Here is a 57,671-nt window from a genome sequence, read left to right as displayed (position 1 = left end):
ATGAAAGCTTGGCGCGGCGGGAAGATAAGAGAGACCAAAAGGGGAGATTTAGAAACCCCGTTAACCCAAATCTACGGCGACGTAATAAGATGAATTTAGTAAAGCTTACTAAACACGGTGTTGCGCGCAAATTATCTCAATTCTTGTACCAGTTTGTTTTTAATTAAAGCTCTCCGTTCTTTAATAAACTTTTGATAATTACAGCTCATCCACAACTCTTCTTTTTGTGGTATTAAATGTCTTTTCAAATAATGCTCTTTATTATTTAAACTATTAATCCAATCCTTAAGTTCTTTGTTGCTTTTATTTCCTCTATTTGTCCCCCGGTCTAATAATTGTTTATTTGCGACTGTATTTATACCATCCGGTGAAAGCCCAATTTTTTCTAAAATTGCATATGGATGAATATGGTCAATGTCCTCTTCCCTAAATTTACTGCATCTTTCATAAATAATATACATAAGAAAAGAAAAATCATAAGAATCTAACTTATCCTCTCTAATGTTATCATCAAAACTTAAGGGGTAGTCAATATACATTTTAAACAATTTATCTACAGGAAATTCTTTATTTTTATGTTCTTTCATCACTTCTAATATTTTCCTTATCCCCGTTTTGTAAGCGGTCCAACCAGCCCCTCGCCTCCTAAAAACTCCATTAAGCAATGATAAGTAAATCCATTTATAAATAAGTTTATAGTCTTCATTGTCCTCCACATTATTAAAATAATCTTTTAAACTATCTATGTTAATTTCGGTTTTATGGAAAAGATGATATGCAATAAAATACAATGGTATCACAGATGGACGGTAATCTTTAAAAAAGTTATACAATCTAGAAGCTATTAAAAATTGCTTTGTCCCCCTGATAGAATTTAATATCCTATCTCTATTTTTTTGAATAAAATCGGAGTCTTGTTGTTCTACATCTAACAGCTCCTTTCTATGATTATCTTGCAAGATAAAGATTAATTTTATAATTTCATCCTGCCCCAAATTTAAATCGAGAAATTCATTAATGTCCTCGTATAAAAATTCTTCATTATCAGCAGTAAAACTTTTAAGCACAGACGCAATTAATTCTGAAGCATCTAATTTTGTGCCACTCTGATTGAGCCTTCTGAACAATTCTACCGTTTTTCTACGGTTATAATAAATATCTTTCTCGGTGTTTAATAAAACCTCACAAATTCCAATATTCTTGCAAGAAAAAAATTGTTGTGCGAAATTTTCAACATTTTTCTTAATACTTTCCTTCTCATCGTCGGTAAAATTTTCCTCATGATAATCATCAAAGATTTGCTGAACAACACGTTGATGTGGATTGCCGGCGCTCGCTAATTGACTATATAAATCCTTTACCCTATACCAAAAAGTTCTTCTGGTTCCATTTCCATCTGCAGCATCAACCCGACTTTTTAATTCCATATTTTTATCCAAAGCAAATTGTAGATAGAAATCATCTTTATCCCATTCGCTTAAAAGGTCAAAATATAGATATCTACTGTTATAACTACCTGTTAATCCGATATATATGGCATACAACCTTTGTTGCCCATCAATGACATAAGAAATATGTTTGGTTATTTTATCAACTCTCGTTGATAAAATATTCTTTCCTTCAACAAAATCTTTATCGAAGGGCCTGAACTCAAATAATGGCTTAGTACCTTTAATATCTTTTAAAGTCATAATCGCTCCAAAGGAATCTCCTTTTAAGATGGTATCAAAAAGGAGGGTGATATGCTCTTCATCCCATACTAATTTTCTCTGTATCACAGGCAAAACAAAATCTTCTTTTTCAATCAGTTCAATTACCTTACTAATTTCATGGTTTATCCAGTAGGCCATACAATTCTCCTTTTCTTATCTTAAATTTAGAGATTAAAACCCACTTACATAAGTGTGTCTCCCAAGCGGGATTTTGGCCGACTAAGCGAAACCGTATGTCCGCTCTTGGGTGCCGTTCGAATCATAGTTTAATCCCCGCTTTTGATGCTTTACTAATAAGGTAATTGACGAATGCAGAGCATGAAACTAACATAAATTTTGCATCTTCAAAATCGAGATTAGGTTCATCAACTAAAGCGTGGCGTATGCCATCCGCGTCGCTTGTGTATCCATATAAACTGCAAAATGCATTTTTCAGGGCAGGGTGTAAACTAACTTTGTCCTCTATTTTGTTTAATGCTTCTCCCAATGTTGCCTTTTCCTGTTTTGTTATTAGTTTACAAATGGCCTCTACCGCACTTATAGACTCTTTAACTGAATTTCTGTAATCGGGGGACTTTCTGTCTGCCAATTTATCCAAAGCACATTTTAAGTGTATATTAACTCCTTTTAGAGGCTCGGTAGCCTCCAATGCTTCTTCTATTTCAGTAATTTCTTCTTTGGATGTTATCTGCGTAATTTTTCCCCCAACGAAGCGATATGCTGACAACTCCCTTTCTAAAATGTTATTACAAGAATCTATAAATCTGGGGGTGACCTGGTTGTAGTCGTCGGGATAATTGTTAGCAACAAATTCTATGAAATCGTAAACTTCGTACCATTCGCAAGTAAAAAAATACTCCCTTATTTCCTTATAAGTATCCTTCTCATATTTGGGGAGAGTGTCAAGAGGGTATTTAAAATAATTGCACCATAGCCGTTTTGATAACGCTATAAAATTAGTTAGACGACGAATATCATCTAGGTTTCCCATATAAAAGCCAATTACGACGTTCCACAAACTATTTCTCAATTCCACATCCATAGAATCAACCTGCACTTTACTTTTAATGGGTTTTAGACCCTTTCGTTGAGAAAATAATCTCATAATAGTACCCCAAAATCTTGTTAAATTCCGCCTAACTCGTTCACATCCGAACTTGAGTTCGGACGTCCCTCATAGTCGCTGTTATTTGTCATTGGTTTGCCCCGCAAAATTGGTAGAAGGAATTTTGGCTCTTTTACTGCTATCATTCTATCTTCTTTTAGTTAGTATATGCAATATTTTTCAAAGTCAAGTACTGTACTGTTAATTACTATTTTTAAAGATGGTTGTTTTATTCAAATCCGGCGCATTTTCTGTCACTTACGCCCTTGTTTCCCGAGGATTTTTTCGATGATTTCGGAGCGCGTGGTGTATTCGGGGTAGCGGGTGTAGACATAGCGTAAAAGTTGGGTTAAGGGGAGGGAGGCAAAGGTGGTTTTGACAATCTGGAGTCCAGGGAGCAGGTTTTTGTTCTTGCGGGGCGCGGTTTGGGCTAATAGGCGGGCAAGTTGTCTGCCTTTTGGGGTGAGGTTGAAGGCGAGGTTGATGGCGTCGAGGCGTTCAGCGGTGGTGATGCCGGAGTTGAGGGTGGCGATGAATGAGGCGAAGTCGCGGTCAAGGTTGATGACCGGCACACCTTCGGGGTCAAGGGGATAGGCGGTGATGATGCCGAGGTCGGTGAGAATTTTCAGGTCGGTGTAGAGTTCCGGGGTGAATGGTCCGAGTTTGTAGGGGACAAAGCGGTAGGGGTTTTTGATGATGGTGTCAAGGCTAAGTTCCTGAAATGCGATGAAGAGGAGTTTGGTGATGCGGGTGATGCCGAGGATGGGTTCGCACAGTTTGCCGGTGGCGCCGCGGATGTAGAGGAGCAAAAGGATGATGTCTTTGCGGTCGGCGAGGCGGACTGTGCCGGCGCGGGTTTTGAGTTGCTCGATGCGGCGGCGGTAACCCTTGAGGTCTTTGGTGGCGAGTTTTTCCTGGAGTTTCTGCCAGAGTTGGTTTTCGTCAATCCGGTTGAGGTGAGAGTCAATCTCCTGCCGGAGCAGGTTGAGGAGGAACAGGACTTGTTTATCTTCCATACTTTTCCCTCCGGAGACGCTGCTGGCGCATCTTTTGCAGTTTTTTGATGCCGCGGTTGATGCGCATCGCCGCGGCGTTTTCCGGGATGCCAAGGGTGCGGGCGACTTCGGGCAGTTTTAAGCCGAGGATGTGGCGCAGGGTGATTGCCTCGCGCTGGGTCCGGGGCAGGCGTTTTAAGTCCTGATACAGGTGTTTGATTTCGTCCGCGGTTTCAAAGCGGGCTTCAAGGGGCGGGGTCGCGAACTGGTGTTCCGGGCAGGTTTCAATCGGGACCGTGGCCAGGCTGCGTTTGCGGCTGCGGTGATGTTTGCGGATGCGGTTTAAGGCAACCTGGTAAACATAGGTGGAGAGTTTTGACTCGCCGCGGAACCTTTTTATGCCCCGGGCAAGGTCCTCAAAGGTCTCAATCGCACAGTCTTCGGCTTCCGCGGTGTCGGAGAGGTGGATTAAGGCAAGCGCCATCACCGGTCGCCAAAAGGTGTGGAACAGTTTTTCAAAGGCACCGGGTTTTTCCGCTTTGAGTTCGGCAACGAGGTCAGCCTGTTCATCTCGCACCGGTAGAGGATATTCTGCCATTTTTGGTCGTCAAGGTAAGAGGGCACGGACATTTTGTTCAATCTTTTCGAGGACGGTTTCGTTTAAGCCCTGTTTTGCCCAGTACTGACGCAGGGTTTTTATCTGCTGGTCACCGGTTTTGCCCGAGTAGCGCCGGGCGGTTGCCCAGACTTTTCTGCCATAGGTGAGGTAGTGAACAAAAAATAGGGAGGGGATGTTTTCGGTGGCGAGCACGGTTCTCACCTTCTGGTCAACAAGGGCAATCTGGCTCTGGGCGATGGTATAGTTGTCAATCATCTGTTTTATCGTTTCTTCGGGCAGGACCCCTGCCATCCTGAGGACAATTTTTCTCCGGTAGCGTTCAATGACATCTTTTGTTTTGCGCATCGGTTTCTCCTTTTTGGTTCTGACCGTTTAGAGCCGATTTTGTAAAGAAATTAACGCATTAGTTTCGTGTGCTACTGGTATTTTGGGTATAAGTTTCTTATTTGTATGTGGTTATGATGTTAAAGATAACTTCCAAAACGGTGTCGGGAACGGGCGAGGGGACCGTTTCCGGGGTTGTTTGACAGGTGGGTCTTGTGTTTATATAATATCGGACAAGGGCGATTAGCTCAGTTGGCGAGAGCGCCTCCCTTACAAGGAGGAGGTCACCTGTTCAATTCAGGTATCGCCCATTGGGGGTTTTGTGGTCGCCGGTTTGTGAATCTCTTGCCTGAGTTGTGATGTCTAATAGAATCAGGGGGTCGGGATGGGAAGTGGTGGTTTTAGTAAGTTACATATTTTCAATGTGAAGTGGTATTATAAAAAGGAGGAACAGTATGAAGATTAAACCGTTACAGGACCGCATCCTTGTGGAGCGGGTTGAAGAAGAGGTGAAGAAGGGCGGTATCATTATCCCGGATACCGCGAAGGAAAAGCCGCAGCAGGGGAAGGTGATTGCGGTTGGACCGGGCAGGATTGATGAGAAGGGAAACCGGATTCCGATGGAGGTGAAGAAGGGCGACTACATCCTGTTCGGGAAGTATTCGGGCAATGAGATTCGGATTGACGACAATGAGTATTTGATTATGCGCGAGGACGATGTCCTGGCGATTATTGAGAAGGAAAAATAACCCGGAGGTATGAAAAATGGCAGCGAAAGATTTACGGTTTGAAGAAGATGCAAGACGCGCAATTTTGCGCGGTGCCGAGAAACTGGCTCATGCGGTCAAGGTTACCCTTGGTCCGCGGGGTCACAATGTTTTGATTGAGAAGAAGTGGGGCGCGCCGACCGTGACCAAGGACGGTGTGACGGTTGCCAAGGAGATTGAACTGGAAGACAAGTTTGAGAATATGGGCGCGCAGATGATTAAAGAGGTGGCGTCCAAGACCTCGGATGTGGCGGGTGATGGCACGACCACGGCAACGGTTCTGGCTGAGGCAATCTACCGCGAGGGTTTGAAGAATGTGACTGCGGGTGCGAACTCGATGGCGTTGAAGCGGGGTATTGACAAGGCGGTTGAGGCGGCGGTTGCGGAACTGAAGCGGATTTCCAAGAAGGCGACGGGCCGCGAGGAGATTGAGCGGGTGGCGACGATTTCGGCAAACAACGATAAGGAAATCGGGAAGTTGATTGCCGATGCGATGGAGAAGGTGGGCAAAGAGGGCGTGATTACCGTGGAAGAGGCGAAGTCGGTGGAGACGACGCTTGAGGTGGTTGAGGGTATGCAGTTTGACCGCGGCTACCTGTCGCCTTACTTTGCCTTAGAGCCCGGAACAACCTCGCCCCAGAATCAGAAGATGGAGGCGATTCTTGAGGATGCGTTTGTCCTTTTGTACGAGAAGAAGATTTCTTCGATGCGCGACCTTTTGCCGATTCTCGAGAAGGTGGCGCAGCGGGGCAAGCCCATCCTCGTGATTGCCGAAGAGGTTGAGGGCGAGGCGCTTGCCGGTCTGGTGGTGAACCACATCAAGGGCACGCTGCGCTGCTGCGCGGTGAAGGCACCGGGCTATGGTGACCGGCGCCGGGCGATGCTTGAGGATATTGCGGTCCTGACCGGCGGTCGCCTGATTTCCGAGGACCTGGGTATCAAACTGGAGAACATCCAGATTTCGGACCTCGGCATTGCCAAGCGTGTGGTGATTGACAAGGAGAATACGACGATTGTTGAGGGTGCGGGCAAGAAGGCGGACATCCAGGCGCGCATTGAGCAGATTCGCAAGCAGATTGAGGAGACAAAGTCGGATTACGACCGGGAGAAGTTGCAGGAGCGGCTGGCGAAACTTGCGGGTGGTGTTGCGGTGATCAATGTTGGTGCGGCAACTGAGGTCGAGATGAAGGCAAAGAAGGCGCTGGTTGAGGATGCGCTGCATGCGACCCGCGCCGCGGTGGAAGAGGGCGTGGTGCCGGGCGGCGGTGTCGCGCTGGTGCGCTGCATTCCGGCGGTCGAGAAACTGAAACTGGAAGGCGACGAGTTGATTGGCGCGAACATTGTCAAGCGGGCGCTTGAGGAGCCAATCCGGCAACTGGCGGAGAACGCCGGGGTTGACGGTTCCATCGTGTTCAACCGGGTCAAGGAGGAGAAGGCGAACTTCGGGTTCAACTGCGAGACGCTTGAGTACGGCGATATGTTTGAGATGGGTATCATTGACCCGACCAAGGTGACCCGGGTGGCGCTGCAGAATGCGGCGAGCGTTGCCGGTTTGATGATTACGACCGAGTGCGCCATCGCCGAGTTGCCCGAGAAGGAGAAGACACCACCGATGCCAGGCGGTGGCTACGGCGGTGAGTACTAATTAAGCGGTGACGGGGGCGGGAGGTTTCCCGCCCCCAAAACCGGAGTAAAGTATGCCAACCTACGAATACCACTGCCGCAAGTGCGGAAATAAGTTCAGCCAGTTTCAGAAAATCACCGAGCCGGCATTGAAAAACTGCCCGAAGTGTCAGGGGAAAAATTGTGTTGAGCGGCTGATTTCCGGGGGCAGCGGGCTGATTTTTAAGGGCTCGGGGTTCTATATTACCGACTATAAAAATAAGAGTTCAGCGGGTGAAAAGAAGCCGGAAAAGGGCGGCGAGAAGAAGCAAGGGGCGAGTGACAACACCCCCTGAAGGTCCCGCTAAAAAATTTTTAACGGTGAATAGTTAAGTAATTGAAATTGTGAAAGATAGTTTGGTTAAAATTGTTTTAAGCAGTTGCTTGACAAGAAAGAAATTTTGTGTATCTTTTAATTACAGAGGTATCGCTCTTTGATAATTCGGATGTAACCCAAGCGTGCTCGGGTTGTGCTATGTGAAAAATTCCTTCTAAGCTTTCGCTTGGAGGGTTTGATCCTGGCTCAGGACTAGCGCTGGCGGTGTGTCTTAGACATGCAAGTCGAGCGGAGCGCAGTGTGGTAGCAATACCGTGCTGCGCTTAGCGGCGAACGGGTGAGTAATACAGGGGTAACCACCCCCAAGGAGGAGAATAACCCACCGAAAGGTGGGCTAATACTCCATGTGCTGAATAGGAGGCATCTCCTGTTCAGGAAAGGTGCCGCAAGGTGCCGCCTTGGGACGGGCTCCTGGCCTATCAGCTTGATGGCGGGGTAACGGCCCACCATGGCTGAGACGGGTAGCTGGCGTGAGAGCGTGACCAGCCACAGGGGAACTGAGACACGGTCCCCACTCCTACGGGAGGCAGCAGTCTAGAAATTTGGGCAATGGGCGAAAGCCTGACCCAGCGACACCGCGTGGAGGATGAAGTCCTTCGGGATGTAAACTCCTGTCAGGGGGAACGAAGCCCGCCTTTGGCGGGTGACGGTACTCCCAGAGGAAGCCCCGGCTAACTACGTGCCAGCAGCCGCGGTAATACGTAGGGGGCGAGCGCTGTCCGGATTCACTGGGCGTAAAGGGTGTGTAGGCGGACCGGCGGGTCGATGGTGAAAGCCCCCGGCTCAACCGGGGAACTGCCGTCGAAACTACCGGTCTTGAGGGCAGGAGAGGGAGCTGGAACTTCCGGTGTAGCGGTAAAATGCGTGGATATCGGAAGGAACGCCGATGGCGAAGGCAGGCTCCTGGAATGTTCCTGACGCTGAAACACGAAAGCTAGGGGAGCAAACAGGATTAGATACCCTGGTAGTCCTAGCCGTAAACGATGCACACTGGGCGTGGGGCGCTTTGCCCTGTGCCGTAGCTAACGCGTTAAGTGTGCCGCCTGGGGACTACGGCCGCAAGGTTGAAACTCAAAGGAATTGACGGGGACCCGCACAAGCGGTGGAGGATGTGGTTTAATTCGATGCTACGCGAAGAACCTTACCTGGGTTTGACATGCTGGTGGTAGTGACCCGAAAGGGAAGCGACCCGGGATTTCCCCGGGAGCCAGCACAGGTGCTGCATGGCTGTCGTCAGCTCGTGCCGTGAGGTGTATGGTTAAGTCCCACAACGAGCGCAACCCCTGCCCTTAGTTGCCAGCCCGCGAGGGGGCACTCTAAGGGGACTGCCTCCGTCAAGGAGGAGGAAGGTGGGGATGACGTCAAGTCAGCATGGCCTTTATGCCCAGGGCTACACACGTCCTACAGTGGCTGTTACAATGGGTTGCGACACCGCGAGGTGGAGCCAATCCTGAAAAGCAGCCATGGTTCGGATTGCAGGCTGCAACTCGCCTGCATGAAGATGGAATCGCTAGTAATCGCAGATCAGCATGCTGCGGTGAATACGTTCCCGGGTCTTGTACACACCGCCCGTCACGCCATGGGAGCCGGTAATACCTGAAGTCTCCGATTATTCGGGGCCCAAGGTAGGACCGGTGACTGGGGCGAAGTCGTAACAAGGTAGCCGTACGGGAACGTGCGGCTGGATCACCTCCTTTCTACGAGTTTCGCACGACCCGAGCACGCTTTAAGTGTTACATCCGCAAATCGTGAGAAAGAAACGAAGGCGTTGGGGTGACGCCTTCTTTTTTTCTTAATAGCAACAGTTGTAGGGGCGGATAGTGTTTTATTTTCAGGTGAATAACAAAAAGTGCCGTTCGATTTCGGAAAAGGGGAGGGTTATTTTTTCTGTTTTCTGAAGTTGCAGGTGGGAACGGGCGATGATTTTTTCTTTCTTTTGCAGTTCATTTTCCCAGCCCGCCGTTTTATAGAGAACGATAACTCCACCCGGTTTTAAATGCGGTGCGGCAAAAGGCAGCGTTTTTTCGATTGGAGCGGTGAGGCGGGAGAGAATTACATCGCAGTTGAGGGGCGGGAGCGTTTCTGCCCGTTCGCAGAAAATTGAGCAGTTTTTCAGGTTCAGTTCTTTTAGCGCTGTTTCAAGAAACCGGCACTTTTTTTTGATTGACTCAATCAGGATGAATGTAGCGTCGTGCCGGACCAGCGCCAGCGGTATTCCGGGTAAACCAGCACCACTGCCCAAATCACAACAGCGGGCATTGGGCAAGATGAAGCGGTGGGCAGCAAGTGAGTCGATGATGTGGTAGGTTAGAATGCGGTGGGTGTCTTTCCGGGATATGAGGTTGACCTTTTCGTTGTACTGCCGGATGAGTTGGGCGTAAAGGCAAAGTTTGCCGTAAGTTTCGGGGTTGATATTTAAGCCGATAGTTTGGGCAGCACGGGCAAAGGTTGTAAAATCGGGGTCGTGCCCTACTGGCACGGGTCGTTCTCAGGCTGGTCTTTGATGTAGATGTCGGTGTCGAGGAAGTCGTTGAAGTCGGTCCAGCGCACGCCTTTGTTTTTCTCCATTGCGGCGCGGAAGATGGCAAGGCGGGAGTCAAGGTAGTCAAGGAAAAAGACGATGAACGCCTCGGGAAATTTGGGCGTTTTCGGTGAGCCGTACTCGTTCTCACCATGATGGGCTAATATCATATGGAGGACCATCTGGCGCAGGTCTTCAGGGAATTCAGGGATGGTGTTGATTTTTTCCAATACCATCTGGTAGCCGAGTACGATGTGGCCGAGGAGTTTACCTTCATCGGTGTGCTCAATTGTCAGGTCATAGGAGTATTCGCGCACCTTGCCGACATCGTGCAGGATAACACCGGTGCGGATGAGGTCTTTGTTCAGTTCTGGATAGGTGGCACAGAGCGGGTCAATCTGCCGGCACATCAAGACGGTGTGCTCTAATAAGCCACCAAGGTAGGCGTGATGGACCCTAACCGCGGCTGGTGCCAGGGCAAACTGTTCGGCAAATTTCGGGTCGTTGAAGAAGGCCTCAAGAAGCTGGCGGAGGTAGGGGTTCTGGATTGAGTTGATGTGGTTTTTCAGTTCTTCAAGGAGTTCGGTGCGGTTGAATCGGGTGACGGCGAGAAAGTCGCCCCGGGAAATCTGGCTCGGGTCAACTGGAAACAGTCCACTGACCGTAACCTGAACCCTGCCCTGATAGTCGCTGGCTTTGCCCTGGACATGACAGAACCCACCGTTGGCGATGTAGGTCAAGCCATCTTCAATGTTGTCCCACATTATCGCGGATAGGGTGCCGGTGCGGTCGCGCAGTTCAAAGGTGATGAATCTGCCACCGTCCCGGCGGTCTTTGATATCGAGCCGGTTGCAGAAGAAGACATCGTTGACCAGTGTGCCGGGCTTTAAATCTTTGACGAACTGGCGTTTCATTGTGCCCAGAGTTACAGGCTGAAACCGAAGGAGATGCGATGGACAGAACCGAGCGCGACCATCGGCACAAAGGTGTAGTCCAGTTGATAGCGGTTGTAGCGGACGCCAATGCCGGCGGCAAATCCGGCAAGAGGGTCAGCACCGGTACCCGCCATCAGGTCTGAGCCAAGGGAGTTGTAACCGGCGCGCAGGGCAAGAAACTGATTGACCCAGCCTTCAATGCCGGCACGGATGTTGAAGCGGTTGTTGATAGGTTTGTTCAGGTTCAGGTTGAGGTTGAGCGCCGGGGTTGGTTGCCAGGAGGCGCCAAGGCTGAATTCCAAGGGCATCGGGTCACGAACGCCAAACGGTTTTATTTCGGCACCGAGGTTTCGGGCGGTAAAACCGAGGTAAAGACCGGGTACCGGCGGTTCATAAGTGACGCCGATGTTGCCGACAAGCCCAACTGAGAAGAAGGTGTCGATTGTGCCGTAAAGCCCGGCGATACCGGCGCCGACTAACAGGTTGCTGATGAGCCGGTAGGAGCCGCTGAGGTTGAGGCAGGTAAAAGAGGCGCCAAATGTGCCCAGTTCTTCGCCCTGTTCATTGGTTTTCTTCATCGTGCCGGAGTTGAGATAATAGATGCCGACGCCGATACCTTTGGTGTTATCAAGCGGCTGGGTGTAGGCGGCAGAACCGAGATGAATGCCTGCCGGATAGTTGATATAGGTAAATTGGGCACCGGTCATTGCGCCGGTGGCTGCCGGGTTGTAATAGAAACCAAAGGCACCATCCGGCTGGGCGGTACTGGCACCGCCCAGCGCCGCCTCCCGCGCGGTAGGTGTTATATACAGAAAATCAAAGCCGGTTGTGCCGGCACCGGGGTCAATCGCAATCAAAGCCAGGGCAAGGACAATTGAGGTCATCAGTTTATTTAAGAGGAATAATCGTTAGTTGTCAAGTTAATCAGCAGAGGGATAAGAACAAGGGGCAGGGCAAGGTGATTTCTTGACACAAGTTAATAAGATTGGTAAATTTACTATATTGTTTAAGAAAATTTAACCTCAAGGAGGACATATGGCGTTAATAGATGAAGTGAAGGCGATTATCGCTGAAAAACTGCCCGATGCAGCGGGAAAGTTGACCCCGGACGCCCGTTTTCAGGAGGATTTGGGCGCGGATTCGCTCGATATTGTGGAACTGGTCCTGGCGTTTGAGGATAAGTTCGGGATTAAGATTCCGGATGAGGACTCGCAGCAGTTGACCACCGTGGGCAAGGCGGTTGAGTACCTGGAGCGGAAACTGGCTGAGAAGAAAGCCGCTGCCGAGTGATTTGCGGTTAAAGCGGTGAGTTGCGCTATGATGGAAAAACGGCGGCGGGTGGTGGTAACCGGCTTAGGTATCGTTTCGCCTCTGGGTCTGGATGTGCCCACCTACTGGCAGAATCTGCTTGCCGGTGCGAATGGCATCGGTCGAATAACCGCATTTGACCCTTCTGACCTGGCGGTGCAGATTGGGGCTGAGGTGAAGGGGTTTGACCCCAAGGCACGGCTCGATGCGAAACTGGCAAAGCGGGCGGACCGGTTTACCCAGTTTGCTCTGTGGGCAGCAGTTGAGGCGGTGGCAGATGCCAGGCTGGAGTTTGACAAGGAGGATAAAGACCGGGTTGGGGTTGTGGTTGGTTCAGGAATGGGAGGAATTGCCACCTGGGAGGAGCAGCATTCGGTTTTTATCAGCCGGGGTCCAAGACCGGTTTCGCCGCTTTTAATCCCGATGATGATTCCGGATATGGCAGCCGGTCAGATTGCGATTGTGTACGGGTTGCGGGGCCCGAACTACTGCTCGGTCTCGGCGTGCGCCTCAGGCGCGCATGCGACCGGCGTGGCGCTGCGCCATATTCAGCAGGGCGATGCTGATGTGATGATTACCGGAGGGGTTGAGGCGCCAATCACCAAGTTTACCGTTGCCGCCTTTGCCAATATGGGCGCCCTGTCCAAGCGTAATGAGGCGCCGGAGAAGGCATCAAGGCCATTTGACCGGGAGCGGGATGGGTTTGTGATTGCCGAGGGTGGTGCGATTTACATCCTTGAGGAGCTGGAGCATGCCCGGCGCCGCGGGGCGAAGATTTACTGTGAGGTTGTTGGTTATGGCGCAACCGCGGACGGTTACCACATAACCGCACCCGACCCCGAGGCAAAGGGTGCGGCGATGGCGATGCGTCGGGCGCTAATGGATGCCGGACTTAAGCCCGAAGATGTTGACTATATCAACGCCCACGGCACCTCAACGCCTTTGAACGATGCCGCCGAGGTAAAGGCGATAATGGATGTGTTTGGCGCGCATGCCCGGAACCTGGCGATTAATTCGACCAAGTCGATGATTGGTCATGGTTTGGGCGCGGCGGGTGCGATGGAGTTTGTGGCAATGGTGCTCTCGGTCAAAGAGGGTAAGGTGCACCAGACGAGAAACTTTGAACAACCGGACCAAGGGGTGGAACTGGATTTTGTGCCGAACCAGACGCGCGAGCTGAAAATCCGGGCGGCACTTTCCAATTCGTTCGGTTTTGGTGGCCACAACTGCTGTTTGTGTGTGAAGAGGTTTGAGGAGGATGGTGCCCAATGACGCCGCAGGCAACGGTCAACAGGGTCAGGCGCACAGTTTGAGACAAAAGGAGTGAGAGGATGAAGATTGTATGTTGCATTAAACAGGTTCCTTCAACCGAAACCAAGGTGCGGATTAACCCCCAGACCAACTTTGTGGATACAAATGAGGTTGAGTGGGTGATAAATCCGTACGATGAGTATGCGCTGGAGATGGCGCTACGGATAAAGGAGAAATTAGGCGTGGGTTCGGTGACCGCGGTCAGTCTTGGTCCGGAGCGGGTGAAGATGGCGCTGCGCACGGCGCTGGCGATGGGTGTTGATGAGGCGGTGCAAATATCAGACCCGGGTTTTGAAGGGCTGGATGGGCTGGGCATTGGCAAGGTGCTTGCCAGCGCGGTGGCGCGGATTGGGTTCAATCTGGTTTTGTGTGGTAAGCAGGCAATCGACGACGATATGGCATGGGTGCCACAGGCGGTTGCCCATTTTCTTGGTGTGCCCCATGTCGCGGTTGTAGCAGAGGTGGAGATTGCCAGTGCCGAGGCGCAGGAGGTTGTTGCCCATCGCGAGGTTGAAGGCGCAACCGAAATTGTTCAGGTGCGGTTGCCCTGTTTATTGACAATTCAAAAGGGCAAGTATCAACCCCGGTATCCGACTTTAAAGTTGATGATGGCGGCGAAAAAGAAGGAAATTCCGGTCTGGGGCGCTGCCGAATTGGGACTCGACCCGGCGCAACTTTCGCGTCGGGTTGTCCAGTTAGGTCATCGGTTGCCACCGGAGCGCAAGGCAGGACGGGTGCTGGAAGGAGAGCTGAATCAGGTTGTGCCGGAACTGGTGCGGCTGCTGCGCGAGGAGGCAAAGGTAATCTGATGTTTGACCGGCAACTGGTTTTACCGCGGCTCGTCGTTGGTATTGGCGGTAATATGGGTTCGGGTAAGTCGACCGTTGCCGAGGAGTTGCGGCGCTATGGTGCGCGGGTGATTGATGCCGACCAGATTGCCCGGAGTCTGTTGCGCAAGGGCAGTGCCGAGTACAAGAGGCTGGTTGCCGCTTTCGGCAAAGAGATTCTCGATAAAAAGGGGCAGATTGACCGCAAGGCGCTGGGACGCCGGGCGTTCAGTTCCAAGACCAGTTTGAAAAAGTTGAATGCGATTATGCATCCGCCCATCATCAAACGGATTGAGGAGGAGATAGCAAGGATGAAGAACGGACTCCTGGTGGTGGATGCGGCGCTCTTGTTTGCCTGCGGCCTTGATAAACAGGTTGATGTGGCGATTCTTGTAACCGCGCCGGACGGTTTGCGGCTGAAACGGATGACGAAACTGGGCTTCAGTGCCGAAGAGGTGGCGCAGCGTCTTGAAGTCCAGGGTTCGGACCGCAAGTACTGGTCAAAAGCCGACTTTGTCCTCGAAAACAAGGGTTCAATCGCTGAGTTGAAGCGTAAGGTCCGGGCGCTCTGGAACTTCTTTTACAGCAGTCGGGTCGAAGAGCTCAAAGCCAAAAAGACAGGCTCGTGAAACTGAATCAGGTGCCGCTGCGCGAACTGGAGTGCGCGGGCGGGGTGGTCAGGGCGTCAACACCGAACATCCTTGAGTATCAAGAGGTCGCGGACCTGGCGCAGGACTTTTTGCGCGTCTATCAGGAGTTGATAAATCCAGCAGCAGCGCGGTTAGGACCAAAGGAGCGGGAGGCGAATGCGGAAAGTTACGCCCTGTTAGGTAAGGATGGGGAACTGGGCCGGCTCCATTTCATCTACGACCTTGAGGAGACCCGACTGGCGGTTGAGGTTAGTGTTGCTGATGCCAATAAGGTTTATCGGCTGTTGCGCGAGCAGCGGATTGTGGTGCCGGACCTCGGTGCGATTCGGGAGATGATGTCGGGGAATCTTGCCGAGACAGTGGCGGCAATCTTCTGGCAGATTGGCGCAATCAAGGTGAGTCTGGGCGACTTAAGACCGCTGTTTAAGGTTGATGACAACCGGAACTACAGCCCGATTTACATCGATGTCAAAGGTTTGTCCAACTATCCGGCGGTGAACGACTTTGTGTTGAGCGCCAGTGCCCTTTTAGTAAAGAACCTCAATTTTGATGCGGTGTGCGGGATTGAAGCGGGCAGTATCGCAATTGCCGCACTTCTGGCGCAGAAGTTGTCCAAGCCGATGTTTTTTGCGCGCCGGGAGTTGCGCTATCCTGAGGCAAGCCCGTTTGAAGGGGTGAAACGGCACGAGCTGTTCCGCAAAAGGGTGCTTTTAGTGGACGACACCTTGGTGCACGGCTGGACCAAAGCCCGGGTGGTGGAAAAGATGCGGGATTGGGGCGCAAAGGTTGATGCCTGTTTTGTGCTGTTTGACCGGCAGCAGGGCGGTGAGGAGGAGCTGGCACAAACCGGGGTGAAACTTTACTCTCTGACCAATCGTGATGCCGCACTTTCGGAAAAGATTCCCCGCGAGGTCAGTTTTCTGACCGATGGTGAGTTTGCCGAAGTCCGGGAGTACTTTCAGGACCCGGCAGCCTGGCATAAACGCCGGGGGCTGGTGTTCAACCCACCCACGGCGCACCGTTAATTACCGGACGGTTCGCAACCGGTTAAAAAACTTGACAAAGGGATTTTTCCGGTTCACAATTTAACCGCACCGGAGGAAGCCGTGTCTTCCGGTGTTGAGGAGTTTTTTTGAAAGGAGGTGGAGATGACCTGGCATTACAACTGCCCGAACTGCGGTTATCCGCTCTCAGTCGACTGGTCACGGCACAAAGAGGAGGCGGTGTGTCGTAAGTGTCACACCCGGCACTATCCACCCACACCGGATGAAGACCATTTTGCCTACATCTGCGGTCAGAAGTGGCCCCCGGAGATGGAACATGTGGTTGTTGCCCGGCGCGGTACAACCTGCGTTGCCCCGGGCTGTTTTGCCTCCTACAACACCCTTGCCCTGCGCAAGCCAATCTCTTCTGGCGGCAGGATTTGTGTTGACAACCTGATACCGCTCTGCTTCAAGCACGCCCGGGATAAAGGCGAGCGGGATTATGACGAATGGTCGCGGGAGTTGCAGGAGAAGAGTGTGTCGGCACCGGTAGTTCCACCCGAACCGAAGATTCCTGAAACACCGCCGGTTGCCGCGGCCGAAGAGCCAGAGCCGGTGGTGAGTTATGTGCTGTCAATCGCCCAGGGTTGCAATCTCCGGCTTAATCCGCTGCCGGACAACCGCCCGGTGATAATGGCGCCTTTTATTCGCGGACCGGTACGCAAGTTGCTTTTTGATTACGAATGGCAGGTGCGGGGCGGTACTGAGTCCGAGGTGATTGTCGTTGCCTGGCCCAGAGGGGATGAGCCGAACTGGAGTGAGATAAAGAGCGATAGGTTCAACGGTGTGATGGCGAAGAAGGAGTTGCAGGTGGAGCGTGATGCCCGGGGTCAGGGTTGTGTGTGGCTGGAGTTGCCACCTGGCAATCCGGGCCGGTGGACCGCAGCGGTGATTCTGACGGGCACCGGCAACCTGGCGATTACCGAATATGTGCTTGCCGGCACCGACTGATAAAGGGGAAGGCGGTTAAGTGTTAAAAATTTCCCGAATCCGGCTGACAATTTCGCTCTGCGGAACTTCGGTCTGGGTGCCGGTGCGCAGGTCTTTTAACCCATAGACCCCGCGCTTTATCTCTTCGGCACCAACCACAACACACAGGGCCGCGCCGGCAAGGTCGGCAAGGTGGAGCTGGCGCTTGAGTTTCGGGGATTCGTAGGAGATTAGGGCGGGGATTTTTTCTGCCCGGAGCCGGTCAAGTAGTTCCTGGGCAACGGGCAGTTCCTCAGCCGTGGTCCAGACGACAAACACCAGTTGCCGGCTCGGCGTGGTCGCTGGTTCCGGCATCGCGAGCAGCGTCCGTTCCAAGCCGATTGCCAGACCGATGGCGGGTGTTGGTGGTCCGCCAAACTCCTCAAACAAATAGTCGTATCTGCCGCCCCCGCCCAGACTGGTTTGGGCGCCCAGCCCCGGTGCGATGAACTCAAAGGTGGTGCGGTTGTAGTAGTCAAGACCGCGGACCAGATGTTCGTTCAGTTCCCAGCGCACCTGGGTGCGTTTCAGACCGGCAAGGACCGCGGCAAAGTGTTCCTGGCACTCGGCACAGAGGTGTTGATGGGGCAAGGGTGCTGCGGCAAGCACCTGCTGGCAGCCCGGATTTTTACAGTCAAAGGTGCGCAACGGGTTGTGTTCGAGCCGGCTGGCGCAGTCCGGACACAGTTCGGTGCGGTGCGGGCGCAAAAAGTCAAGCAGTTTTTCCCGATAAAGGGGTCGGCACAAACGGCAGCCAATGGAGTTGACCAGAACCATGCCGTCGTTGATTCCGAGTTGGGCAAAGAACCGGGTACCGAGTTGAATCGTCTCGACATCAACCAGGGGATGAGCTTCACCCAGCGCCTCAACACCCAGTTGATAAAACTCCCGATACCGTCCCTTCTGGGGCCGGCTGTAACGAAAACAGGGTGTGATGTAGAACAGCCGGCAGGGCAGACGCAACCGGTTTTCCAGTACAGCGCGGACCACGCCCGGTGTACCTTCGGGTTTTAAGGTCAAACTGCGGCCGGCACGATCGGTAAATGTGTACATCTCCTTCTGGACGATGTCCGAAGTGCTGCCCGAAGATTTGATAAACACCTCGGTGTGTTCAAAGGTTGGCGTGACCACCTCCTGGTAGCCGTAAAGGTGTGCCAGCTGCCGGAAGGTTTTTTCCACCCAAAACTTCTTTTCGCTCTGGGGCGGGACAAAGTCCTGAGTGCCTTTGGGTCGGCTTGATTTGAGCACGGTTATTTCAGGCGGGTTGCCAGTTCATAACAGATGATACCGAGACCCAGTCCGATGAGGTTGGAGAGCAGGTCAACCTGATTGTACTCGCGCCGGGTTGGCAGGAGCCGTTGCAAATATTCAATACCAAAGGCAATGGGCGCGGTGATTAAAATTCCGCTCCAGGGCAGGGCGGCTTGACCCAAAACACCCATCACCACAAACATTCCGGTATGAATCGTTTTATCCAGCCCGCGCTGGATAAGCGGACTCGGTTTGCCGAGCGGCATTGACATCGCAACGATGGTAACAATCACCCAGATAACGAACAAAACCCGGCTTGCGGTCCGTTTAGCCATTGCCTTGCTCCTCACCGCGGACAATCTCCTTGATGCGCATCAGCCGGGTCAGGTCCTGGCGCTCGGCTTCCGCCAGTTTGAAGTTTATCATCCGGATGGACTCTTCAATTGAGGGGATTAAGACAAATTCAAGGGCGTTGACCCGGCGTCGGGTCCGTTCCAGTTCACCGGCAAGGATTTCAAGTGTCTTCTCCTTTTCGGCAAGGATAAAGAGTGCATCGAGCAGGTTGTCAAGGGATAAAAGCGCCTGGTCCAGTACCGGCGCGGTTGTGGCAAAGCCGTAGCAACGGAGCCGACCGGAGACCTTTTTCGTGAAAACCGGCACCTCAATGTTCATCGCCCGGCGCGTCGCCACCGTGACCTCAACCTTGCGGGTTGGAATCAACACCGCCTCGTCCAAAAACTGCGGCTCGTACGCGGCGCGGGCAAGGGCAAACTGGGCAAGAACCTGGCGCATCTCTTTGCGCACCCGGGCGCGGTGCTGGCGGATTTCACTAATCAGTTCCAAAAGCCGGCGCATCAGCTCCTGCTGCTTGTCTTTAAGCAGTTTGTGACCGCGGCGGGCGATAACGAGCCGGCGCCGCAGCCGCATCAACTCCATCCGGGTCGCACTGACCGAAAGTCTCATCGGGCAGATTTTAACAGAGAACCGGGCAAAGTCAAAATTCCGCTAACGGGCGGATGCTGGTCGGTCAAGACGCAGGGCGACAACATCGGTGGTCTGCCGCATTACATCAGCCGCGACAAACACATCCCGGTCATAGGCGATGGCAACACCCCGGACATCACCACCCAGGTCGATGTGTCGCTCCCACACGCTCGGAGCGTTCGGCTGGTACTCAAACACGAGCAGGTTGCGCCGTTTCGGGGTGATAAGGGCACCGCTGATGAAGATTTCGCCCTTTTCGGTAATGAACAGACCACCCGCCTCAGCCTGTGCCGCGGCGCCGTATGCGACCTTGCGCACCGCACCACCATCCGGGGTGTATTCAAGAACAACACAGCGGGTTGAGTCTTTGGTGCGAGCGGTGCCAACCGCAACGATATTGCCAAACTGGTCAACCGCAACCGCGGCGGGCAGGTCATCACCACCCGAGTCGTAGCGCCGGGTCCAGAGGGTTTCGCCCTTCGGATTGGTGTGCATCAGCAGAATGTCCTCGCCTGAGCAGGAGGTGACCTGACCGAGCACGGTCAAACTGCCGTCCGGATGCGCGGCAAGCGCCTTCGCATCAGCCGCCTGGTCGATTCGATAATTACGGGTCCAGACCGTTTTGCCGGCAGGGTCAAGCATCCCCAGGAAAATTTCAGCCCCGTATTCGGTTTGCACCCCACCGCCGAAAACGACATTGGAGTCAAGGGCGCAAACACCGTTTGCCCAGCAGGCGTTGCCGCTCACGATGCCCTTTTTCCACACGATTTTTCCCTCGGGTGCGACCTTGATGAGGAGGGCAAAGGTGGTGTCGTGGAATCTGGCATAACCTCCAAGCAACAGATTGCCGGTGCGGTCCAGCGCCGCCGAACGGCAGATGTTGACACTGCCTTCGGCAAACGGCTGGCGCCGGACAAAATTGCCCTTGCGGTCCAGAACCTGGACAAACCATACGGTCCTGCCCTTTTCCGGATTACCCTGGGTGCCGGCAAGGATAACCTCATCACCCCGGGTCAAAAGGGCAGCGACCTGCTCATCGGTATTGGTATCAAGCACCTTCTTCCAGGCTACGGTGGGCTTGCCACACCGCCCGAAAAAGAGCAGGGCAGAACAGATTAACAGGGTAATAAATAATGGTTTTATTAATGGTGACTCTCGGTCAACTCCGCGCCATCTCATAACCGATATATTTTATCAAAACGGGTGGAAAAGTCAATGCGGTGCGTATGGACTTTGGACAGTGGGCAGCAGGTACGGTATAGGAAACGGTCCCCTCCCCCGTCTCGGAGGCGGTTTCGCCGTCTATTTGCACATCGGCAGGTTATTGATAAAAAGTAAGTTATAGCAACGCTGGTGAACCGGTCGGGTTAAACACCGTTAAAAAAGGCAGAAAACCGGCTCTAAATGGTTGCGGATACCGGTGCTGGATTGTGCTGGAACTTGACTTAAAATCAACATTACTTACATTTACCCAGATGGGCTTGAGATATAATGAGATTATACTGGTTGGTGTAACGAGTTGTAGGCAGTTAGAAATACGGAGGAAAGGTAATGAGACGCAAGACAAGAAAAAGTAAAATCAACGCTGCCGGCGGAAATGGTAAAGTAGAAGACTTTCGCCATAAAGGGGCAAAACGAGTAAACAACCCGCCCGCGGGTTTAGCACCAATTTACGAAGTACACCAACCCGAGGTCAAACAGTACTTCTACGACCCGCATCTTGACCCGCAACTTGTCTGGGCAGGCAAGGCAGAGCATACTTCATTTGAGGTTGATGTTCTTCCCCTGCACATCCACGAACGGGTTTCCACCCGGGCGATTCTTGCCGCGGTCAAAAAGCCTGAACCCCAACTGGCGCTCTTTGGTAATCAGGAACTGACCGCAGACAAACAGATTGAGTTTTACCAGCACGAGATTGGCTGGGCAAACCGGCTGATTCTTGGCGACTCGCTTTTAGTGATGAACTCGCTACTAATCAAAGAAGGGATGGCAGGCAAGGTCCAGTGTATTTACATTGACCCGCCCTATGGCATTAAATACGCCTCCAATATGCAGCCGCGGATTGACCAGCGGGATGTGAAAGACAAAGACGACGATTTAACCCGCGAACCAGAACAGATTAACGCATATCGCGACACCTGGAAACTGGGCATTCACTCCTATTTGACCTACCTGCGTGACCGGCTCCTTCTGGCTCGGGAACTTTTGCACGAGTCCGGCTCAATCTTTGTTCAGATAAACGACGAAAACCTGCACCTCGTGCGCTGTCTGATGGACGAGGTTTTTGGCAGGGAAAACTTCGTGGCTGTGGTCAGTTTTGTAAAAACTAGTGGCTTCAGCGGGGAAAGGCTCGATACCATTGGCGATTTTCTTCTCTGGTACTCCAAGGACAAAGAACAGATGAAGTATCACAAGTTATATTTGCCAAAAGAGTTTGGAGAGCAAGGGATGAAGGGATATGATTGGGTCGAATTACCGCAAGGCACAAGACGGAGGTTGACAAGTGAGGAGAAGAAAAACCTAGCGTTACTACCTGCAGGAAGTCGTTTGTTTAAACCAGGTGATATGACGTCACAAGGGGTAACAGCCACTACAACTTACTTTATTTTTGAAGGAAGAAAACTCAATCCAGGAAGTAATAGCCATTGGAAGACAACGCTCATAGGCATGCAGCGTCTATTAATGGCAGACCGTCTATTATTAATAGGGAATACTTTAAGTTTTGTGCGTTATGCAGACGCCTTTCCTGTTTTTCCCCTAACAAATATCTGGTCGGACACAGGTATTGCTGGCTACGGTGATCCAAAACTCTATGTAGTGCAGACCAATACCAAAGTTGTTGAGCGCTGTATTTTGATGACGACCGACCCGGGCGATTTGGTTTTTGACCCGACCTGCGGTTCGGGCACAACCGCCTATTGTGCCGAGAAGTGGGGCAGGCGCTGGATTACCTGCGACACTTCACGGGTGGCATTGGCAATTGCCCGGCAGAGGCTTTTGACCGCAAGGTTTGACTATTTTGAACTCCTTGACCCGGAGCGAGGACCTGCAGGCGGGTTTAAGTATGAGACCGTGCCACATATCACCCTTGAGTCCATCGCCAAGAATTCGGAAATTGATGTAATTGCAGAGAAATATCAACCGGAGATTGATGAGGCGCTAAAGGACCTGAATAAGGCTTTGGGCAACAAGTGGCAGGAGTGGGAGGTGCCGCGCGAAGCAGACCGGTTATGGAATAAGGAGGCAAAAGAGGCGCATCGCCGGTTCTGGGAACTCAAGCGCGCCAAGCGGCAGGAGATTGATGCCAGTATTCAGCGCAATGCACCCCAGGAGACGCTTTATGACCGACCTTTTGTGAAAAAGGGTGTGGTGCGGGTAAGTGGACCTTTTACGGTTGAGGCGATTCCACCACCAGTTGTTTCACTGCCTGAAGCAACACCGATTCCCCAGTATGAAGCAGAAGAGGGCAGGGTTGATAATCGGGCAGGTGATTACATAATGACGATGGTTAACCTTCTGAAACAGCAGGGTGGTATTGTCTTTCCCGGTGGCAAGCGGTTGGAACTTAAGGACATTAGACCAATCGGTCTTGGTTATATCCATGCCCAGGCAGAGGCGGAGATGGACGGCGCGGTGAAAAGGGTGGCGATAAGTTTTGGACCCAAGAATGGACCAGTTACCGCCTATCAGGTGCGGGAAACGATTGACCCGGCAATCTGGAATAAGTTTGATATTTTGCTCATCGCTGGCTTCAGTTTTGCGCCCGATGTCCACTCTTTTGCCCGTAAGTCAGAGGAAGCGGTAAAGGGGTTGACGATTCAGTGTGTCAATATTACCCCTGATGTACTGATTGGGGATTTACTTAAGGCAAGTCGGGCAAGTCAGATATTTACCGTGTTCGGTGAACCGGATGTGGAGGTAAAGGAACAAAGGGATGGCACATTTGTTGTTGAACTTAAAGGCGTGGACATCTACGACCCGGTTAAGGGCGAGGTTCATTCGGAAAAAGCGGAGAAGGTGGCAGCGTGGTTTTTGGATACCGATTACGACGGGATGACCTTCCATATCTGTCAGGCGTTCTTTCCCGGTGACCCGGATGCCTGGGATAAGTTGCAGCGGGCGCTAAAGGCGCAGATTGAGCCATCAGCGTTTGAGAAGATGCGCGGCACCCAATCTTTCCCGTTCAAACCGGGCGAATATAAACGAATTGCGGTCAAAGTCATTGATTTCCGGGGAAACGAGGTGGTGCGGGTGGTGGAGTTGGGTGGCAAATCAGCAAGAAAATGAAAATTTTACTTGACAGGTGGCTTCGTAATAATATAATAAAGTTGAAAGAATTATCTGCCCCCCGCATGACATGCCGCAAGGCCTCATGCGGGGTTATCCTTTTATGACATCTCCATTACGCGTTCCTCGCCATGTGTATGATGCGTGTATTGATTGACGAGACTATCGGCAAGAGGAGTGATGTAAATGCTCGTTGATAACCCAATCATTAATTCGCCGTTTAAGGAGCCAAACATGTGGTGGGCTTATGAGGAAGGGCAGCCAGTATTAAGACTAGGACGCAGGCCGGCAGGTTATTATCTGAAACCACGCACCCGTGGTGAACAGGTAGCACTGTTTGAGGAAGAGTTTGTTGAACTGACAATGGTCAACACCATCCGGGAACGGGTGAAAGCGTGGCGGGAGCGAAATTATCCCGGGGTTACAAACATCACCCGGCAGTTGCTGAATTACTGGCACAATCCAGAACGGGAACGAAAAATTTTCTTCTGTCAACTGGAGGCAGTCGAAACGCTCATCTGGCTGATTGAAGGACCACCAGCAGACCGGCAGGGTATTGACATTCCAAAAGACAATGAACTCGTTCGCTACGCCTGTAAGATGGCGACCGGTTCGGGCAAAACGGTGGTGATGGGAATGGTCATTGCCTGGCAGGTGTTAAACAAACTTATCAATCCGCAGGACCGGCGGTTTTCGGATGCGGTGCTTATCCTGTGTCCCAATCTAACCATCCGGGAGCGGTTGCAGGTGCTTCTGCCGGCGCATAAGCAGAACTATTATGTGCGGTTTGATTTGCTACCACCCGGACTTTTTCCCCGACTTAATCAGGGCAGATTTTTTGTTACCAACTGGCATACACTTTTACCGGTTGATGACAGCCGGTCAAAGTCGGTAGTGCAAAGGGGCGTAGAATCCGACACCGCTTTTTGTCGCCGGGTTTTGAAGGAACTCGGGGAAAAGTCGCATATTCTTGTAATCAACGATGAGGCACATCATGCCCATCGGCCCGCCCCGCTTGCCGAAGAGACGAAGAAGGAATTGACGAAAGAGGAGATTGCGGAACGGGAAGAGGCAACGGTCTGGGTTAACGGTCTGGACCGGATTCAGCGGGTTAGAGGGATAAATTTCTGCGCCGACTTTTCGGCAACGCCGTTTTACATTCGGGGTAGCGGGTATCCCGAAGGCGAGCCTTTTCCCTGGGTGGTTTCCGATTTTGGGCTGGTTGATGCGATTGAATGCGGGATTGTTAAAATTCCGCGGGTGCCGGTTGACGATAACACCGGTGCCTTGATTCCCCGTTATTTTCGGCTCTGGGAGTGGATTAACGAACAATTACCCCAATCTGAGCGTTCAACTACCAGGCGCCGCGCCAAGCCAGAGTCGGTTCTACGGGAGGCAGAGGATGCGCTGGCAACGCTGGCGTCAGAGTGGAAAAAGACCTTTGACGCCTGGGAAAAGGCAAATCAACCGGTGCCGCCGGTGATGATTGTGGTTTGCGACAATACCGATTTAGCCCAGCTGGTTCATCAACACATCGCCCGGGGAAATATTTTAAGCGAACTTGCCAATGAAGAGGGGCAGGAGGTGACCTTTCGGATTGACACTAAACTTTTAGCCGAAGCCGAGGCGGCAAAGGAAGAAGAAACCAAAGCCGATGCCGCAGAGCGATTGCGCAAGACGGTGGACACAGTAGGGAAAACCGAATGGGACGGCGAAGGCGAGCCTCCGGGGAAGAATATCCGCGCCGTTGTTGCGGTCGGTATGTTGAACGAGGGTTGGGATGCCCAGAATGTCACGCAGATTCTCGGTTTGCGGGCGTTCACCTCACAACTGTTGTGCGAGCAGGTTGTGGGTAGAGGTTTGCGGCGGTTGAATTACGATGACTTTAATGAACCGGAATATGTTGATGTCTATGGGGTGCCGTTTGAAGTAATACCGGTTAAAAAGAAGCCGGCAAGCCGCTCTGACACCCCAAAAGTTTCCACTTTGATCCGGGCGCTGAAAGAACGAGAGGAACTGGCGATAACATTTCCCCGGGTGGAAGGGTATGTATTTGATGTAAAGCAGCGCATAAATATCAATCTTAATGGTGTTCCGTATCTGGTGGTGGACCCACGCCAGGCGCCAACCGAAGTCTTGACTAAACCCCAGGTTGGGTATCGAATAGGCAGACCAGACCGGCTCGGACCAGGTAAAGAAGTGTTGCAGGACCGGAATCCATTTCACCGGGAGAAGCGGTTGCAGGCAACGGTTTATGAAATTGCCGCAACGGTAACGGAACGTTTGAAAGGGAAACGAGAGGATTGGAATGCCCGTCACATCCTTTTCCCTCAAGTACTTGAGATTGTTTGGCAGTATATTGAGGAAAAGGTGCGGATTAATGACCCGAGCGTACCATTGGAAGATCTGGCACTGCTGAAATACCGGCAGGTAATTGTTGACCGCTTGAGCGGGGCGATTGAACCAGATGAGGAGGCGGGCGAAAGACCGCTCTTACCAGTGATTGAGCAGTTTCGGCCGGTTGGTTCAACGCGCGATGTTATGTTTAGAACGAACCGGCACGCAGTGGGTACGACAAAGAGCCATATCAGCCATGTGGTTTTAGACACCGAAAAATGGGAGCACAGCGTCGCCTACCGACTGGAAAGAATTGATGAAGTTTTCAGTTATGCCCGTAATGACCACCTTGACTTTGTGATTCCTTACAGTTGGCAGGATGTTGACCATGAGTACCGGCCTGACTTTCTGGTGCGGTGGAAAACGGACCAGGGCGAAGTAAAAGTTATTCTCGAGGTGAAAGGGCTGGAGAGCGAAAAGGACCGGCAGAAGAGGCTCGCGGCTGAGCGCTGGGTAAAAGCGGTAAATCGTCTGGGTGAGTTTGGGAGATGGGCATACTGTGTTTGCCGTCATCCCCAAAGGGTTAGAGAGGATATATTGCAAGCAGTGGGCAGAATCAGCCGGTAAAACACAGGTGGTGGATATTTCGGGTTGACGCATTCAATTCAAAGGTTTATAATCTTTTGAATGAGTGGTTTGATATTTTCCGTTTCCGGTTTGCGCGGTGTGGTCAATAAGGATTTGTTTCCGGAAACGGTTCAGGAGTTTGCCCGGGCTTTTGGTGAGTTTGTGGGCAGAGGCAGGCTGGCTGTGGGCAGGGATGCGAGATTGAGCGGTGCGGAACTGGTAAGGGCAGCAAAGGCAGGTCTGGCAGAGGCGGGTTGTTCAGTTGTTGACCTTGGGATATGTCCAACACCAACTGTGGTCCATTTTGTGCGGCAGCAGGGTTTGCCGGGCGGGCTGGTGATTACCGCGAGCCACAATCCAGCGGAGTGGAACGGGATGAAGTTTGTGCATGGTAAGGGCAGATTTCTTTCACCAGAGGAGTTTAACATTTTTCAGGCACAGGTGGCGAAGGTTAAATTTGACCGTGCACGCGGAACGAAAAGCACATCCGCAAGCGAAGAGGTGGCAGATGGGGTTGCCGGTCACATTGCAGCGATTATCGAAAGTTCTCTATTGCAGGGGATAAGGGGTGATGGGTTGCGCATCGGTGTTGATGCGGTTGATGGTGCGGCGTCTTTTGCTGCGCCCCAACTTCTAACACGGCTGGGGTGTGAAGTTAGAGAGGTTTTCTGCTCGCCCGGGACCGGTAAAGGGTTTCCAAGAGCACCCGAGCCAAAGGCGGAGAATCTAACGGTGCTTGCCGAACTGGTGCGTAAGGAAGGGCTTGATGCCGGTTTTGCGTTTGACCCGGATGGTGACCGGTTCAGTTGCGTTGATGAGATGGGTGTGCCGTTAGGCGAGGAGGCAACACTGGCGCTGGCGGCACTTTTTGTGCTCAACCGGCGTAAGGGTCCGGTGGTGGTGAATCTTTCTACGAGCCGGATGATTGAGGACATCGCTCAGCGGTTTGGCGTTGCGGTGGCGCGCACAAAAGTGGGTGAGGCGTTTGTGGTTCAGGGGATTTTGGAGCGGGGTGCGGTTTTAGGTGGTGAGGGTAACGGCGGGGTAATTCTGCCGGAGGTGAACTTGACCCGGGATGGGCTGGTTGCTGCGGCGCTCCTGGTGGCGCTGATGAAGACAAGTGGGAAAAGGCTTTCCGAGTTGAGACAGGAGTTGCCAGAGTATCACATTGCCAAGGCAACGGTGCCGGCGGGAAAATTGGAGGCTGAGGAGTTTATCGCCCGGCTCGAAGGGAAGTTGCCGTTTACCGGTATTGACCGGACCGAAGGGGTGCGGCTTATGGGCGCGGACTGGTGGGCGCACATCCGCAAGAGTAACACCGAGCCGATTGTACGGGTTGTTGCCGAAGCCCGGACCCGGCAAAAGGTTGAAAACATTTTACAGGTTGTCACCCGAATGGTGGCACCGAGTTAGGAGGAGCGATGTGTGGCATTGTCGGTTATGTTGGACCAAGGAATGTGGTTAATGTGGTGATGATTGGTCTGGAGCGGCTGGAGTATCGGGGTTATGACTCCTGTGGCGTTGCGGTGCTGGACGGCGGGATTAAAATCCGCAAGACCGCGGGCAGACTGCAGAAGTTGAAGGAGGTGCTGGAGCAGAGTCCAATTGAGGGGAAATTGGGTATTGGCCATACGCGCTGGGCAACACACGGTGAGGTTACCGATGAGAATGCGCATCCGTTTCTTGACTGTCAGGGTAAGATTGCGCTGGTCCACAACGGCATCATTGAGAACTATCGGGAGTTGCGCAAGGAGTTAATTGATGCCGGACACCGGTTTACATCCAGCACCGATACCGAAGTCCTGGTTCACCTGATTGAGAGTTATTACCGGCGGAATATGTTGACCGCGCTGCGCAAGGCGGTGGCACGGCTCAAAGGTGCCTATGCCCTGGTGGTGATTTGTGCGGATGAGCCGGACCGGTTCTACGCGGTGAAGATGGGGAGTCCGCTTTTAATCGGCAAAGGCAAGGATGAGTTTATTGTTGCATCGGATGCACCGGCTCTGGTCGGAATTGCCCGGCGGATGATAGCGATGCAGGACGGCGAAATGGCGGTTGTAACCCAGAGTGGGGCAAAACTGTTTGACTTTGAGGGCAAAGAGGTAGCGCGGCAGTTTGTGCCGATTGAGTTGAAGGCGAAGGAGATTTCCAAGGGCAGGTATCCGCACTTTATGCGCAAGGAGATTTTTGAGCAGCCCGGAGTGCTGGAGACAAACATCCGGCGCCGGTTTCGGGAAGACGGAATTGCGCTCGACCCGGAGTTTTTGCTTTATCCGGATTACATTGAGCGCATTGGCCGGATTGTGATTCAGGCGTGTGGTACTTCGTACCATGCCGGCCTGGTTGGACGGTACTACTTTGAGAAGTTGAGCCGGATTCCGGTTTCGGTGGAGATTAGTTCGGAGTTGCGGACCGCGGATTTTATTTATGAGAATGAGTCGCTGATGGTGGCAATCAGCCAGTCGGGTGAGACCGCAGATACGATTGCGGCACTGCGTGATGCCCAGCGCCGGGGTGTGAAGACGCTGGGTGTGCTCAATGTGCCACGCTCATCAATTGCGCGCGAGGCGGATTCGGTTGTCCATATCCATGCCGGTCCTGAGATTGGCGTGGCATCAACCAAGGCTTACACCGCCCAGATTTTGACCCTGCTTGCCCTGGCACTCTACTTTGGCAGGGTGCGCAAGGTGATAACCGATGAGCAACTCTGTCAGGTGCGGGACGAAGTCGGGCAACTGCCGGAAAAGTTGAAAAAGATTTTAGAACTGGACCGCCGGATACGGGAGATTGCAACCCGGCTGGCATTTGCCCACGACTTCATCTTTCTCGGGCGCGGGATAAACTACCCGAGTGCGCTGGAAGGGGCGCTGAAGTTGAAAGAGATTTCCTATGTGCATGCCACCGGTTATCCGGCGGGTGAGATGAAGCACGGGCCAATTTCGCTCATCAACGAGCAGGTGCCGGTGATTGGTATTGCCCTGCGGGATTCGGTTTACGATAAGATGGTTTCCAACCTTGCTGAGGCAAAGGCACGCCGGGGCAGGATAATTGCGCTTGGCACCGAAGGGGATGAGGCGCTTGAAGAGCTTGCCGAGACCGTGCTTTATCTGCCGCCGGTGCCAGAGTATCTGTCACCGATTGCGGTGGCGCCGCCTTTGCAACTCCTTGCCTATCACATTGCGGTTTTGCGGGGTTGTGATGTTGACAAGCCGCGCAACTTGGCGAAATCGGTTACCGTAGAGTAAAAACAGAACCGCGGCACCGAAAAGTAAAAGTCGGTTTTCGGCAGAGCCGGTTCAGGGTAGAGTGGGCAGGGTGTCGGTCGCTGAGATTGAGAACCCAACCAGCCGGGTTTCGGTGCCATTTTCAACATCGCGAATCGCGACGAGCCGGTGGGGCTGGGCAAGTTCATAAAGGAGCCGGAGTTGACGCCGCTGGGCAACGGCACTTACCTCGCGACAGAGAATGTCACCGAGCGGAGTGGAGACCATTTTGGTGCCGAGCACGGTGACATTAATTCGGCTGGTGCGGAATTCAAGCGGGATGATGATGTTGAGCTGAAAGTGCAAACCGGGGTCAAGCGGCACCGCCCGGAACAGATGCTGGAGCATCTCAATCCCATAGGTGTTTTGGGTATTCTTGAAATCTTTTCGTTCACTGCCATCAACCGTGGTCTTGCGCAGTTCAATCCGTTCCGGTTCAAAATCGGCTTCAACTTCGGTGATGGAGATTTCGGTTGAGACCAACCGATAGGACCAGAGCGGTGTCAGGGTGTAACGGGTAAGGGCAAATGTGGTGGAGTCAAAGAAGTAAAAGGGAGCGGTTTGACCCTGGACGATGTTGGTGATGACGACGGTCGGTTCTGTTCCTTCTTCATCAAACTGGACGACGGTCTTGCGGGTGTAAAGTACCGAGTCGTTACGGACGATTTCGTAAACAGCGGTTTCGCCATCCTGCCAATCGGGTGGTGTCAGTTCGGGTAAGGGCTTGAATGCGGGCGCGCAGCAGGGCAAAAGCACCGTTACGATAATGAGCAGGAGAAGGGAAAAAAGTTGCCGGTTCATAACTTTTTCTGGCGGGCAAGGTCTTCCAAAAACAGCAGCAGTTTCTCCATATCGGGCGGTAAAGGCGAGGTGAACTCAAGGTACTTTTTGGTTCGGGGATGGACAAATCCCAACCGGGCAGCATGGAGCGCCTGACGATGAACGATAGAGAGAATTTGCTTGAACACCGGCTGGTGTTCTTTTTGGGTCAGTACGGATGGGGTTCTGCCACCGTATTCCGGGTCGCCAACAACCGGATGGCCAATGTGCTGGAGATGTACGCGAATCTGGTGGGTGCGGCCCGTTTTGAGCCGGAGCCGGAGATAGGTGCAGATGGCGTAGCGGCGCAGGACCTCATAGTTGGTGAGCGCATTGCGGGCGGCAAAAGGGGTGACCGCCATACGCAACCGGTCAATGGTGTGGCGGCCAATCGGCGCGTCGATTGTACCGGCAGACAGTTCAAAGTCACCCCAGGCAAAGGCAAGGTACTCGCGGACAACAGTGCGGTGCTCAATCTGGGCGCCCAGACTGCGTAACGCCTCATCGGTTTTGGCAAACATCAGAAGCCCGGTGGTATCTTTGTCCAGACGGTGCACAACCCCGGGCCGCAGCACCGAATCGGACCGCAGCGGCAGGGTACGACAGTGATACAACAGACCGTTTATCAGGGTGTTGGTCCAGTTGCCTCGTGCCGGATGGACAACAAGTCCTGCCGGTTTATCAACGACGACTACATCTTCATCTTCATACACGATGTTCAGGTCCATTGGTACCGGTTCAATCGTGATTTCCGGTTCGTACTCAAACTCGGCGGTGATTTCATCCCCGGGTTTTACCCGATAACTGGGTTTTACCCGGCTGCCATTGACCAGCACCTTGCCCATTTCAATCAGGCTGCTCGCCTTGTTCCGGGAGACGCCGATGCCGGAAAGCACCAGATACACATCAAGCCGTTTGCCCTGCAGACGCTGCGAGGCGATGCGCCGAAACTGTTTGACCCGGATTAGTTCCGTACTCATCGCTTTTTTCCGTTGCCGTTGAGCCGGCATTCGTAATCTTTGGCAAATTGGGCAACACCGCGGGCAATGGCGCGGGCGATTTTTTCCCGATGTTCAGGGTTGCGCAGCAGTTTCTCCTCCTTGCGGTTAGAAAGAAACCCGCACTCCACCAGGACCGCCGGCATAAAGATGTTGCGCAGGACATAGAAGTTTGCCTGCCGGACGCCGCGGTCTTCAGCGCAGATTGCGGACAGCGCCGCCTCCTGAATCCGGCTGGCAAGTTCGCTGGACTCAAAGAGAAACTCGTTCTGGGCTAAATCGGCAAGGATGAGACTTACCGGGTCGTTCTCTTTGATAAGCGGGTTGGCAAGTTCCCGCTCAAACACCGCATTTTCCCGTGCCGCTACCGCCCGTTCCCAGTCGGTTTTGGCTTCAGACAGGAAGTAAGTTTCAACACCCGTGGCGGTGCGGTTTGGTGAGGCATTGGCGTGGATTGATACAAACAGGTCGGCACCACTCTTTGCCGCCTTTTCTGCCCGTTCGGCAAGGGAAACATACTCATCGGAATCCCGGGTCAAAAAGACTTCAAAACCCTGCTGGGTCAGGTGTTTTTTCACCCGCCGGGCGATATCAAGGACGATGGTTTTCTCCTCGGTGCCCAGTCTGCCGATGGCACCCGGGTCTTTGCCGCCGTGCCCGGGGTCAAGGATGATTTTGGTCACCCGGCGTTGCGGCCTGGGCCAGAGCCGGACCTCAATGCCGTTGGGCATCAATAGGACCGTGTCCTGGGTGGGCTGGCGAAAGTTCCAGTAAAGGTTGACGCCGACCGCCAGCGTGTCTAAGTGGACGCCGTTGAGTGTGGTGCCGCCGGTCAAAGAAATGAGACGCAACTGGGAAACAAACCCGCTGTCGGTACGACAGCCAAGCGTGAGGCGCAGTTCCAGGCTTGACTTCCGGTCCCGATAGAAAAGCAGGGCGCCCGACTTGGTCTGAAGCGGGTTAAGCAACAACCGGACGATGAGGGTATCGCCCTTTTTATCGGTTTCGGTTGTGGTGAGCACCGGCACATCAAGTTCTGGGAACATTCCGGCGATGAGGACTGCGGGCAGGTAAAGTTGCCCCTTATCAACTATCGACGCGATGGGCAGTTTCAACCGCTTGCCATTGTGCAGGACAACACCGCTGTCCGGAATAAACAGATACTCGTTAAAACTGGAGTCGGAGCCGGGCAGGATGGTGATAAACCGGTTTTCCACCCAGTAACATTTGCCGCCGTATTTTGCCACGACCCCGGAAACCGGCAGGTAGTCAATCCCGTTTATTTGACGCAACCCGGTGGTACTACTTGAGCCGGCAATGCCCGAGATAAAAAACAAAAGTGCCAGCAGGTGGAACCAGAACCGCCTCATCTTCAATACCCGTCCTTTGTACCGGCGCGGCGCTCGTCTTCCTCCATTGCCCGGCGCTTCAGTTCGGCGCGGCGGTCAAACGCCTTTTTGCCCTTGCACAGCGCCAGTTCCACCTTAGCGATACCGCGGTCGTTAAAATAGAGGCGCAGGGGAATGAGGGTGAAACCGCGCAGGGTTGTTTTGCCAAAGAGCCACTTGATTTCGTCTTTGTTTAAGAGGAGTTTGCGCCGGCGTTTGGGGTCACGGTTAAAGATGTTGCCCTGGCGATAAGGTGCGATGTTGACATCGTAGAGAAACACCTCGCCGTTCTCCACCCTTGCATAACCGCCGTCAAGGGAGGCGCCGCCTTCCCGCAGCGACTTTACCTCGGTGCCGTACAGGGCGATACCGGCTTCAACCTTATCGTGCACCGTATAGTCGCGCAGTGCCTTGCGATTGGTGGCAACGACCTTCACCGCTTGATTATAAAACTTCCCTCAAATCAGTCAACCTCGGCGGGTGTTCTTGACATCGGGAGCAAAGGTTAAATAATAGTAGAAAAAGGAGCAGGAAATGCGGCAAATTTTACTTGGTGTCTTGATTACAATTGCGGCGGTATGGGCGCTGGAGTGGCAGCCTGAAGTCCGTTTGACCGAAAACCACTACTCGGACTACTCATACTGGAGCACGCAGCGCCGGGTTGCGGTTGACCCGCAGGGCAGGGTGCACTGCGTCTGGTATGTGATGAACTCGGCGCTGGGCACCTATCGGTTTCAGGTTTATTACAAGCGGTACAATCCGGGTTCAGGCTGGACTCAGGATACGATGATTTCGTTTGACCTGTACAACCAGAACCTGAACTGCAAATACCCGTCGCTGGCGGTTGACTCTTCAGGCGTAGTCTATGCGGTCTGGGCAGCAGGCAGCACCGACGATGCCGATGAGTACATCTATATCAAGAGTTGCGTGCCGGCTGGTAATGGTAATGATGGCTGGGACGAGAACTCAAGGCTGCTTTCGGTGAGCGCACCCACCGTGGAAAAGGGGTGTCCAACCGTGGCTTCGGGTCCGGATGGCAACATTCAGGTGGTCTGGCTTGAAGGGGTAAACATCGTGCATCGAGAGCGAAGGGATACGGTCTGGCTGGAGCCGCGGGTTGTTGAAGGTGGAACCAATTACAAGGCTTATCCGGCGGTGGCGGTTGGTCCGGACCGCAGGGTGCATCTTGTATGGTATGGCAGAGAGGGTGCAAGCGGATATTACGATGTGTTCTACAAGGTGCGCACCGATACGGTTTGGGGAGCAACCGAAAATGTGTCACAGGCAACCCGGCACCAGATGTACCCATCAATTGCGGTCAATCCGGTTACCGGCAACCCGCACATCCTGTGGCAGTCCTATGGCGCAGACAACCACCGCCGGATTGTGCACCGTTTTCGCACCAGCGCGGGGTGGCAGCAGGCGGACACCGTTTCTGGTACCGGGGACACCTTGAATCAGGACCCGGGTCAGATTGTTTTCACCTTAAACGGTATGGGTTATGCTTTGTGGACCGGCAAGAGCGAATCTTCCCTTGTTGTGGTGCAGGTGCGGTGTGCGGAAAGGGCGGTTAACGGTGTTTGGGGTCCTGCCTACGATGTGACCCGGGCGTCAAACACGCGGGAAAGGCCGGCAATTGCCGCAGGTAATGGTAGTTCGCCCAACGACATTGTGGCAATATGGACCGATTACCGGGATGGCAATGCGGAGATGTACTTTGCCAGTGCCAGTCCATCCCAGTTTATTCAGGAGGGGGCGCGTTTTGAGCCGAATCCGGTGCGGGCAACGGTGGTTACCCGTAACGGGCTCGGATTCAAGGGTCAACTGTTTGACCCGTCAGGAAGAAGGGTGCGACAGTTGAAGCCCGGGGTTTATTTTGGGCAAGGCGAAAAGGGCTGGTTCCGGCTGGTGGTGGTGAAGTAAAATTTTGCTTGACAGGCAGGGATGGTGGCGTTATAATTTAGCGCCACCAAGAAGGGTGACATCCGAATTAAAAAGCGGTAAAAGTGCGCCCGGACGCAGGGCGTTTGGCGTAAACGGGCGCTGAGTACAAAGGTAAAACAAAAAAGGAGGCTAAGTATGCGTAAATGGGTAACACTCTCCTTGCTCCTCCTCGCGGTCGTGGCGTTTGCGGCAAGACCTGAGCCACCGCGCATTGACCCGGAAACGGGTCTGCACGAGGAGATGCTGCCGGAGAGGATGATGCAAAAACAGCCGGGAGAGCCGAGCGAGGAGTATTTGCAGTACCTCGCACGGCAGGCTGAAGGGCAAATGGCAGAGACCGATGCCCAGTGGGACCCAGATGTAAGGCTGACCAACAACTCGGTTACTGACTACAACTACGCATTTGGCAGGCACACGGTTGCGGTTGACCCTTCGGGCAGAGTCCATGTGGTCTGGATGTCCTATCAGACGCCGGGCACATACTCACCACAGGTTTATTACAAGCGGTACTATCCGGGCTCGGGCTGGACCAGTGACACCTGCATCTCAGCGGATTTGGCAAGTATCGGCTACTCCTATTATCCGGCACTGTGTGTTGACTCTTCGGGCAATGTTCATGTGGCCTGGTATGTGAACAAAGCTACGGCTCCGTCCGGCTACTACATTGCATACAAGATGTGCACACCGACATCATCGGGCAATGGTGGATGGGAGGCGACAACTACCCGTATCACCGAAGACACCCTGCTCTGGTACAAATACTATCCTTCAATTGAGGCGAGCCCGAACGGCAGAATCCATGTTGTTTGGTACAACTACTACTCAACCGTTGGCTATGCGATTGGTTATAAGGAGAAGATTGGCACAACCTGGCAGCCGAGAGTGTGGGTTGACTCTGGCTCAACCTCATATTACCGCTGGTGGCCCAAGGTGGCGGCGGGCAGGGATAACAACATCCATGTGACCTGGTATGGTTACGGTGGCACCTCCTACTACCAGATTGGGTATCGGGGCAGGTTTGGTGGAACCTGGGGTCCGGTTCAGCAGAACATCTCCGGTGCAGTCTATTACCAGTACTACCCGTCGATTGCGGTTAACCCGCAGACCAACAGAGTCCATATCGTGTGGCAGGGTTATGACAATGGCTACTACTACTACCGCATAATCCACAAGCAGCGGCTGGGTACGGGTATCTCGGACACCTTCCAGTTGGTCGGTGACACCGTTTCTGAGCCCGGTCTAAACTATTACCAGTACTATCCAACGGTTTGCTTCACTCCGAACGGTATGGGTCATGTTGTCTGGTACGGGTACAACTCTACAAGTCCATCCTATCCCCAGATTCGGTACAATGACCGTTCGGCATCTGGCACCTGGGGAACTCCGATTAACCTGACAAATGTGACAGGAAGTTACCGGTACTATCCTTCAATCAACAACGGCGGCAACAGTTCCAATCCGAACGATGTCCATGTGGTGTGGGATGACAGCCGGGATGGCAACTATGAAATCTACTACAAGCATGGTGCGCCACCGGCACCCTATGACCTGGCGATGTACCGGATTGATGTGCCGGGCGGGTTGCATCAGGTTGGCGAGAATGTCAACCCATCGGTCTGGGTGAAGAATGTTGGCACCTCTTCGGTTTCGAGTTTCTCGGTGAAACTGGACATCGGTAGTTCTTACACCAGCACGGTTAATGTCAACCAGTCATTGGGACCGGGCGAGACGCTGAATGTGACCGGGTTCAGCACCTGGACGCCTTCCACTTCTGGTACCTATGCGGTGCGCTGTTCGGTTCGGCTTTCGGGTGATGGTAACCCGAACAACGACCGGTTGACCGCGCAGACGATGGTTGCGGACTTTGTTGAACGGTTTGATGCGTCGAACGGCAACTTCCGGGGCACGGGCGGCTGGAGCTGGGGTGCACCACAATCGCCGAGAAACCCGCCACCTTCAAGTCCGAACTGCTGGGGCGATGTGCTGTCTGGTTCCTATGCGAACAATGCCAACGATACCCTGCTCGCGTTCAACCTTGTGGCGCTCCAGGACACGCCGGTGGTGATGTTTATGCACTGGATGTACTGCGAGACCTATTATGATGGCGGTAACTTCAAATACTCAACCGATGGCGGTCAAACCTGGACCCTGCTCTATCCGGACGGAACAAGGTCCTATTATGGTACCGTGTATGGCTTGGGTGAGTACGGCTATTCAGGCAACTGGAACTGGGAGGTGGCGAGGTTCAAGATTCCGGTGGCGAACGGCACATCCTTCAAGGTCCACTGGCGGTTTGGTTCGGACGGTTCGGTAACCTATTATGGCTGGCTGATTGACAATATCGCCGGGATTGGCTGTCGTAAGCCAATTGATGTTGCTGCAACCGAAATTCTGGCGCCGACTGGCACCATTCAATATGGTGTGCCGGTGACACCGCAGGCTAAAGTGTGGAACTTCGGCGGGGGTACCCAGACCTTCCCGGTTGAGTTCACGATTGGCTCGGTTTATACTGACACCCAGACGGTTTCAAACCTCGGACCGGGTGATTCGGCGGTGGTCAGTTTTGACCCGTGGACACCGACCACCATCGGTAATCACACCACCCGTTGTGTGACGCTACTTGGTTCGGACGAGGTCCATACCAACGACACGGTTACTGGTTCTACCTTCGTGTACCTGGTTGATGTCAAGCCGACCGAAATTATCGCGCCCAAGGGCGAAGTTGACTCCGGTGCGGTCATCAGTCCGCGGGTGAAGGTGCGCAACAACGGTACATCGACGGCTTCGTTCTATGCGCGGTTGCGGATCGGCAGTACCTACAACCAGACACGGCTGGTTATCGGGTTGACGCCGGGTGAAGAGCGGACAATCACCGGCTTCCCGAACTGGACTGTGCCCGCTTATGGCATGTATGCGGTTCGTTGCTCAACCGAGTTGTCCGGCGATATGATAAACTCGAATGACCTCTTGGTTGATTCTGCTTGGGCGTACTACCGTGATGTTGCGGTGAATGCAATCGTTGAGCCGACCGGCACGATTGTGGTTGGCACGGTTGTGACACCGCGGGTAACGGTGCAGAACCTTGGAAGCAATCCCGCAACATTCGACCTGAACTTCCAGATTACCGATGAGGCGAGCACGGTGGTCTATGACCAGACCGCAACGCTGACTCTGGACCCGGGTGTTGAGTCAACCTATGTGTTCACCACCACCTGGGATGCGTCAACCACAGGCAACTACACAGCGCAGGCGAATGCGATAATGACCGGTGATGCAGACCCGAGCAACAACCAGCAGGTATCGTCGTTCACGGTCAGGCCTTTGGGCAATCCGGGCTGGACCGAGAAGGCGCAGGTGCCCGGACCGGTCAAAGACGGTGGGTTCCTTGCATTCAACCCGGACAACGGTCTGATTTATGCGGCTCGTGGTAACAAGGCGGCTGACTTCTACTCCTATGACCCGAACACCGATGCCTGGACAACGCTTGCTCCGATGCCAACGCCCAGTGGTAAGATGCCGTCAAAGGGTGCGAACGGCTGCTATGGCGACGGCTATATCTACGCCACAATTGGTAACAACACCCAGGACTTTGTCCGGTACTCGATTGATAGCGCCGCCTGGGCGCCACTGACGCCGGTACCGCTGGGTGCGAGCAACAAGAAGGTCAAGGGCGGCACCGACCTGGTGTATGTGGTGCAGAACGACACCGGCTATGTGTACCTGTTGAAGGGATACAAGCAGGAGTTCTACCGCTACAACACGGTGAGCGGTGTCTGGGAGCCGCTGCCTGATGCTCCGGCTGGTGTCAAGCCGAAGTGGGACAAGGGTTCCTGGTTGGTCTATGACGGTGCGAACACGCTCTATGCGCACAAGGCTAAGTACAGCGAGATGTGGACCTTTGACCTGACAACCCTGCAGTGGAGCACGGCTTCGATTCCGGGCATTCCAATACCGAGCAGCAAGACTGGCAAGAACAAGAAGTCCAAGGACGGCTCGGATGCAGTACTCTACAACGGGTTCATCTACGCGCTCAAGGGTGGCAACACCGTTGAGTGGTGGAAGTGCGATGTTGCGGGTGGTACCTATGCCTGGACCGAACTTGACCCGATTCCTGAGGTTGGTCTGAGCGGCAGGAAGAAACGGGTTAAGGCGGGCGGCGCGGTTGCCAGCACCGACAACGGGCTGTTCTATGCGTTCAAGGGTGGCAAGACCCAGGAGTTCTGGTGCTACTATGAGCCGACGGTGTTCGCCTCTAAGCCGGAGCGCTCAGGCGTGATGGCGGGACAGGTGAGCGTTGGTCGGTTCAACTTCAGCGTGACGCCCAACCCGGTGGTCAAGGGCTTTGGCATCCTGTCCTACAGCGTGCCGCAGTCTTCACCGGCGCGGGTGACCGTGTTTGATGTGACCGGAAGAACGGTGAGCACGTTCAACTTTGTTGCATCGGGCACGGGCACGCACAGCCTTGACCTGCGCAATCTGGCATCAGGTGTTTACCTGGTGAAGTTTGAGAGCGCGGGTGCAAGCGCAAGCCAGAAACTCATCGTCCGATAAACTCGAGCACGAGTGACGAAGGGGGGCATTTTGCCCCCCTTCTTTTTTTGAAACGCTCTGTGCACCCTCCCCTTTTTCCCCTCCCATAAAGGGAGGGGAGAGTTCCGGAAGGCTTCCATCAAGGGAGGGGAAAGTGATGAAAGACTGCCATAAAGGGAGAAGAAGGTGACGAAAGACAGCAATCAAGGGCGGGGAGAGTGAGAAAGAAGCCATAAAGGTTGAGGGAGAAGGATGTAAGAGCAGATTTGACACCCTCCCCTTTTTCCCCTCCCATAAAGGGAGGGGAGTTTGACGGAATACTTCCATAAAGAGAGGGGAGGAGAGATAAGAGTATGTAGGAGAGAGGGGAGGAGAGTTGTTGACAGTATAAATTAAGGAAGGTAAAATCTGGTTTCACAGATGGAAACGATTGCCCGGTATATTGACCATACCCTTTTGAAGCCTGAGGCAAAGCCAGAGGATATTGTCAGGTTGTGTGAGGAGGCAAAGAGGTTCGGGTTTGCAACGGTATGCGTGAATTCGGGTTATGTGGAACTGGCGGCACAACAACTCAGGGGCAGCGATGTCGGGGTGTGTTCGGTTGTCGGTTTTCCGCTGGGTGCGTGTTTGACCGGGGTGAAGGTGGCAGAGGCAAAGGCGGTGGTGAAGGCGGGTGCGAGTGAACTTGATATGGTGATGAATATCGGGCTGTTTAAGGGTGGGCAGTTTTCCCGGGTAAGGGACGATATCCGGGCGGTGGTTGCTGAAGCCGATGGCAGGGTGGTGAAGGTGATAATTGAAGCCGGACTTTTAACCGAGGATGAGAAGAGGCGGGCAACCGAACTGGTAATTGAGGCGGGTGCCCATTTTGTTAAGACCTCAACCGGGTTTTTAGGGGGTGGGGCGACAAAGGAGGATGTGGCGCTCTTGGCGCAGGTTGCCCGTGGCAGAATCGGGGTCAAGGCGTCAGGCGGAATTCGTACTTTTCAGCAGGCAAAGGAGTTGATTGCGGCGGGCGCAACCCGTTTGGGCACGAGCGCCGGCATCGCAATCGTACAGGAGGAAAAAAATCAAACTTAAGGAGGAGTAATGGCATACGGTTCAATAAAGAGCTTTTTACAGAATGAGTTGAAGACGGTGCGGGACCAAGGTTTGTATAAGGAGGAACGGTATATCCATGGTCCCCAGGGAGCAAAAATCGCGGTTGAGTATCCAGAAGGTGCACCACAGAAGGAAGTTTTGAACTTCTGCGCCAACAACTACTTGGGGCTTTCCAGCCATCCGGAGGTAATCAAGGCGGCGCATGAGGCGCTGGAGAAGTGGGGTTATGGGCTGTCTTCGGTGCGGTTTATCTGCGGAACCCAGGCTTTGCACCGGCAACTGGAGCGCAAGATTGCCGAGTTTTTGGGGATGGAGGATGCGATTCTGTACTCGTCCTGCTTTGATGCGAATGGCGGGCTGTTTGAGGTGCTGTTGGGTGCGGAGGACGCAATCATCACCGACCAGTTGAACCATGCCTCAATTATTGATGGCATCCGGCTGTGCAAGGTGCCGAAGGAGCGGCGGTTGATTTACAAGCATGCGGATATGGCGGACCTGGAGGCGAAGTTGAAGGAGGCGCGGGAAAAGGGCGCAAGGTTTGTGATGATTGCAACCGATGGCGCATTTTCTATGGATGGTGATGTGGCGAAACTGAATGAGATTGTGCCGCTGGCAGAGAAGTACGATGCGCTGGTGATGATTGACGATTCGCATGCGACCGGGTTTATGGGCAAAACAGGCCGGGGCACACACGAGTACCACAATGTGATGGGTAAGGTTGATATCATCACAACAACATTTGGCAAGGCGATGGGCGGTGCATCAGGCGGGGTTACCGCGGCGCGCAAGGAGATTGTGGAGATTCTGCGGCAGCGTTCCCGGCCCTATCTCTTCTCCAATACGCTGTGCCCGGTGGTGGCGGCAGCGACTTTAAGGGTGATTGAGATTCTGTCCGAGACAACCGAGCGCCGGGATAAATTAGAGAGAAATACAAAGTACTTCCGCAAGGCGATGACCGAAGCCGGTTTTGACATCAAGCCCGGCGACCATCCGATTGTGCCGATTATGCTCTACAATGCAAAACTGGCGCAGGACTTTGCCCGGGATTTGTACTTTGAGGGGATTTATGTGATTGGGTTCTTCTATCCGGTGGTGCCGCGCGGTCAGGCACGGATTCGGGTACAGTTGTCTGCAGCGCATGACCAGGAGCATCTGGACCGGGCGATTGCGGCGTTTGTCAAAGTGGGCAAGAAGTACGAAATCCTGGGCAAGAGCCGGGATGAGATTGTTGCCCGCTATGGAGAATAGACCCCGAATTTGGGGAAAATTAACGGTGGAATTTCAGGCGGTTAGATAACTCACAGTTTTTAAGCAGGTTAGGGGTTTAGAAAATAATCCCCGGAACGGTCGAGGGGACCGTTTCGGGGATAGTATTATCCGGAGTCGGTGCTACCGGTTTACAGGTTATCTGATGACCATCTTGGCGGTTGCGCTCAGGGTGTGAGTCCGGTTTGTTGCCCGAATGAGATAGATACCGGATGGTAGGTTCTGACAGTTGATGGTAACCCGGTTTAATGTTGTTGTGAACTCCTGACACAGTCTGCCGGTCCGGTCGTAGATGGCGATATGGGTCTTTTCGTTGAGTGGTTTGTTCAGTTCGAGCGTGGTGAGATTTGTTACCGGATTGGGGTAGAGGTTAAGGGTTAACCTTTGTGACACCGGGCGGATGACAACCGGTTCCGCTACACCGGGTCCGGCTTCCGGGCTCATATAGCACCAGAATTCGTTGGTCTTGTTGCCTTTGAGTGCGAAGAAGATGCCGTTGCCCATTCCGGTGATGGCGCCTCCGGCTTTGACCCGCTTCTTTCGCTCGGTTGAGCCGAGCGCTGGGATGGTGTCCAGTTCCTCCCAGCGGTTTTCCTGGGGGAAGAAGCGCCAGAATTCACAGGTGTTGCCGCCTTTCAGGCAGTACATTGCGTTGTTCCACCAGACGCCACCGGCACCGTCTTTAACCTTTTTCTGTCTTCCGGACCTGCCCGCGAGCGGGAAGCGCTGAAATGTGGTGGTGAGCCAGCGCAGGGAGTCGGTGTCAAAACCGAACACCTCGTTGTACTTTGCCTTGACCGCATAAATGGTGTGGCTGCCATCATACACGATGAATGAACCGTCTTTGTAGGAGTTTTTGCCCGACGGTCCGAGCGGGGCAGAGGGCAGTTCTTGCCAGGAGTCGGCAGCGATGTCGTAGCGGTAGAATTCGTTGCGATAGCCTTTCAGGAGGTAGATATAGCCGTTGCCACGGTGGACAGCATAGGCGAGATAGGAGCCGCCTTTAATGGCTTTGCGCGAGGGACCAGGGGGCACCGGTTTCAGTGCGTGCCAGGAGTCGGCAGACACATCGTAGCGCAGGAAGTCGGGCTGGGAGTTGCCTTTGAGCGCGTAGATGTAGCGGTTGCGGTCGCTGGTGAGGGCACCGCCTTTGTAAACCGGCTTGCCATTAGAACCCGGCGGTACAGATGGAAGCGTCCGCCAGGAGTCGGTCTCAATGTTGTAGGCGAGGAATTCGTCGGTTTTGTTGCCGCGCAGGGCATAGACGGTATTGCCGAGCAGGGTCAAAGCACCGCCGTTTTTCACCGCTTTGGCACCGGTGGGTAATGAAGCCATCTCCTGCCAGCCAACAAGAATCGGGGTCCGGACGATTACGGTCTTTTCCTGCCAATCGTTATAAGATTCGAGGTCACCAGTCAGGGCGGTGGAGCAGCGCACAAGGTAGGTGCCGCGGCTTGCCTGCCAGACCGGGAATGTGACCAGAGCGGTTTCCGCGGGTTCAAGTGCCGGGCAAATTACCGAGTCGCGGTATTCACGGGTGCTGCCGCGGAAAGCCGAGAAGAAGATTTTGAAGTTGGTTTCCGGGAAGGTGCCGTAGTTGACGATTTTTGCTGAGGGGGTGATGCTGCCGGGCGGCGCGGTGTCAGATGGTGAAACGATTTGCTCGACGCCAACATCGTGGATTGGAGAGCGGACGGTAAACGATGAGGAGATAAGGTCGTTTTCCGGGTTGAGGTCGCGTTCAGCCCAGACCCGGAAGATAGAGTTGTAGGTGCCGGGTGGAGTGGCAATCCAGGCGGAGAAACTTACGGTGTCAATCTGGTTGGCAGAGAGATTGCCGGTGATGGAGTCGGAGTAAACCGGGCTGCCAAAGAACAGGATGTCAAAGTAGGCTTTGATTGTTACCGGATTGGCGGTGTTGTTTTTGATGATGCCACGGGGGATGACACTGGTGGTTTCGATAACCGCACCAGTCGGCGTGAGTATCAAGAGGGCCGCGACATCGTTGAAGAAGGGTGGTTTGACAAACACGCGGCGGTTGGCGGTGTCGTTTTCCGGGTTCAGGTCGCCGGGCAAAAGGGTCTGGAATTGGGCATAGACGATCCCCGCGGTGTCGGCATTATAGGAGCGAAATGTTAGAGTTGCCGATTCACCCGGGGCAAGGTCTTGGGTCCAGACGCTGTCCTGATAGTTGCCAATGGTAAGTCTGGTCCAGAATGAGCCGGTGCCGTTGGAAGGGTTGATGACCTGACAGCGCGGGCTGACCATCGCGCCCGAGTCCACGGTATCGGTGGGAGCGAGGATGCGCAGGATACCAACATCGGTTGCCCGGCGTGTGCCGGTGATGGAAACATCGTCAACAACGAAGTAGGTAAGTCCGGTGTCTTCGGCAGCGAGGTAGAAGGCGATACGCACGCTGCGCTGGTTTGGTGCCCAGGACAGGTCATAGGTGCGAAGCCCGGGTTCAACTGTCTGACCGGTCAGGTTGGCGATTTCGATGTTGTAGTTGACGCCCGAGTCGATTGAGGCGAGGATGCGGGCTTCATGGTAACCGGTGCCCGGGACAAATCCCAATGAACAGCGGAGTACAACATTTTCGCAACCGGTGAAGTCAAGGACCGGGGTGATAAGCATATCCTGGTCGGTTTCACCCGGACCAAGCGCAGCATAGGGTGTGGGGTTATCGGTCCAGGGGTGAAAGCCAAGGTCGGGTGCGCGGTGCCAGTCGTTGGTGCTGGTGTCGCCAGCAAAAAGGATTGACCAGCCCGATGGTGGATTGAGGGTGTTCCAGGGTGAGTTGAAGTTTTCACTGAAGATAGTCTGGCTTTCAAGCGGTGCAACACCGGTTAACAACAAGGACAAAATTAAAAGAGCAAAACGACAGGTTTTCATTTGAAACCTCCTTTAAATTTTCTTTACCACGCGAACCCGTCGCACCCATTTCGGGCGCAGAAAATGATAGACCGTTTTTGGTCTTTTGTCAATCAGCACAATTGAGCCGTGCCGATGCTTGACAAAAGGAAAATATTTATTTAAGGTTAATATGTTGTTAACTATGCTGTGGGCGAAATTTCTCGGAAGAGTCCGAGAATGGGACCGAATTAGTGATAATTTATGATAATGAAGGCACGGCATGCCGTGCCCGGAAAAAAGGAGGCAAACTGTGCGGAAAGAAGGTGTAAGTGGTCGCGTGCTGGTGGCGGCCAGCCTGATGTTCTTAATCATCGGGATTTTTGGATGTGGCCGGATGCCGCCAGCCGGATTCTGGAAACCGGACGCCGCCGATTCCGCGGCGATTCGGGATGTGGTGCTGGCGAACAAGGAACTCCTCCAGATGCGGTTTACCGAGGACAGTTTCCAGAGCTTCGAATGGGTGATTGCCGAATCCATCGTCAGGAAGGCGATTAGGGACAATCCGTTCAAGATGCGGTTTAAGTGCGACTCGTTACAGCACATCTTTTTCACCGAGGATATCAAGTTTAATTTTAAGTTCGTTGCTGTGGCAGACACCGCAACCAAGGAGACGACCGCAACCGTCACCGTAGTAGAAACGATACCGGGTGTGTTGCGGTTGCACGCCTATACCTACACCCGTTTTGTTAAGGAGTCGTTGATTGTCACGCCGTCCGAGACGATTCGGCTACCTTATTATGATACGGTGTTCACCGACACCTCAATGCTGGTGGAAAAACCGATTAACGGTGTCGTGACCGGGGGCTGTGTTTTGCGCAAGGAGTCGGGCGAGTGGCGACTCTGGAAATTGGCAGGTGGTCAGCGGTTTTATGCGCCGAATCCAGACGATGCGCCCTATCTTGCCGCGGTTTATCTGACCAATGGCGTGCGCGAGGACACCATCGCCTTAAGGCCTGATACGCTCCATTTCGGTATGCAAAGGCTTTACGAGTATCCGGATGGGCTTTTGAGTTATCAGGTGGGCGACACCATCTGGGTGCGGGCGCTTTTGACCGCGATGACCGATGCGAACAATTTTATCTTTTATAAAGGTAAAAGATTCCGAATGACCACCACCAATCGACTCGCCATGACCGAGACCGGGGTGCAGTGGCTGTTTGTTGAGCAGATTCCTTTTGGCGTGGTTTATGAAGCTGGCGGCGAGTTGAATGCGGTGGTCTGGGGGATTCCATTTCAGGTTAAAGGAGGCGGGCAATGAGGAAGATAGGTTTAACAGCACTTATCCTTTTGCTAACGGTGAGCAGCGCCCTTGCCGGGGTTGTGGGAAGAATTCGGGGACGGGTTACCGATAAGAAGACCCGGGAACCCTTAATCGGCGTGAATGTGATTGTGGTCGGGACCGATTTTGGTGCCGCGACCGATATTAACGGCGAGTATGAGATTATCAATGTCCCACCCGGCAGGTACAAACTCACCGCATCTTATGTTGGTTACAATGAGATGACCGTAACCGATGTCCTGGTGGTGCAGGACAATGTGACCGTGGTCGATTTCCAGTTGAGCCAGACCGCAATTGAGGTTGGTCCGGTTGAGGTGAAGGCGGAAAGGCCACTGGTGAACCGCGGTCAGGTGACGGTTGAGCGCATCATCACAGACGAGGAGTTCAAACGGTTGCCGGTCGTGCAGTTGTCCGAACTGGTCGGGATGCAAGCCGGTGTGACGCAAACCGCAGGCCGGGGCTGGACTCATATCCGGGGCGGCAGGTATGACGATGTCGCCTATTTAGTGGACGGGGTTGCAGCGCAGGATGCGGTGGTCGGAACCCTTTGGTCGAGCCCGAAGCCAACTTCGGATGCGCTGGCATCGGTGGTTGTGATTACCGGTGGTTTTGATGCCGAGTATGGCCAGGCGATGTCCGGTATCATCAAGGCGGTGACCAAGGAGGGTGGTAGCACAACTCAGGGTCGGCTGCGCTATATCACCGATGAGGTTTTTCCGAAGGAGGATTTGAACTTCGGATACAACCGGTTGACTTTATCGTTAGGTGGACCTTTGGGCTGGAACCGGCTGCGCTACTTTCTCTCAACCGAGTACTTTAAGACCGATGACGACCGGAACTGTCTGTATAAGGTGCCGGCACCGCGCGGTGAGTATGCGGTTGAAGGGAAGTTGACCTTGCAAATGCCCAAGGAGTTCTTTTTGACCCGGGAAGGGATGAAGTGGACGCTTGATGGCCACCACTCCAATTATCAGTGGCAGGCGTTTGCCAACTCTTATAAGTTCTGGCAGAAGGGACTTTATGCCAACCGGGTGCGGTCTTACAAGGGCAACCTGACTTTGAACCATATGCTTTCGCCGACACTCGTTTACGAGGCGAAGGTTGGGCTTTTCCAGACTTCACTGATTCGGACGGTGCGCAACTTCTATGCCGAACAGGCGGATACAACCGGTTTCTGGGGATTTTTGCGCAAGACTGGAATCTGGGACCGGTACTGGTTCCGGGCGGAAGACTGGGTTTTCAACAATCCCGAAGGCTTGAGCAAGAAGGAGGCGGTACTGCAGTTGTACCGGTCTTACTGGCTGGCACCGAATGGCGATACGGTCTATGCCTATCCGGAACAGAAAAAGAACTTTGTGCCGGCTTATGCGCTGATTGACAACCCGTACGGTGTTGCCGGGTTGTTTGTTACCGAAGGGGACAACCGGACCTGGCACTACCGGGCAACTAATAACTACATATTCAAGTTTGACCTGACCAAAACTGTTTCCAAGGTGCACGAGTTGAAGACCGGTGTGGACATCACCCAGTACTCGGTGTCAATGTACGACAACTCTCTGCCCTGGGACCAGAACCCGTTCTGGGATGCCTACAACTACAAACCGCTGGTTGCCGCGGCTTACATCCAGGACCGGGCAGATTTTGAGGACCTGGTGGTGCGCGCTGGAGTGCGGTTTGACTATCTCGATGCCAAGGCAAAGGTGCGGGCATTTCCGGAGTCGCTTGGCTCGACACCGAACATCTCTGACTCGTTCCTGCCGGTGCCACCCAAGTACCGGTTGTCACCACGGCTGGGAATCTCCTATCCGATTACAGAACGGGTGAAGTTCCGGTTTTCTTATGGCCACTTCTTTAAGAACCCGGTGTTTGCCAACCTGTATGAGTATGCGGAGCGGCCCGCAGCAGAGTTGCGCGGTCGGGGTAATGTGATTGTCGGTAATGCCAATATGGGTGCGGAGAAGACCATCGCCTACGAACTCGGGTTTGATGCCCAGTTGAGCGATGTGTTTGCGTTTGATGTGACCGCATTCTACAAGGATGTGTTTGACCTGTCCGGAGTACGGGTTGTTTCGGCACTGCCCCAGCCCTATACGATGTACTACAATGTGGAGTATGCCCGGATTCAGGGCTTTGAGGCGACGATGACCAAGGCGCTGGCGAATTACTGGAATGCGCAGATTGGCTATACCTTCCAGATTGCCAAGGGAACCGCATCAACCGCGACCGACCAGTATCAGCGCGAAACACCGATGCAGGTTGACTATTACCTTGACCAGGACCAGCGCCATTCGCTGCACGGTAACATCGGACTGTCGTTCCCATCGGACTTTGCGTTTGCGGTATTGCGCGACTTCAACTGGTCCGCGGTTGCGTCTTATGCGTCGGGTCTGCCTTATACACCAACCGACTTAAAGGGCAATCGGACCGGCGCGGATAACTCGGCGCGGATGCCCGGAAGTTTCACTGTGGACACACGGCTGAACAAAGACATCAAATTAGGTGGTCTCACCTTCTCAATCTCCTGCGACATTACGAACCTGTTGAATGCGGCGGTGGTGACAAGTGTTTATTCGGCAACCGGCAAACCGGACTTCGATGGTCAGGTGTACACGCCGGAGCAGTTTTCACCCGGTATCAGATTTGGTGACCTGTACTACCATCCGGCGCGGGATTTTGACCATGACGGCTATCTGACGCGCAACGAACTGTACCAGTCTTATCTGCGTGCCCGCGAGGACTATGTCAAGGCGCCGACTTACTACGGACCATCGCGCAAGATTCGGTTCGGGATTAGTCTGTCATTCTAAGGGAGGAAGAAGTGAAACGACGAATCTTTTCTTCGGTAATAGTACTTCTGGTGCTTTTCGGCGTCTGGGAACGGGCAAGCGCAAAGGCGATAAAACCCGTTCCCCGGGGAAAGCGAATCTATGATATGAAGTGGCTGAACATCAACCGCTGGAAGTGTCCGTTCTACAATGACGGGCGCTACGGGATTGATGTTACGGTAGGCACTGGAGTGGCAGGCGGTTCCTGGCCCCAACCGCTGCACAACTGCTACATATTTGGGGCCGGGATGTGGTTCGGTTCGCTGAAACCCCGTGCCGATGGCAAGGTGGATACCCTGGTTTCATTCGGATACAACCCGAACTCCGGGGGCACCGAGTTGACACCAACTACGGTCAAGAATGCAGCAGAGGGCGCGGGCAGTCCGGATGACCGGATTTTTGTCTATCCGAGTGACTGGCCACCAAGTCCGCGCAGTCGCTGGGAAACCGGTGACCCGAGAATGGACTCAATTTTGATACCGTATGAGGCGTTCTCGCTCCAGGATATGTGGTGTGTGTATTCGGATGCGGCACCGGAGAACCACATCGCACCGGGTAAGCCGCAGAATATCGATGTTTATCAGGTGGTGTACGCCTGGAACTATCCATCTAATCAGGACATCTTCTTCATCCTGTACTATGTGCGCAATTCCGGAGACGACACACTGAAGCGTTGCTTTATCGGCGCAGTGATGGACCCTGATATCGGTGACGCAACTGATGATATGGTGGGGTTCATTCTGAGAGATTCAATTCCGGGTGCGGGCTGGGTGGAAAATGTCGGTTATGCGGGTGACAATGACAATGTGGAGAGTCCGGGTACGACATGGGAGTCAGGCACACCGGGCGTTTTTGCCTATAAGTTCCTTGATTCGCCGAAACGGGATTCAATCACACCTTCCGGTGATACAATCGAGATTCCGCTTGGTATGACGGCGTTTAAGAAGTTTACGATTGACATCGATCCAGTTACAGACCCGGCACAGTATCTGACGATGGCGGGCTACGACTATCGGACCGGTGTTTATTCGGCGTTCGATTCGGTTGATGTTACGCCGGCGGATAAGCGGTTTATTCAGTGCTCCGGACCGTTTGACCTGGCACCGGGTCAGGTGGAGCGATTGGTGGTGGCGGCGATTGGTGCGCCGTTTGGCGGACCAAATCAGCCCTGGGCAAACAGACCCAAGGATTCACTGGTTCATCTTGCCCAGGTGGCGATTGCTGCGCAGTTTATCTTTGACCAGGGATGGCTTTTGCCCGGTCCGCCGGTTTCACCAAACATAACCTTGATTCCGGGTGATAAAGTGGTAAGGATTGTCTGGGATGACCTGCCTGAGCGAACACCAGACCGTTACTGGGAGAAGGTGGCGTCGCAACCCGGTCCTGGTTATGACCCGATGTACCGGGGTTATGACTTTCAGGGTTATGTGGTTTATAAGTCAAGGGACGGTTCGAACTGGCAGATTTTAGGGCAGTGTGACCTAATCGACTCAATCACTTTTTCGTATCCGCCCGGTGGCGATTCAACCCAGGCGGACTCTTTGTGGATTAACGCGACCGATAACGGTGTCTATTACACGCTGGTGGATAAGGATGTGATAAACGGGTTTAAGTACTACTACTGCGTAACCGCTTATGACTGGAACTACATTACAACCGAGAAGGATTCGCTGGGCAACCCAATCAAGTGGGATACACTGATTTTGCGTTCAGGCATCGTTTCCAACTTCTCAACAGTCCCGCGCTGGGAGCCGGTGAACTATGTTGCGCCCGAGGCACAGGTGGTAAGGGTGGTTGGTGATTCTATCAGCCCGGCGCTGGTTTGTTCAACCACGGTAGTGGTACCGTTTAAGGTGACAAGCGATGTTTACGAGTTAAGGTTCCTTGGTCCGAGCTGGACCGGTTCGAGTGCAAAAGCCCTGTACTCTTATTATGTGGTCAATACCAGCCGGGGTGATTCGCTAATTGGCGATACCAGTTCGTTCACCTATACAATCGCCACTTCACCGACAACCGCCTCAATTCAGGTGCCGGTGTTCAATGGTCAGGCGTTGCAGATGAAGATGAGGATGAAAATCCCGACCGCACCGTTTGATGGCGTGAATATCGTTAGTGGTAGTTATCCGGCGGAATCGTTGAAGATCGGAGGCGCACCTTCCCAGGCGTACTGGGCATTCCGTGGCTCAGACTATCGAATTGAATGGGTGAACAATGGTGGTTACTTAACTGCGAAGGTTTACGATGTGACGAACGGTGATATTGAGGTACCTTTTGCCAAGTTTACGACCACCGGTACCGGTCCGCAGAATGCTAATGGCTGGTGTTTTGTTGACCGAGCGTTCCGCAATCCAACCGATACGCTCAAGGGAACGGTGGCGAATATCTATATCTGCGGTGGTTATCTCGGGTTGAAGCAGTCCGGAGACTCGTTGCGCGGGCTTTTGAGTTCGATCAATGATGGTGATGTGTGGAGTGTTGTCGGGCATCGCGCCGAAGGTGCTGCGCCGTTTTTCAATGTGTTCCGAATCAGCGCGACGCCGGGTTATACGGATACGACGACAGAGCAGAAGCTGGCGGTGAAGGTGGTACCTAACCCGTACATCGTGTTCAATGGCTGGGAAAAGACATCAGAGCAGCGGGTGATTAAGTTTACCCATCTGCCCGGCACCTGCACGATAAGAATCTTTACAACTGCGGGTGACCTGTTGAAGGTGATTGAGCATAAAGACACGAAGAAGCAGCCGCTGGATGAGGGTGGAACCGCAACCTGGGATTTGATCAACGACTACGGACAGTTGATTGCCCCTGGTGTTTACATCTACCATGTTGAATCACCAGTGGGTGAGTTTACCGGTAAGTTTATGGTCATCCATTAAGAGGGAGGTGAAGGATGAGACCAGTTGATTACAGAGGTGATAAAGTCGGAAAATGGGGCAGGGCGATTTTAATCGCCCTTGTGCTATTTTCGATGAGCTGGGCGGCGTTTTCTAAGGTGGCGACAACCGGTGCCCAGTTTTTGAAAATCAGCGTTGGTCGGGCATCGGGAATGGGTGACGCCTTTACCGCGCTGGCAGACGACGCTTCAGCAAGTTACTTTAACCCGGCGGGTATTGCATACATCAAACGGCAGGCGCAGTTTAATCACGCCAACTGGTTTGCTGACATCAACCACGACTATCTGACGGTGGTGCTGCCGGTGACCAATTTCGGAACGGTGGCAATCTCAGCAACCGCCTTGACGATGGGTTCGATCGAGCAGACAACAGTGGATAACCCGCAGACACCGCTGCGCGAAGATGAAGGCACCGGGTTGACAATCGGTGCCTCGGACCTGGCACTCGGTCTGTCTTATGCCCGAATCATCACTGATAAACTGTCGTTTGGTTTGACGGTGAAGGGTATCAATCAGACGATATGGGACCTGTCGGCTTCAGCGCTGGGGCTTGATGTCGGGTTGTTTTACAATACCGGGTTCAAGTCGTTGCGGCTCGGTGCGGCGGTTACCAATTACGGCAGTCAGTTGAGTTACGCCGGTCCGCATCTTGACTACAACTTTTACTGGCCCGATTCCGGTCCCAGTCAGTTGCAGGGTTCTTACAAAACAACACCGGTGCCCCTGCCGACAACTTTCCGGTTCGGGGTGGCGATGGATGTTTTGAAGAACGACAACAACCGGCTGACCGCAGCGATTGACCTGGTGCACCCTTCTGACATCAACGAGACGGTCAATTTCGGACTGGAGTACGGTTTGGCGGATATGCTGTTCTTGCGTGCTGGTTACATCTTCAACACCGACCAGCAGTATATGAAGAAACTGGGTGACTTTACCGGATTGTGTGCTGGTGCCGGTGTGAAGGGTAAGGTGGTTGAAGGGCTGGAACTGGGGCTTGACTACGCGTTCCGGTACTACAGTTATCTGAAGCCGACCCATCGTTTGATGTTAACGGTTGGCTTCTGACAACGGGGATGCAGGTTAAACCGGTAGGGGGATGGTTAAAAGCCATCCCCCTTCTGATTTGTTTCTCGGTGTTGTCCGCGGCGCAATGGACCGTGGGTGTTTATATGGCGGCGGACAATGGAATGAGCGAGCAAGCCGCGGTTGATATTGGCGAGATGTTGAGGGTAGGTTCGACTGAAGAGGTTAACATAGTTGTTCAGGTAGACAATGCTGCCCGCGACACCAATCCTAACTGCCGGCGCTATCTGGTCCGTAAGGACACCCTCGTTTTGCTTGGTGATCTCGGCGAGAGAGATATGGCAGACACCGCAACCCTTGCCGAGTTTATCGGGTTTCTTGGTCAGCGGTATCCGGCGCGGAACTACTTTTTAATCATCTGGGACCATGGTGATGGCTGGCGCAAGGGTTATGGTCCGCAGCGGGCGGTGGTGATTGATGAGTCGGATGGGCATATGATGGGTGTTGCTGGTGGTGAGTTAAAACAGGCAATCCGGTCTGGTAAGAGGAAACTGGGGAAGAGTATCACCATTATTGGGTTTGATGCCTGTTTGATGGGTACGATTGAGGTGGCAACCGAGCTTTTAGGTTTGTGCGACTATCTTTTAGCATCAGAAGCGGTTGTGCCCTGGGAGGGTTTTCCTTACGATGCGTTTTTGAGCCGATTGGTGGCACATCCAACCGCAACTCCAAGGGAGTTTTTGCCTGAGATGTGTGCCGATTATGTGGCTTCGTACCCGGGTGAGGATGTGTGTCTGTCCGCGGTTGATATGAAGCAGCTGACGCGGGTTCTGGCGAGCGTCAAGCCGGTGGTAAGTGATAGCCTTGCGCCCAATACAGCAGGCTTTAAACTAGCACGCCAGGGGGTGCAGACATTTTCCGGAAATGCGATAAGCCCACCCTGTTATCAGGATGAGCAGGTCGATTTTATCCATCTCTGGCAACTGGCACCCGGTACCGGTTTGAGCGGCTTGCGCGCGGCGTTGAATCCACTGATTGTCGGCAATGCGGTGAGCGGTAGTTACGGGAATGCTCGGGGAATTTCGGTATGGTTTCCTGCCGGGTATCTGAGGTTTAAGCAGAAAATCGACGAGTATCGGACCCTTGACTTTGCCGATTCGGTGCCCTGGCTTCATTTCCTTAACAATTACTATTGCCAGGACGATGTCAAGCCAACGAGGCCAGAAATCGTCCATCACCAAACGGGCAAGCGGGGCGATGTGCGGCTCTGGTGGTATCAGGCGTTTGACCTGAGTCCGGTAGTATATGAACTTTATCAGGCGGCAGAGCCCGAGAATGTTTTTTTGGAAAGGGCGGATAGTCTGGGGAACTGGGAAAGTTCGGGCTGGACCGTTTCCAGCCGGTACTTTCGCTCACCAGGAACTGCATTCTTTTCCGGTTCGGCACCGAACCTGAACACGAGGCTTACACTCCAACAACCGCTTAACCTTGAGGCGGGCGGGTTGCTTTCTTTTTATGCGTATTACTGGACCGAAGAGGCAGAGGATACCACCGGTGATATCAGCCGCGATGTGTGTTATGTTGAATGGTCCAGGGATACAATTAACTGGTATTCACTGGATTCACTCTATGGGCAGGCGGACACCTGGCAGGAGTACCGGTATCTTCTACCCGCAGGTCAGGTTTATCTGCGGTTTTATTACAAAACCGATGATACGGGGAATCGGTTAGGAGTGTTTATTGATGATATCCGGGTTGAGCAGTTTGCGCGGTTACGCCAGGCGACGGTAACACCGGAAACCACCGCCTATCTGTTCAATCTTGCCCGGGACACAACAGGTTACAACTTCTTTGTTGTTGCGGTTGACTCTTTTGGAAACCGTTCAATGATTAGCCAGCGCTATCCCGTGAAAATTTCCAGCTGGGCAGAACCTTATACATTGCCGGCACCGTTTTCCGGTGCTTGTAAACTGGTGCTGGATTTTCCCGAGGAGGAGACACCCGATGTTTTAATCTACACCCTGTCGGGAACACTGGTGAGAAAATTCACGCGGGTGTCGAGCCGGATAATCGAATGGGATGGCAAAAATGAGTACAACCAGGACCTGGCGGACGGGGTTTATCTTGTTGTGGTCAAAGGCAAAGGGTTTAAGAAGATAGGGAAAATTGCTAAGGTGAGTGCTTCTACTCCGTAACAACAACCTTTTTTCGCACCGTTCCAGAGGTAGATTTCACCTCAATAAAGTAAACACCGTTGCTGAGTCCGTTCGTTGTAAACGGAATAGTGTGAACACCAGCCATTACCCTTTTTCTGGTAAACAGGTTTTTGAGCAATCGACCATCAATTGAGTAAATGCCCGCAGTAATTTCGTCTTCTTTTGGAGTTGTTAAATGTAATACACCCCGGGTTTTTAGGGGGTTGGGTTTAATGGCAATTTCCCGGGGCAAAGTGGCACCGGCTTTTTCTTGGACACCAATGGGTTCAAGATAAAATGCCCCAAGCGCCTTGTCGGTTTCGAGCGGGGGATAGTAGCCCCAAAAAGTCAAAAGAAACTGGGTTTCTGTTTCCCGTTGCGGCCCGCGACAGATATCAGGACCAATCCGCCACTGTTCGTGAGCGATTAACCGCATGCCCTGAGTGTCAATGACCACACCGGTGGTTGTCACCCGCGCACCGTAGATGGCGCTGACACCTGATTCCCGATAGTCTTCCCAAATCACCAAATATTTACCGCCGCCATAGGCAACGCGAGGATAAGTTTTGCGGTCGTTGGTGAGCGAAATCGGTCGAGGCAATGAGTCGAGTACAGTGCCATCCTCTCTGACCCTTTTGCCGTAGATATCAAATATTCCATTCGCATCGGCGCGCTGGTAAACAACGAAGTAGTTGGTACCATCAAAGGCAACATCGGGAAACATTTTTTCATAGCCGATTGCGGTGTCAATTGGTATCCCCTCGGGGTCAATTAGTTCTCCGGCGCGCGTTACCCTTGCTCCATAGATGTGGTTATAACTTCCGTCGTACTGCATGCGAGTAATAAAGTAATGGTCGGTTCCTTTGATAACTCTGGGGAAACCCACTCCCAACTCGGTCCGAGCGATTTCAATATTGTCCAGGACGCGGCCTTCTGGAGTGACGCGCGCCGCATAAACTGAATACTTTGCGTTACTGTTGTCGTAAGCCATCCAGGAAATAAGATAGTACGGGTCGTTAAATGTCACCGCCGGGTAGAAGTCGTCAATGCCACTGTTCTGCGAAACCCGGATTCCGGTTGAATCTAAGAGTACCCCCTGGCGCGTGACCCGGGCGGCAAATATGTCGGCTTCACCGTAGCGAAAGTCGGTCCACACGACAAGGAAGTTTTCGCCGTCAAAGTCCGCCACCGGTTTTTCCGTTATACTGCCGCCGGGGGAGATGAAAATGGAGCCTGAGTCAAGAATCTGACCCGTGGGTGTTAATCTCGTACCATAAATAACACCATTCGGTTCCCGAAAATCCTCCCAGACCACGAGGTAGTTTGACCCGTCAAAGGCGGCTTGCGGATAAGTCTGAGGGGTGCTTCTTAGTCCCCATGATGTCAATATTCCGTCCGGGTCTAAAATTGTGCCATCGGTGGCGATGCGGGTGGTCAGGATATCGGAGTCCATTTCACCATAAATTGAGTAAGATACGAAATAGCGGTTTTGCCCAAAGGTCGTTACCGGAGGGGATAATGAGAAGTTGTAGTTAACCATAAAACCGCCCGTATCAATCACCACACCTTCCCGGGTAATGCGCATCCCATAAACGCCATCAGCCCAGAGAAAGGTGATAAAGTGGTTTGTTCCGTCCGTTGTAATATCGGGAAAGGAGATTTCCATTTCGTTCAGGAGGATGCCACTGGAGTCGAGCGGGTTTGCGGAAGTTGATATCCGGGAACCCAAAAGACGGTATGATTCAAGGGCTGCGCGGTCATCCATCCATACGGCAAAGTAGTTGGTACCATCAAATGTCAATCGGGGTAAGAACTGACTGTTGACTTCCCGGATGATTGGTTTGCCATTGGTGTCAATTACCACACCGTCGGGCCTGATGCGAGACCCATAAATATTAAAGGACTCACCACCTTCGTCTCTACCATCAGACCAGAGAACAAGATAATTATTGCCATCGAAAGCGATACTGCGAAAGACAAACTGGTTATAGGCGGTCGTGCAGATAGGAATTCCGGACGGTTCTAAGACGGTGCCAGCAGGAGTAACCCGAGCGCCATAGACATCGTAGTAGTAGCTGCCGTTCCGGTCATCGCTCCACGCGACAAAGTAGTTGGTGCCGTCAAAGGCGATTGATGGGTAAAGATGGTCACCACCGTAAGAAATCGGTATACCCTCAGGGTCAAGAACCACGCCGGTTGATGAGACACGGGCACCGTAAATGTCAAATAACCAGTCATTGTCGCGGTCATCCATCCATACGACAAGGTAGTTATTGCCATCAAAGGCGATTGATGGAAATACCCGGTTTCCTTCGCCGGTAGAGATGGTTATCGGGAATGTGTCGAGGATTGTACCTTCGGCAGTGATGCGGGCGCCGCAAATTTGGGCATATTGATTGCGCCAATCGGTCCAGACGACAAAAGCCTGTGTGCCATTGAAGGCAATTGCGGGAAAATCCTGGTCTCCGGGAGCCGCTCCAAGATAAGATGTGGTATCAAAGGCGAACTCTTCGAGAAATGAGGAGTTCAATTTGGGAAACCCCATTTTAGAGCGGCGGTTTCTAAAATCAAATATGGTTTTATGAGCGTTTTTATTATTTTGCTTTAGATTGTTAAACAGGAAGAAATGCCGTCTGGGCAAATGATTTTGCGACTGCGTCATT

At 53.1% G+C, this 57,671-nt stretch carries 40 protein-coding genes, 1 tRNA gene and 1 rRNA gene; 24 read left to right on the top strand and 18 right to left on the bottom strand.

Going from position 1 to position 57,671, the window contains the following annotated elements; genetic code table 11:
• Window positions 1-131: 131 nt before the first annotated feature.
• From HPY86_03760 to HPY86_03740, 5 genes are all read right to left on the bottom strand, one after another.
• On the bottom strand, window positions 132-1,850 hold the full coding sequence (locus HPY86_03760; protein NPV14031.1) for a DUF262 domain-containing protein: 1,719 nt from the start codon (window positions 1,848-1,850) through the stop codon (window positions 132-134).
• A gap of 121 nt (window positions 1,851-1,971) precedes the next feature.
• Window positions 1,972-2,817, bottom strand: a complete 846-nt coding sequence (locus tag HPY86_03755) for a hypothetical protein (protein ID NPV14030.1) — start codon at window positions 2,815-2,817, stop codon at window positions 1,972-1,974.
• Between the two features lie 254 nt (window positions 2,818-3,071).
• Window positions 3,072-3,833 carry a hypothetical protein gene (locus HPY86_03750; protein NPV14029.1) on the bottom strand — a complete coding sequence of 254 codons (762 nt, stop codon included), beginning with the start codon at window positions 3,831-3,833 and terminating at the stop codon, window positions 3,072-3,074.
• The gene (locus HPY86_03745; GenBank protein ID NPV14028.1) at window positions 3,823-4,410 is read right to left on the bottom strand and encodes a sigma-70 family RNA polymerase sigma factor; all 588 of its coding nucleotides are present in this window, start codon (window positions 4,408-4,410) and stop codon (window positions 3,823-3,825) included. The genes HPY86_03750 and HPY86_03745 overlap by 11 nt, the downstream gene beginning before the upstream one ends.
• Window positions 4,411-4,419: 9 nt before the next feature.
• The gene (locus tag HPY86_03740; protein ID NPV14027.1) at window positions 4,420-4,776 is read right to left on the bottom strand and encodes a hypothetical protein; all 357 of its coding nucleotides are present in this window, start codon (window positions 4,774-4,776) and stop codon (window positions 4,420-4,422) included.
• 216 nt (window positions 4,777-4,992) lie between these two features.
• Between HPY86_03740 and HPY86_03735 the strand changes: the two genes are divergently transcribed.
• The 5 genes from HPY86_03735 to HPY86_03715 all read left to right on the top strand — a co-directional run bounded on the left by HPY86_03735 (window position 4,993) and on the right by HPY86_03715 (window position 9,220).
• A tRNA-Val gene (locus tag HPY86_03735) sits at window positions 4,993-5,066 on the top strand.
• A gap of 144 nt (window positions 5,067-5,210) precedes the next feature.
• Window positions 5,211-5,504 carry a co-chaperone GroES gene (gene groES / locus HPY86_03730; protein NPV14026.1) on the top strand — a complete coding sequence of 98 codons (294 nt, stop codon included), beginning with the start codon at window positions 5,211-5,213 and terminating at the stop codon, window positions 5,502-5,504.
• 16 nt (window positions 5,505-5,520) lie between these two features.
• Window positions 5,521-7,167 (top strand): chaperonin GroEL, encoded by a 1,647-nt coding sequence (gene groL / locus HPY86_03725; protein ID NPV14025.1) that lies wholly within the window; start codon window positions 5,521-5,523, stop codon window positions 7,165-7,167.
• A 52-nt stretch (window positions 7,168-7,219) separates the two neighbouring features.
• Complete coding sequence (locus tag HPY86_03720; GenBank protein ID NPV14024.1) at window positions 7,220-7,480, top strand: zinc ribbon domain-containing protein; 261 nt, start codon at window positions 7,220-7,222, stop codon at window positions 7,478-7,480.
• A 205-nt stretch (window positions 7,481-7,685) separates the two neighbouring features.
• A 16S ribosomal RNA gene (locus tag HPY86_03715) occupies window positions 7,686-9,220 on the top strand.
• Window positions 9,221-9,352: 132 nt separating this feature from the next.
• Here HPY86_03715 and rsmG read toward each other — a convergent pair.
• From rsmG to HPY86_03700, 3 genes are read right to left on the bottom strand one after another with little or no spacing between them, the layout of a single operon-like run.
• A complete protein-coding gene (gene rsmG, locus HPY86_03710) occupies window positions 9,353-10,000 on the bottom strand; it encodes a 16S rRNA (guanine(527)-N(7))-methyltransferase RsmG (protein ID NPV14023.1) in 648 nt (215 codons plus the stop codon).
• On the bottom strand, window positions 9,991-10,956 hold the full coding sequence (locus tag HPY86_03705) for an HD domain-containing protein (protein NPV14022.1): 966 nt from the start codon (window positions 10,954-10,956) through the stop codon (window positions 9,991-9,993). Before HPY86_03705 ends, rsmG begins: the two co-directional genes overlap by 10 nt.
• Before the next feature lie 11 nt (window positions 10,957-10,967).
• Window positions 10,968-11,861 carry a PorV/PorQ family protein gene (locus HPY86_03700; GenBank protein NPV14021.1) on the bottom strand — a complete coding sequence of 298 codons (894 nt, stop codon included), beginning with the start codon at window positions 11,859-11,861 and terminating at the stop codon, window positions 10,968-10,970.
• A gap of 151 nt (window positions 11,862-12,012) precedes the next feature.
• Between HPY86_03700 and acpP the strand changes: the two genes are divergently transcribed.
• From acpP to HPY86_03670, 6 genes are all read left to right on the top strand, one after another.
• Window positions 12,013-12,267, top strand: coding sequence for an acyl carrier protein (gene acpP / locus HPY86_03695; protein NPV14020.1), 255 nt, complete (start codon window positions 12,013-12,015; stop codon window positions 12,265-12,267).
• 27 nt (window positions 12,268-12,294) lie between these two features.
• The gene (gene fabF / locus HPY86_03690) at window positions 12,295-13,557 is read left to right on the top strand and encodes a beta-ketoacyl-ACP synthase II (GenBank protein NPV14019.1); all 1,263 of its coding nucleotides are present in this window, start codon (window positions 12,295-12,297) and stop codon (window positions 13,555-13,557) included.
• 59 nt (window positions 13,558-13,616) lie between these two features.
• Window positions 13,617-14,405 (top strand): electron transfer flavoprotein subunit beta/FixA family protein, encoded by a 789-nt coding sequence (locus tag HPY86_03685; protein NPV14018.1) that lies wholly within the window; start codon window positions 13,617-13,619, stop codon window positions 14,403-14,405.
• A complete protein-coding gene (locus HPY86_03680) occupies window positions 14,405-15,052 on the top strand; it encodes a dephospho-CoA kinase (protein NPV14017.1) in 648 nt (215 codons plus the stop codon). The genes HPY86_03685 and HPY86_03680 overlap by 1 nt, the downstream gene beginning before the upstream one ends.
• The gene (locus HPY86_03675) at window positions 15,049-16,098 is read left to right on the top strand and encodes a hypothetical protein (GenBank protein NPV14016.1); all 1,050 of its coding nucleotides are present in this window, start codon (window positions 15,049-15,051) and stop codon (window positions 16,096-16,098) included. Before HPY86_03680 ends, HPY86_03675 begins: the two co-directional genes overlap by 4 nt.
• Window positions 16,099-16,221: 123 nt before the next feature.
• On the top strand, window positions 16,222-17,067 hold the full coding sequence (locus HPY86_03670; GenBank protein NPV14015.1) for a hypothetical protein: 846 nt from the start codon (window positions 16,222-16,224) through the stop codon (window positions 17,065-17,067).
• Between the two features lie 15 nt (window positions 17,068-17,082).
• Here the strand turns inward: HPY86_03670 and HPY86_03665 are convergent, their stop codons facing one another.
• The 4 genes from HPY86_03665 to HPY86_03650 are packed head-to-tail and all read right to left on the bottom strand — an operon-like array spanning window position 17,083 to window position 20,499.
• On the bottom strand, window positions 17,083-18,333 hold the full coding sequence (locus tag HPY86_03665) for a histidine--tRNA ligase (GenBank protein ID NPV14014.1): 1,251 nt from the start codon (window positions 18,331-18,333) through the stop codon (window positions 17,083-17,085).
• Window positions 18,334-18,335: 2 nt separating this feature from the next.
• Window positions 18,336-18,671: a hypothetical protein gene (locus HPY86_03660; GenBank protein ID NPV14013.1), complete on the bottom strand. Its 336-nt coding sequence runs from the start codon at window positions 18,669-18,671 to the stop codon at window positions 18,336-18,338.
• Window positions 18,664-19,299, bottom strand: a complete 636-nt coding sequence (locus HPY86_03655; protein ID NPV14012.1) for a V-type ATP synthase subunit D — start codon at window positions 19,297-19,299, stop codon at window positions 18,664-18,666. Before HPY86_03655 ends, HPY86_03660 begins: the two co-directional genes overlap by 8 nt.
• A 42-nt stretch (window positions 19,300-19,341) precedes the next feature.
• The gene (locus HPY86_03650; GenBank protein ID NPV14011.1) at window positions 19,342-20,499 is read right to left on the bottom strand and encodes a hypothetical protein; all 1,158 of its coding nucleotides are present in this window, start codon (window positions 20,497-20,499) and stop codon (window positions 19,342-19,344) included.
• A gap of 372 nt (window positions 20,500-20,871) precedes the next feature.
• Between HPY86_03650 and HPY86_03645 the strand changes: the two genes are divergently transcribed.
• From HPY86_03645 to glmS, 4 genes are all read left to right on the top strand, one after another.
• Complete coding sequence (locus HPY86_03645; protein NPV14010.1) at window positions 20,872-23,607, top strand: site-specific DNA-methyltransferase; 2,736 nt, start codon at window positions 20,872-20,874, stop codon at window positions 23,605-23,607.
• A gap of 186 nt (window positions 23,608-23,793) precedes the next feature.
• Window positions 23,794-26,571 (top strand): DEAD/DEAH box helicase family protein, encoded by a 2,778-nt coding sequence (locus HPY86_03640; protein NPV14009.1) that lies wholly within the window; start codon window positions 23,794-23,796, stop codon window positions 26,569-26,571.
• Between the two features lie 60 nt (window positions 26,572-26,631).
• Complete coding sequence (gene glmM, locus HPY86_03635) at window positions 26,632-27,984, top strand: phosphoglucosamine mutase (GenBank protein NPV14008.1); 1,353 nt, start codon at window positions 26,632-26,634, stop codon at window positions 27,982-27,984.
• Window positions 27,985-27,992: 8 nt separating this feature from the next.
• The gene (glmS, locus tag HPY86_03630) at window positions 27,993-29,816 is read left to right on the top strand and encodes a glutamine--fructose-6-phosphate transaminase (isomerizing) (GenBank protein NPV14007.1); all 1,824 of its coding nucleotides are present in this window, start codon (window positions 27,993-27,995) and stop codon (window positions 29,814-29,816) included.
• A 51-nt stretch (window positions 29,817-29,867) separates the two neighbouring features.
• Here the strand turns inward: glmS and HPY86_03625 are convergent, their stop codons facing one another.
• From HPY86_03625 to smpB, 4 genes are read right to left on the bottom strand one after another with little or no spacing between them, the layout of a single operon-like run.
• Complete coding sequence (locus tag HPY86_03625; GenBank protein ID NPV14006.1) at window positions 29,868-30,635, bottom strand: hypothetical protein; 768 nt, start codon at window positions 30,633-30,635, stop codon at window positions 29,868-29,870.
• Window positions 30,632-31,633: an RluA family pseudouridine synthase gene (locus HPY86_03620; protein NPV14005.1), complete on the bottom strand. Its 1,002-nt coding sequence runs from the start codon at window positions 31,631-31,633 to the stop codon at window positions 30,632-30,634. Before HPY86_03620 ends, HPY86_03625 begins: the two co-directional genes overlap by 4 nt.
• The gene (locus tag HPY86_03615) at window positions 31,630-33,021 is read right to left on the bottom strand and encodes an N-acetylmuramoyl-L-alanine amidase (protein NPV14004.1); all 1,392 of its coding nucleotides are present in this window, start codon (window positions 33,019-33,021) and stop codon (window positions 31,630-31,632) included. Before HPY86_03615 ends, HPY86_03620 begins: the two co-directional genes overlap by 4 nt.
• A gap of 2 nt (window positions 33,022-33,023) precedes the next feature.
• On the bottom strand, window positions 33,024-33,476 hold the full coding sequence (gene smpB, locus HPY86_03610) for an SsrA-binding protein SmpB (GenBank protein NPV14003.1): 453 nt from the start codon (window positions 33,474-33,476) through the stop codon (window positions 33,024-33,026).
• Between the two features lie 97 nt (window positions 33,477-33,573).
• On the opposite strand from smpB, the gene HPY86_03605 reads away from it, so the two are divergent.
• The 4 genes from HPY86_03605 to kbl all read left to right on the top strand — a co-directional run bounded on the left by HPY86_03605 (window position 33,574) and on the right by kbl (window position 41,862).
• Window positions 33,574-34,962 carry a hypothetical protein gene (locus tag HPY86_03605; GenBank protein NPV14002.1) on the top strand — a complete coding sequence of 463 codons (1,389 nt, stop codon included), beginning with the start codon at window positions 33,574-33,576 and terminating at the stop codon, window positions 34,960-34,962.
• Between the two features lie 156 nt (window positions 34,963-35,118).
• A complete protein-coding gene (locus HPY86_03600; protein NPV14001.1) occupies window positions 35,119-39,534 on the top strand; it encodes a T9SS type A sorting domain-containing protein in 4,416 nt (1,471 codons plus the stop codon).
• Between the two features lie 399 nt (window positions 39,535-39,933).
• Window positions 39,934-40,593 carry a deoxyribose-phosphate aldolase gene (gene deoC, locus HPY86_03595; protein NPV14000.1) on the top strand — a complete coding sequence of 220 codons (660 nt, stop codon included), beginning with the start codon at window positions 39,934-39,936 and terminating at the stop codon, window positions 40,591-40,593.
• A 9-nt stretch (window positions 40,594-40,602) separates the two neighbouring features.
• Window positions 40,603-41,862 (top strand): glycine C-acetyltransferase, encoded by a 1,260-nt coding sequence (gene kbl, locus HPY86_03590; protein ID NPV13999.1) that lies wholly within the window; start codon window positions 40,603-40,605, stop codon window positions 41,860-41,862.
• A gap of 156 nt (window positions 41,863-42,018) precedes the next feature.
• On the opposite strand, the gene HPY86_03585 is transcribed toward kbl, so the two are convergent.
• Entirely contained in the window at window positions 42,019-44,772 is a 2,754-nt protein-coding gene (locus tag HPY86_03585; protein ID NPV13998.1) for a T9SS type A sorting domain-containing protein, read from the bottom strand.
• A 271-nt stretch (window positions 44,773-45,043) separates the two neighbouring features.
• Here HPY86_03585 and HPY86_03580 point away from each other — a divergent pair, with 271 nt between their 5' ends.
• The 5 genes from HPY86_03580 (at window position 45,044) to HPY86_03560 (ending at window position 55,008) form a co-directional block, all read left to right on the top strand.
• Complete coding sequence (locus tag HPY86_03580) at window positions 45,044-46,051, top strand: hypothetical protein (GenBank protein NPV13997.1); 1,008 nt, start codon at window positions 45,044-45,046, stop codon at window positions 46,049-46,051.
• Entirely contained in the window at window positions 46,048-48,879 is a 2,832-nt protein-coding gene (locus HPY86_03575) for a TonB-dependent receptor (GenBank protein ID NPV13996.1), read from the top strand. Before HPY86_03580 ends, HPY86_03575 begins: the two co-directional genes overlap by 4 nt.
• A gap of 11 nt (window positions 48,880-48,890) precedes the next feature.
• Entirely contained in the window at window positions 48,891-51,773 is a 2,883-nt protein-coding gene (locus tag HPY86_03570) for a hypothetical protein (protein NPV13995.1), read from the top strand.
• Window positions 51,774-51,787: 14 nt separating this feature from the next.
• Window positions 51,788-52,855, top strand: coding sequence for a PorV/PorQ family protein (locus tag HPY86_03565; GenBank protein NPV13994.1), 1,068 nt, complete (start codon window positions 51,788-51,790; stop codon window positions 52,853-52,855).
• Window positions 52,856-52,959: 104 nt separating this feature from the next.
• The gene (locus tag HPY86_03560) at window positions 52,960-55,008 is read left to right on the top strand and encodes a hypothetical protein (protein ID NPV13993.1); all 2,049 of its coding nucleotides are present in this window, start codon (window positions 52,960-52,962) and stop codon (window positions 55,006-55,008) included.
• Here HPY86_03560 and HPY86_03555 read toward each other — a convergent pair.
• Complete coding sequence (locus HPY86_03555; protein NPV13992.1) at window positions 54,998-57,538, bottom strand: T9SS type A sorting domain-containing protein; 2,541 nt, start codon at window positions 57,536-57,538, stop codon at window positions 54,998-55,000. The two genes, HPY86_03560 and HPY86_03555, sit on opposite strands and share 11 nt — an antisense overlap.
• Between the last annotated feature and the right edge of the window lie 133 nt (window positions 57,539-57,671).

The organism is candidate division WOR-3 bacterium (genome assembly GCA_013177935.1).
GTDB lineage: Bacteria > Hydrothermota > Tepidihabitantia > Tepidihabitantales > Tepidihabitantaceae > Tepidihabitans.
This window is presented reverse-complemented; position numbering and strand designations above follow the sequence as displayed.

Excerpts from the sequence above, each read along its gene's own strand:
- HPY86_03760 (NPV14031.1), bottom strand. The coding sequence starts at position 1,850 with ATGGCCTACTGGATAAACCATGAAATTAGTAAGGTAATTGAACTGATT.
- HPY86_03755 (NPV14030.1), bottom strand. The coding sequence starts at position 2,817 with ATGAGATTATTTTCTCAACGAAAGGGTCTAAAACCCATTAAAAGTAAA.
- HPY86_03750 (NPV14029.1), bottom strand. The coding sequence starts at position 3,833 with ATGGAAGATAAACAAGTCCTGTTCCTCCTCAACCTGCTCCGGCAGGAG.
- HPY86_03745 (NPV14028.1), bottom strand. The coding sequence starts at position 4,410 with ATGGCAGAATATCCTCTACCGGTGCGAGATGAACAGGCTGACCTCGTT.
- HPY86_03740 (NPV14027.1), bottom strand. The coding sequence starts at position 4,776 with ATGCGCAAAACAAAAGATGTCATTGAACGCTACCGGAGAAAAATTGTC.
- groES (NPV14026.1), top strand. The coding sequence starts at position 5,211 with ATGAAGATTAAACCGTTACAGGACCGCATCCTTGTGGAGCGGGTTGAA.
- groL (NPV14025.1), top strand. The coding sequence starts at position 5,521 with ATGGCAGCGAAAGATTTACGGTTTGAAGAAGATGCAAGACGCGCAATT.
- HPY86_03720 (NPV14024.1), top strand. The coding sequence starts at position 7,220 with ATGCCAACCTACGAATACCACTGCCGCAAGTGCGGAAATAAGTTCAGC.
- HPY86_03705 (NPV14022.1), bottom strand. The coding sequence starts at position 10,956 with ATGAAACGCCAGTTCGTCAAAGATTTAAAGCCCGGCACACTGGTCAAC.
- HPY86_03700 (NPV14021.1), bottom strand. The coding sequence starts at position 11,861 with ATGACCTCAATTGTCCTTGCCCTGGCTTTGATTGCGATTGACCCCGGT.
- acpP (NPV14020.1), top strand. The coding sequence starts at position 12,013 with ATGGCGTTAATAGATGAAGTGAAGGCGATTATCGCTGAAAAACTGCCC.
- fabF (NPV14019.1), top strand. The coding sequence starts at position 12,295 with ATGATGGAAAAACGGCGGCGGGTGGTGGTAACCGGCTTAGGTATCGTT.
- HPY86_03685 (NPV14018.1), top strand. The coding sequence starts at position 13,617 with ATGAAGATTGTATGTTGCATTAAACAGGTTCCTTCAACCGAAACCAAG.
- HPY86_03680 (NPV14017.1), top strand. The coding sequence starts at position 14,405 with ATGTTTGACCGGCAACTGGTTTTACCGCGGCTCGTCGTTGGTATTGGC.
- HPY86_03670 (NPV14015.1), top strand. The coding sequence starts at position 16,222 with ATGACCTGGCATTACAACTGCCCGAACTGCGGTTATCCGCTCTCAGTC.
- HPY86_03660 (NPV14013.1), bottom strand. The coding sequence starts at position 18,671 with ATGGCTAAACGGACCGCAAGCCGGGTTTTGTTCGTTATCTGGGTGATT.
- HPY86_03655 (NPV14012.1), bottom strand. The coding sequence starts at position 19,299 with ATGAGACTTTCGGTCAGTGCGACCCGGATGGAGTTGATGCGGCTGCGG.
- HPY86_03650 (NPV14011.1), bottom strand. The coding sequence starts at position 20,499 with ATGAGATGGCGCGGAGTTGACCGAGAGTCACCATTAATAAAACCATTA.
- HPY86_03645 (NPV14010.1), top strand. The coding sequence starts at position 20,872 with ATGAGACGCAAGACAAGAAAAAGTAAAATCAACGCTGCCGGCGGAAAT.
- HPY86_03640 (NPV14009.1), top strand. The coding sequence starts at position 23,794 with ATGCTCGTTGATAACCCAATCATTAATTCGCCGTTTAAGGAGCCAAAC.
- glmM (NPV14008.1), top strand. The coding sequence starts at position 26,632 with ATGAGTGGTTTGATATTTTCCGTTTCCGGTTTGCGCGGTGTGGTCAAT.
- glmS (NPV14007.1), top strand. The coding sequence starts at position 27,993 with ATGTGTGGCATTGTCGGTTATGTTGGACCAAGGAATGTGGTTAATGTG.
- HPY86_03625 (NPV14006.1), bottom strand. The coding sequence starts at position 30,635 with ATGAACCGGCAACTTTTTTCCCTTCTCCTGCTCATTATCGTAACGGTG.
- HPY86_03620 (NPV14005.1), bottom strand. The coding sequence starts at position 31,633 with ATGAGTACGGAACTAATCCGGGTCAAACAGTTTCGGCGCATCGCCTCG.
- HPY86_03615 (NPV14004.1), bottom strand. The coding sequence starts at position 33,021 with ATGAGGCGGTTCTGGTTCCACCTGCTGGCACTTTTGTTTTTTATCTCG.
- HPY86_03605 (NPV14002.1), top strand. The coding sequence starts at position 33,574 with ATGCGGCAAATTTTACTTGGTGTCTTGATTACAATTGCGGCGGTATGG.
- HPY86_03600 (NPV14001.1), top strand. The coding sequence starts at position 35,119 with ATGCGTAAATGGGTAACACTCTCCTTGCTCCTCCTCGCGGTCGTGGCG.
- deoC (NPV14000.1), top strand. The coding sequence starts at position 39,934 with ATGGAAACGATTGCCCGGTATATTGACCATACCCTTTTGAAGCCTGAG.
- kbl (NPV13999.1), top strand. The coding sequence starts at position 40,603 with ATGGCATACGGTTCAATAAAGAGCTTTTTACAGAATGAGTTGAAGACG.
- HPY86_03585 (NPV13998.1), bottom strand. The coding sequence starts at position 44,772 with ATGAAAACCTGTCGTTTTGCTCTTTTAATTTTGTCCTTGTTGTTAACC.
- HPY86_03575 (NPV13996.1), top strand. The coding sequence starts at position 46,048 with ATGAGGAAGATAGGTTTAACAGCACTTATCCTTTTGCTAACGGTGAGC.
- HPY86_03565 (NPV13994.1), top strand. The coding sequence starts at position 51,788 with ATGAGACCAGTTGATTACAGAGGTGATAAAGTCGGAAAATGGGGCAGG.
- HPY86_03560 (NPV13993.1), top strand. The coding sequence starts at position 52,960 with ATGGCGGCGGACAATGGAATGAGCGAGCAAGCCGCGGTTGATATTGGC.